Source organism: Mesorhizobium sp. M0800, assembly GCF_040320095.1.
Taxonomy (GTDB): Bacteria; Pseudomonadota; Alphaproteobacteria; order Rhizobiales; family Rhizobiaceae; genus Mesorhizobium.
In genome coordinates this window covers 1-46411 of the sequence record NZ_JAMYOZ010000037.1, presented here as the reverse complement: position 1 = coordinate 46411, position 46411 = coordinate 1, and the positions used below count along the sequence as shown (strand labels likewise).

Annotated in this window: 49 protein-coding genes, 1 tRNA gene and 1 pseudogene; 31 read left to right on the top strand and 20 right to left on the bottom strand. The window is 63.0% G+C overall.

Annotated elements, in window-relative coordinates; all coding sequences use genetic code 11:
* Positions 1–226: 226 nt before the first annotated feature.
* The 5 genes from NKI18_RS29280 to NKI18_RS29260 all read right to left on the bottom strand — a co-directional run bounded on the left by NKI18_RS29280 (position 227) and on the right by NKI18_RS29260 (position 6507).
* Positions 227–691: a Ros/MucR family transcriptional regulator gene (locus NKI18_RS29280; protein ID WP_352620614.1), complete on the bottom strand. Its 465-nt coding sequence runs from the start codon at positions 689–691 to the stop codon at positions 227–229.
* Positions 692–855: 164 nt separating this feature from the next.
* Complete coding sequence (locus NKI18_RS29275) at positions 856–1560, bottom strand: ROK family protein (RefSeq protein ID WP_352569458.1); 705 nt, start codon at positions 1558–1560, stop codon at positions 856–858.
* 19 nt (positions 1561–1579) lie between these two features.
* Positions 1580–2956, bottom strand: coding sequence for a glucose-6-phosphate dehydrogenase (gene zwf / locus NKI18_RS29270; RefSeq protein WP_352456291.1), 1377 nt, complete (start codon positions 2954–2956; stop codon positions 1580–1582).
* A 22-nt stretch (positions 2957–2978) separates the two neighbouring features.
* Positions 2979–3995 carry a phosphogluconate dehydrogenase (NAD(+)-dependent, decarboxylating) gene (gene gnd / locus NKI18_RS29265; protein WP_352456290.1) on the bottom strand — a complete coding sequence of 339 codons (1017 nt, stop codon included), beginning with the start codon at positions 3993–3995 and terminating at the stop codon, positions 2979–2981.
* Positions 3996–4095: 100 nt separating this feature from the next.
* A complete protein-coding gene (locus NKI18_RS29260) occupies positions 4096–6507 on the bottom strand; it encodes a glucan 1,4-alpha-glucosidase (protein WP_352620612.1) in 2412 nt (803 codons plus the stop codon).
* 219 nt (positions 6508–6726) lie between these two features.
* On the opposite strand from NKI18_RS29260, the gene NKI18_RS29255 reads away from it, so the two are divergent.
* The 4 genes from NKI18_RS29255 (at position 6727) to NKI18_RS29240 (ending at position 11234) form a co-directional block, all read left to right on the top strand.
* Entirely contained in the window at positions 6727–7740 is a 1014-nt protein-coding gene (locus NKI18_RS29255) for an ABC transporter substrate-binding protein (protein ID WP_352620610.1), read from the top strand.
* 74 nt (positions 7741–7814) lie between these two features.
* On the top strand, positions 7815–9308 hold the full coding sequence (locus NKI18_RS29250; protein WP_352620621.1) for a sugar ABC transporter ATP-binding protein: 1494 nt from the start codon (positions 7815–7817) through the stop codon (positions 9306–9308).
* Between the two features lies 1 nt (position 9309).
* Positions 9310–10284 (top strand): ABC transporter permease, encoded by a 975-nt coding sequence (locus NKI18_RS29245; RefSeq protein ID WP_352620608.1) that lies wholly within the window; start codon positions 9310–9312, stop codon positions 10282–10284.
* Between the two features lie 2 nt (positions 10285–10286).
* Positions 10287–11234 carry an ABC transporter permease gene (locus NKI18_RS29240; RefSeq protein WP_352456288.1) on the top strand — a complete coding sequence of 316 codons (948 nt, stop codon included), beginning with the start codon at positions 10287–10289 and terminating at the stop codon, positions 11232–11234.
* Here the strand turns inward: NKI18_RS29240 and NKI18_RS29235 are convergent.
* Positions 11231–11944: a HEAT repeat domain-containing protein gene (locus NKI18_RS29235; RefSeq protein ID WP_352620606.1), complete on the bottom strand. Its 714-nt coding sequence runs from the start codon at positions 11942–11944 to the stop codon at positions 11231–11233. The two genes, NKI18_RS29240 and NKI18_RS29235, sit on opposite strands and share 4 nt — an antisense overlap.
* A gap of 208 nt (positions 11945–12152) precedes the next feature.
* Here NKI18_RS29235 and NKI18_RS29230 point away from each other — a divergent pair, with 208 nt between their 5' ends.
* A complete protein-coding gene (locus NKI18_RS29230; protein ID WP_353021444.1) occupies positions 12153–14222 on the top strand; it encodes a 3-hydroxyacyl-CoA dehydrogenase NAD-binding domain-containing protein in 2070 nt (689 codons plus the stop codon).
* Between the two features lie 8 nt (positions 14223–14230).
* On the opposite strand, the gene NKI18_RS29225 is transcribed toward NKI18_RS29230, so the two are convergent.
* Complete coding sequence (locus NKI18_RS29225) at positions 14231–15043, bottom strand: helix-turn-helix domain-containing protein (protein WP_352620602.1); 813 nt, start codon at positions 15041–15043, stop codon at positions 14231–14233.
* A 114-nt stretch (positions 15044–15157) separates the two neighbouring features.
* On the opposite strand from NKI18_RS29225, the gene NKI18_RS29220 reads away from it, so the two are divergent.
* The 10 genes from NKI18_RS29220 (at position 15158) to NKI18_RS29175 (ending at position 26628) form a co-directional block, all read left to right on the top strand.
* Positions 15158–16288, top strand: coding sequence for an ABC transporter ATP-binding protein (locus NKI18_RS29220; protein ID WP_023678187.1), 1131 nt, complete (start codon positions 15158–15160; stop codon positions 16286–16288).
* Entirely contained in the window at positions 16269–17432 is a 1164-nt protein-coding gene (locus tag NKI18_RS29215) for an ABC transporter substrate-binding protein (protein ID WP_352620600.1), read from the top strand. The genes NKI18_RS29220 and NKI18_RS29215 overlap by 20 nt, the downstream gene beginning before the upstream one ends.
* 76 nt (positions 17433–17508) lie before the next feature.
* Complete coding sequence (locus NKI18_RS29210) at positions 17509–18372, top strand: ABC transporter permease (RefSeq protein WP_352620598.1); 864 nt, start codon at positions 17509–17511, stop codon at positions 18370–18372.
* Positions 18372–19184 carry an ABC transporter permease gene (locus NKI18_RS29205; RefSeq protein WP_352620597.1) on the top strand — a complete coding sequence of 271 codons (813 nt, stop codon included), beginning with the start codon at positions 18372–18374 and terminating at the stop codon, positions 19182–19184. The genes NKI18_RS29210 and NKI18_RS29205 overlap by 1 nt, the downstream gene beginning before the upstream one ends.
* Before the next feature lie 12 nt (positions 19185–19196).
* Positions 19197–19958, top strand: a complete 762-nt coding sequence (locus NKI18_RS29200; RefSeq protein ID WP_352620595.1) for an SDR family NAD(P)-dependent oxidoreductase — start codon at positions 19197–19199, stop codon at positions 19956–19958.
* 140 nt (positions 19959–20098) lie between these two features.
* On the top strand, positions 20099–21304 hold the full coding sequence (gene pcaF, locus NKI18_RS29195) for a 3-oxoadipyl-CoA thiolase (RefSeq protein ID WP_352620594.1): 1206 nt from the start codon (positions 20099–20101) through the stop codon (positions 21302–21304).
* Between the two features lie 530 nt (positions 21305–21834).
* Positions 21835–22866, top strand: coding sequence for a BMP family protein (locus NKI18_RS29190; protein WP_352620593.1), 1032 nt, complete (start codon positions 21835–21837; stop codon positions 22864–22866).
* Between the two features lie 275 nt (positions 22867–23141).
* Positions 23142–24632, top strand: coding sequence for an ABC transporter ATP-binding protein (locus tag NKI18_RS29185; protein WP_502900790.1), 1491 nt, complete (start codon positions 23142–23144; stop codon positions 24630–24632).
* Positions 24632–25687 (top strand): ABC transporter permease, encoded by a 1056-nt coding sequence (locus NKI18_RS29180; RefSeq protein ID WP_352620591.1) that lies wholly within the window; start codon positions 24632–24634, stop codon positions 25685–25687. The genes NKI18_RS29185 and NKI18_RS29180 overlap by 1 nt, the downstream gene beginning before the upstream one ends.
* Complete coding sequence (locus tag NKI18_RS29175; RefSeq protein ID WP_352620589.1) at positions 25684–26628, top strand: ABC transporter permease; 945 nt, start codon at positions 25684–25686, stop codon at positions 26626–26628. The genes NKI18_RS29180 and NKI18_RS29175 overlap by 4 nt, the downstream gene beginning before the upstream one ends.
* A 14-nt stretch (positions 26629–26642) precedes the next feature.
* Here NKI18_RS29175 and NKI18_RS29170 read toward each other — a convergent pair.
* A pseudogene (locus tag NKI18_RS29170) lies at positions 26643–27412 on the bottom strand (SDR family NAD(P)-dependent oxidoreductase).
* A 264-nt stretch (positions 27413–27676) separates the two neighbouring features.
* On the opposite strand from NKI18_RS29170, the gene NKI18_RS29165 reads away from it, so the two are divergent.
* Positions 27677–27832 (top strand): hypothetical protein, encoded by a 156-nt coding sequence (locus tag NKI18_RS29165; RefSeq protein WP_023678176.1) that lies wholly within the window; start codon positions 27677–27679, stop codon positions 27830–27832.
* 130 nt (positions 27833–27962) lie between these two features.
* Positions 27963–28910 carry an LLM class flavin-dependent oxidoreductase gene (locus tag NKI18_RS29160; RefSeq protein WP_352620588.1) on the top strand — a complete coding sequence of 316 codons (948 nt, stop codon included), beginning with the start codon at positions 27963–27965 and terminating at the stop codon, positions 28908–28910.
* 34 nt (positions 28911–28944) lie between these two features.
* On the opposite strand, the gene NKI18_RS29155 is transcribed toward NKI18_RS29160, so the two are convergent.
* The 3 genes from NKI18_RS29155 to NKI18_RS29145 are packed head-to-tail and all read right to left on the bottom strand — an operon-like array spanning position 28945 to position 31848.
* A complete protein-coding gene (locus tag NKI18_RS29155; RefSeq protein ID WP_352620586.1) occupies positions 28945–29895 on the bottom strand; it encodes a dihydrodipicolinate synthase family protein in 951 nt (316 codons plus the stop codon).
* The gene (locus NKI18_RS29150) at positions 29885–30880 is read right to left on the bottom strand and encodes a Gfo/Idh/MocA family protein (protein ID WP_352620584.1); all 996 of its coding nucleotides are present in this window, start codon (positions 30878–30880) and stop codon (positions 29885–29887) included. Before NKI18_RS29150 ends, NKI18_RS29155 begins: the two co-directional genes overlap by 11 nt.
* A complete protein-coding gene (locus tag NKI18_RS29145; RefSeq protein WP_352620583.1) occupies positions 30877–31848 on the bottom strand; it encodes a Gfo/Idh/MocA family protein in 972 nt (323 codons plus the stop codon). Before NKI18_RS29145 ends, NKI18_RS29150 begins: the two co-directional genes overlap by 4 nt.
* 97 nt (positions 31849–31945) lie before the next feature.
* On the opposite strand from NKI18_RS29145, the gene NKI18_RS29140 reads away from it, so the two are divergent.
* The 7 genes from NKI18_RS29140 (at position 31946) to NKI18_RS29110 (ending at position 39111) form a co-directional block, all read left to right on the top strand.
* Entirely contained in the window at positions 31946–32659 is a 714-nt protein-coding gene (locus NKI18_RS29140) for a FadR/GntR family transcriptional regulator (RefSeq protein WP_352620582.1), read from the top strand.
* Between the two features lie 32 nt (positions 32660–32691).
* Positions 32692–34272 (top strand): ABC transporter substrate-binding protein, encoded by a 1581-nt coding sequence (locus NKI18_RS29135; protein WP_352620580.1) that lies wholly within the window; start codon positions 32692–32694, stop codon positions 34270–34272.
* A 66-nt stretch (positions 34273–34338) separates the two neighbouring features.
* On the top strand, positions 34339–35298 hold the full coding sequence (locus tag NKI18_RS29130; protein ID WP_352620579.1) for an ABC transporter permease: 960 nt from the start codon (positions 34339–34341) through the stop codon (positions 35296–35298).
* Positions 35298–36200, top strand: a complete 903-nt coding sequence (locus tag NKI18_RS29125; RefSeq protein WP_352620578.1) for an ABC transporter permease — start codon at positions 35298–35300, stop codon at positions 36198–36200. The genes NKI18_RS29130 and NKI18_RS29125 overlap by 1 nt, the downstream gene beginning before the upstream one ends.
* A gap of 18 nt (positions 36201–36218) precedes the next feature.
* Positions 36219–37136 (top strand): dihydrodipicolinate synthase family protein, encoded by a 918-nt coding sequence (locus NKI18_RS29120; RefSeq protein ID WP_352620577.1) that lies wholly within the window; start codon positions 36219–36221, stop codon positions 37134–37136.
* Positions 37133–38143 (top strand): ABC transporter ATP-binding protein, encoded by a 1011-nt coding sequence (locus NKI18_RS29115; protein ID WP_352620619.1) that lies wholly within the window; start codon positions 37133–37135, stop codon positions 38141–38143. Before NKI18_RS29120 ends, NKI18_RS29115 begins: the two co-directional genes overlap by 4 nt.
* Positions 38143–39111, top strand: a complete 969-nt coding sequence (locus tag NKI18_RS29110; RefSeq protein WP_352620576.1) for an ABC transporter ATP-binding protein — start codon at positions 38143–38145, stop codon at positions 39109–39111. Before NKI18_RS29115 ends, NKI18_RS29110 begins: the two co-directional genes overlap by 1 nt.
* Before the next feature lie 16 nt (positions 39112–39127).
* On the opposite strand, the gene NKI18_RS29105 is transcribed toward NKI18_RS29110, so the two are convergent.
* From NKI18_RS29105 to NKI18_RS29095, 3 genes are all read right to left on the bottom strand, one after another.
* The gene (locus NKI18_RS29105) at positions 39128–39841 is read right to left on the bottom strand and encodes a haloacid dehalogenase type II (RefSeq protein ID WP_353021435.1); all 714 of its coding nucleotides are present in this window, start codon (positions 39839–39841) and stop codon (positions 39128–39130) included.
* A 176-nt stretch (positions 39842–40017) separates the two neighbouring features.
* Positions 40018–40338 (bottom strand): DUF167 family protein, encoded by a 321-nt coding sequence (locus tag NKI18_RS29100; RefSeq protein ID WP_352620573.1) that lies wholly within the window; start codon positions 40336–40338, stop codon positions 40018–40020.
* Between the two features lie 13 nt (positions 40339–40351).
* Complete coding sequence (locus NKI18_RS29095) at positions 40352–40642, bottom strand: YggT family protein (protein ID WP_023678162.1); 291 nt, start codon at positions 40640–40642, stop codon at positions 40352–40354.
* A 162-nt stretch (positions 40643–40804) separates the two neighbouring features.
* Here NKI18_RS29095 and NKI18_RS29090 point away from each other — a divergent pair.
* The 3 genes from NKI18_RS29090 to NKI18_RS29080 all read left to right on the top strand — a co-directional run bounded on the left by NKI18_RS29090 (position 40805) and on the right by NKI18_RS29080 (position 41762).
* Positions 40805–40880: transfer RNA gene (locus tag NKI18_RS29090), tRNA-Ala, on the top strand.
* A 520-nt stretch (positions 40881–41400) separates the two neighbouring features.
* Positions 41401–41559: a hypothetical protein gene (locus NKI18_RS29085; RefSeq protein WP_352620571.1), complete on the top strand. Its 159-nt coding sequence runs from the start codon at positions 41401–41403 to the stop codon at positions 41557–41559.
* Between the two features lie 11 nt (positions 41560–41570).
* Entirely contained in the window at positions 41571–41762 is a 192-nt protein-coding gene (locus NKI18_RS29080) for a hypothetical protein (protein WP_352620569.1), read from the top strand.
* A gap of 57 nt (positions 41763–41819) precedes the next feature.
* Here NKI18_RS29080 and NKI18_RS29075 read toward each other — a convergent pair whose 3' ends face one another.
* Entirely contained in the window at positions 41820–42017 is a 198-nt protein-coding gene (locus tag NKI18_RS29075; protein WP_352620567.1) for a hypothetical protein, read from the bottom strand.
* Between the two features lie 67 nt (positions 42018–42084).
* On the opposite strand from NKI18_RS29075, the gene NKI18_RS29070 reads away from it, so the two are divergent.
* The 3 genes from NKI18_RS29070 to NKI18_RS29060 all read left to right on the top strand — a co-directional run bounded on the left by NKI18_RS29070 (position 42085) and on the right by NKI18_RS29060 (position 43880).
* Positions 42085–42315 carry a hypothetical protein gene (locus tag NKI18_RS29070; RefSeq protein WP_352620565.1) on the top strand — a complete coding sequence of 77 codons (231 nt, stop codon included), beginning with the start codon at positions 42085–42087 and terminating at the stop codon, positions 42313–42315.
* Between the two features lie 775 nt (positions 42316–43090).
* Positions 43091–43381 (top strand): hypothetical protein, encoded by a 291-nt coding sequence (locus NKI18_RS29065; protein ID WP_352620563.1) that lies wholly within the window; start codon positions 43091–43093, stop codon positions 43379–43381.
* A gap of 64 nt (positions 43382–43445) precedes the next feature.
* The gene (locus NKI18_RS29060; protein WP_352620561.1) at positions 43446–43880 is read left to right on the top strand and encodes a GNAT family N-acetyltransferase; all 435 of its coding nucleotides are present in this window, start codon (positions 43446–43448) and stop codon (positions 43878–43880) included.
* Between the two features lie 27 nt (positions 43881–43907).
* On the opposite strand, the gene NKI18_RS29055 is transcribed toward NKI18_RS29060, so the two are convergent.
* From NKI18_RS29055 to NKI18_RS29040, 4 genes are read right to left on the bottom strand one after another with little or no spacing between them, the layout of a single operon-like run.
* Positions 43908–44159, bottom strand: a complete 252-nt coding sequence (locus NKI18_RS29055; RefSeq protein WP_352620559.1) for a hypothetical protein — start codon at positions 44157–44159, stop codon at positions 43908–43910.
* Positions 44156–44341 carry a hypothetical protein gene (locus NKI18_RS29050; protein WP_353021430.1) on the bottom strand — a complete coding sequence of 62 codons (186 nt, stop codon included), beginning with the start codon at positions 44339–44341 and terminating at the stop codon, positions 44156–44158. The genes NKI18_RS29055 and NKI18_RS29050 overlap by 4 nt, the downstream gene beginning before the upstream one ends.
* Positions 44338–45075, bottom strand: coding sequence for a hypothetical protein (locus tag NKI18_RS29045; protein WP_352620555.1), 738 nt, complete (start codon positions 45073–45075; stop codon positions 44338–44340). The genes NKI18_RS29050 and NKI18_RS29045 overlap by 4 nt, the downstream gene beginning before the upstream one ends.
* A 36-nt stretch (positions 45076–45111) precedes the next feature.
* A complete protein-coding gene (locus tag NKI18_RS29040; RefSeq protein ID WP_352620553.1) occupies positions 45112–45369 on the bottom strand; it encodes a hypothetical protein in 258 nt (85 codons plus the stop codon).
* A gap of 142 nt (positions 45370–45511) precedes the next feature.
* Here NKI18_RS29040 and NKI18_RS29035 point away from each other — a divergent pair, with 142 nt between their 5' ends.
* Positions 45512–45748: a helix-turn-helix domain-containing protein gene (locus NKI18_RS29035; RefSeq protein ID WP_352620551.1), complete on the top strand. Its 237-nt coding sequence runs from the start codon at positions 45512–45514 to the stop codon at positions 45746–45748.
* A gap of 142 nt (positions 45749–45890) precedes the next feature.
* Here the strand turns inward: NKI18_RS29035 and NKI18_RS29030 are convergent, their stop codons facing one another.
* On the bottom strand, positions 45891–46214 hold the full coding sequence (locus NKI18_RS29030; RefSeq protein WP_352620550.1) for a c-type cytochrome: 324 nt from the start codon (positions 46212–46214) through the stop codon (positions 45891–45893).
* Between the last annotated feature and the right edge of the window lie 197 nt (positions 46215–46411).

Here is a 46411-nt window from a genome sequence, read left to right as displayed (position 1 = left end):
GGCGCCACATCGGCCACCTCGTTGAAACGATCGAGGCAACCGAATGCAACAACTACTTCGCAAACGCCGGCTACGCTTCCATCAAAACGTGAAAGGCTCTAAAGAGTAGCGCCATCGGCGAGGCAACTGATCTCCCCCCTTGAGGGGGAGATGTCCGGCAGGACAGAGGGGGGCGCTGTCCCGCCAATCTTCGAAGGCTTGCGTTTGCAGGGCTTCGAACGATGCTTTAGGCCGTCGCCTTGGCCTTCCTGCCCCGGCCCTTGACGGGGGTGGGCGGGGGGGCTTTGCGGCCGAGGCCGATCGCCTTGGCCAGTTGCGAACGCGAGGCTGCGTAGTTGGGGGCGACCATCGGGTAGTCAGACGGCAGGCCCCATTTGGCGCGGTAAGCGTCGGGCGTCAGCCCGAAATGGACGCCGATATGGCGCTTCAAGGATTTGAACTTCTTGCCGTCCTCGAGACAGATGATGTAGTCCGGCGTCACCGATTTCTTGGGATTGACGGCAGGCGTCAGCGGTGCGGCGACCGGCACTGCCGGTTGCCCGAGGCCGCCTATGGAAGCGCTGACGCTGGCGATGAGATCGCCGAGGCCGGAAGCCGGCAAGCGGTTCTTCTCGACGTATGCGGAGACGATATGGGCGGTCAGCTCGAGCAGGTCGATGTCTTTGCGAGCGTTGTTGTTGTCGTCGGTCAATCTATCTCTCCGTCCATGGGGGTCGCAGAAATTCCTAGTCGGCAAATCTGCGCAATGCAATGACGCCGCACCACGTCACACATTATTTTGAATAATAATACTAACGGCAGCGCGGGATTAACAACCCTGAGCCGGTGCTCGATAATATCAGACAATCAGCAATATCAAATAATCAGGGATTTGTCGCGCCATAGTCGAAATCCGCCCTCGAAGGCGCGTGTGTTGTCGCCGCGTCTGCAATCGGCGGGCAAGTCGGTGAGTTCGTCGACATTGCCGCCGCCGATGACCACGTAATCCGGCTGCATGGCGGCGCGAAGCCGGTCGACCACGTCGAAGACGTGTTTGCGCCATTTCTTCTTGCCGCGCTTTTGCAGGCCGCGTTCGCCGACATAGTCTTCGAAACTGCCGCGCTTCTTGTAGGGAAGATGGGCAAGCTCCATCGGCTGGGCAACGTTATCAACGATCATCGCGGCCCCCAGGCCGGTGCCGAGGCCAAGGAACAGCATGCGGCCGCCCTCATAACTGCCGATGGCCTGCATGAGCGCATCGTTAACGACCTTGACCGGTTTGCCGAACTCGGCGGCGAAATCGCAGCCGACCCAGCCCTTGCCGAGATTGGCGGGTTCGGTCAGCGGCCGGTTGTGATGCACCGGGCCCGGATAGCCCATCGAGACGACATCGTAGTGCAGCCCTTCGGCGAGCGTCTTCACCGCCGCGACCATCTGCTGCGGCGTAAGCTCCGGTCCGGAAGCGGTCTTGCGCTCGTCGCCGCCGGCGCTGGTGCGGATCTTGACATGCGAGCCGCCGATATCGATCGCAAGCACGATCTTTTCTTCCTCCGATGCCGGCTGCTTCATCGCCTTGGCCATCGCTTTCGCCTCCCAGAAATCATTTCGCTGGATTGATCCAGCCGTTCTGCGGCCCGAATCCAGCCATGGCTTCGGCCGGCCCCCAGGTCTTTGGCGCGTAGACAAGGGGCGGCGTGGTGTCGCCGAGCACCGGGCCGACGATGCGCCAGGCGAGCTCGCTGGCGTCCTGGCGGGTGAACAGCTGGCCGTTGCCGTTCATGGCGTCGCCGATCAACCGCTCGTAAGGCGGCATGTCGCCCTTCGAATCGTCGAGCGCGGTGAGCTCGACCTGCTCACCGACCATGTCATCGCCGGGCGCCTTGCGCCGGGCTCCGATCGAGATCGCCACCTGAGGATCGATGCGGAAGCGCACGTGATTGCAGTCGCCGGGCTTGATCGGATCGAAGACGTCGAGCGGCGGCCGCTTCAGCCGCACGATGACCTCGGTGGCGTGCACCGGCAGGGATTTGCCGGCGCGAATGAAGAACGGCACATCCTGCCAGCGCCAGGTATCGACGAAAAAGCGCACCGCCGCGAAGGTCTCGACCGGCGAGTTCGGCGCCACGCCCGGCTCGTTGAGATAGCCGTCGAACTGGCCGCGCACCACATCGTCCCTGGTCAGCGTCCGGATCGCCCGCAGCACCTGCACCTTCTCGTCGATGAGATCGTCGGCCGAGCGGCCGACCGGCGGTTCCATGGCGAGCAGCAAGAGGATGTTGAGCAGATGGTTTTCGATGACGTCGCGAATGCAGCCGACCTCGTCATAGAAGCGGCCGCGGCCCTCGACGCCGAAATCCTCGGCCATGGTGATCTGCACGCTCTCGACGTAATTGCGGTTCCAGATCGGCTCGAGGAAGGAATTGGCGAAGCGGAAATAGAGCAGGTTCTGGATCGCCTCCTTGCCGAGATAATGGTCGATGCGGAAGATCGACTTCTCGTCGAAGACCAGATGCAGCACCCGGTTCAGCCAGCGCGCCGATTGCAGATCGTGGCCGAACGGCTTTTCCACCATCAGGCGCGCGCCCTGGGCGGCGCCCGACTGCTCCAGCCCCTGGACGACCACCTCGAACATCGCCGGCGGCACCGCCAGATAGTGCAGCGGCCGCTCAGCGCTGCCGAGCGCGGTCTTCAGCTTCTCGAAGGTCGCAGGCGCCCGATAGTCGCCGCTGACATAGCGCAGCAGCGATGCAAGCCTGGCAAAGATCTTGTCGTCGATGCTGCCCAAGGCGTTGACGATGCCGTCGCGGGCGCGCGCCTGCAGCTTGGCGAGGTCCCAGGGATCGAAGGCGACGCCGATTACCGGCTCGTTCAGCGTCCCTTTGGCCACCATGGCGTAAAGGGCGGGGAAGATCTTCTTGTGGGCGAGATCGCCGGTGGCGCCGAAAAGCACCAGCGTGTCCGATCGTTCCTGGCTCATGGGCGTACCTCCCTGTCGCCCGTCACGAGCCGGCCTTGGGTTTTTCGACATGGCCGCCAAAGGCATAGCGCATGGCGGACAGAAGCTTGTCGGCGAATTCGGATTCGCCTTGCGAGGAGAACCTGTCGAACAGCGCCGAGGACAGCACCGGCGCCGGCACGCCGGTGTCGATCGCCGCCTTCAGCGTCCAGCGGCCTTCGCCGGAATCCGAGACCCGCCCGCCGAACTGCGTCAACGACGAATCGGCCTTCAGTACGCCGGCCGTCAGGTCGAGCAGCCACGAGCCGATGACGCTGCCGTGCCGCCAGACCTCGGCCACTTCAGCGATGTCGATGTCGAACTGGTAATATTGCGGGTTTTCCAGCGGGCTGGTTTCGGCGTCGGCGGTGCGCTGCCGTTTGCCGGCATTCGCCGACTTCAGGATGTTCATGCCTTCGGCATAGGCGGCCATAACGCCATATTCGATACCGTTATGGACCATCTTGACGAAATGGCCGGCGCCGCTTGGTCCGCAGTGGAGATAGCCGAAGGGAGCGGTTCCGGCATCCTTGGCAGGGGCAGGCGAAGCGGCGTCGGCGCCGGGCGCCAGCGTTGCAAAGACCGGATCGAGATGCTGGACCGCGCTGTCGGGGCCGCCGATCATCAGGCAGTAGCCGCGCTCGAGGCCCCAGACGCCGCCGCTGGTGCCGACATCGACATAGCTCAAGCCTTTCAAGGCGAGGCGCGCGGCGTGGTCGACGGCCTCATGATAATAGGAATTGCCGCCGTCTATGATGATGTCGCCCGGCTCCATCAGGGCAGCCACCTGGTCGACGATCCTGCCGGTGATCGCCGCCGGCAGCATCAGCCAGGCGCTGCGCGGCTTCGCCAGCTTGCCGACGAACTCCTCCATCGAGGCGGCTCCGACCGCGCCGGCGCTCACAAGCGCGGCGACGCTCGCCGGGTTGATGTCGTAGACGACGCATTCGTGGCCATCACGCAGCAGGCGCCGAACCATGTTGGCGCCCATCCGGCCCAGTCCCATCATTCCTATCTGCATGGTCTCGTCCTGCCTTACTTGAGGGATCGATGATCTAGTGGCGCTGTGATTGAAGCATGATCTTTTCCGAAAACCGGTCTCCACTTTGCGGGATCATGCTCTATCCGGTATCGCCGATGCCGACAGAAAAGTCAGCATTCTCCCAATGGCCGCTATCGGGCCAGAAGAAAGTGAAGACAATGCTATTGCCCGGGCTATTGCCCGTAGCAATCTCGGCAACCTGCAATTCCGCAAGATGGATGCCGAAAGCGTTCGCGGTGGTCTCGGTGTCATGGACGGTTGCCCAATTGTCGCTGCTCCAATGAACCACCGCCCGGGCCAGAAGTTCGATGCGCAGCGCCTTGCCTGCCGGGATGCTACGGATCTTGTGGTTGAAGCGCCATGCCCTGAAGCGCGACACCGTCCTGCCCTCGATATAGCGCTTGACGCCTTGCGGCGGCATGTCGAACACCGTGCCGTCGCGCAGCGACCGCAGCAGCTTGATGTGCTCGGAATGCGCCCAGACCAGCGGCTTGGCGCTGCCGGAGGGCCCGCCATGCCGCAATTCGCGCTCCGGCATGTCGGGACCGTCCCAGACCTGCTCCGGTAGCAGGCCGCCCGGTCCGGCAGAGTTCTCGAACGTCCTGAGCAGGCTTGCCGCACTATCCCTACGGCCTGCCGCCAGCTCGTAATGAGCGCGCTCGCCGACCAGCAGCGGCCAGGGCCGGCCCCGGCCGGTTCCATCGAAGGGCGCGCCGTCGGCATGCTCGCCATAGCCATCGCCATTGTAGCGGTACCAGAGCGGGCCCTGCGGCAGTTCGCAGCGCAATTGCGCGTCGATGACCTTGACCGTGTCGAGGATGCGCGGATCGTCGGCTGCCCGCAAGCCGAAGCGGACCAGCGCCAGCGCATCCGGGCTGACGATCGCTTCGGCCGGGCGGTTCGCATCGCCGGACGGACGGTTCTTGATCGGCACAAAGCCGTCCCTCGGCGATGCCGCGCCGGCGGTGTCGGGCGGGGCGATACGGACATAGTAGCCTTCGACGCTGGCTTGCTCGCATGCGGCGGTGCCGGCGACGTAGGTCCAGCGTTCGATCTGATCGTTCCAGACATCGGCGGTTTCGCGCAGATAGTTTGCCGGCTCTGTTTTGCCGGCGGCATCGAAGATGTCCGCAGCCGCAAGCAATGCGGCGATCTCGACCGCAAGTGTGAACGGGCTGTAGCCGGCGTCTTCTTCCCAGCGGTCTTCGCCGGTGACCGGGCCGTTGCGCACGACGTAGGCGGCCGCGCGCTCGATCATCGGCATGAAGGAGGAGAGTACCGCAGGCGGCAAATGGCCGGCGCGGCGCAGTGCGTCGGCAAGCAGCAGCGGGAAGGCGCATTCGTCCATCTGGATGCCCGGCCAATAGGCCGATCCGTCGAGCCAGGCGTTCTGCGGCCAATGGCCGTCCGGCTGCTGGATCGCGCGCAGATAGCCAAGGATGCGCAAGGCTTCCGCCGGGTCGCCGGCGGCGAGGAAGCCGCCGGCGGTTTCGACCAGATCGCGCGGCCAGACCAGGTGATAGCCGCCGAGGTCGTCGTCGCCCTTGTTGAAGCCCCACGGGATCGACAGGCTGGCAACGGCTGCTCCGGCGGACGACCGGTGTGTCGCCAGCACCGCCGTGCTGAGGCGGTAGCTGTTGAGGCCGGACGCCGCATGCCGGTCCAGCGGCAGCAATCCGGCCTGCCATTTGCGCCATTTGTCGACGTAGGATCTGGCTGCGGGCCCAAAACATTGCTTCAGGCTGGCGAAAGCAGTTTCCGCCGCCTGTTGCGGCGTCGTGCCGAAGCCCAGTGCCAGCAATATTTTTGGGTTCGCAGCCGAAAAGGCGATCTCGCCGGTCAGCGCGACATTGCCGTCCTCGGCCCTGCGGCAGGCCGGATCGAGCCGGCCGCCTTGACGAAGCTGCTGCCAGCCGTCGGAGACGCCGACATAGCCGGCCGAGCACGCCTTCCACGGCAGCGACGAGGCGAGCGCCAGGCAGGTGCCGCGTCCCGATGCAAACAGGACAGGCTGTCCTTCATGGTCGTCGATCCAGGCGGTGTTGCCCATGCCGGCGTTGACGAGGTGCGGTGCCAGCAGCGCGTAGACGCGGTAGTCGGCGGCCGCGCCTTTGAGCGGCGTGAACATAATCTCCTGCAGCAAGACGGGACGTTCCGGATCCGTCAGGATGCGCTTTTCGATCCTGTAGGTTCCATCGCTTGCGGTGTTGACCAGCCGGTAGGCAGGCACCCCGTCCGCCAGGGGTTCGATACTGTGTTCGGCGTCGCGTTTTTCTTCCGAGAAATAGCCGTCGGGTCCGGTGACGATCAGCCCCAGATCGCGAGTGCAGGCGCTATCGAGGCGCGGGTAATAGATCTCGTTGAGGATACCGTGGCTGATGGTGAACCAGATCGGGCAGGCCGGCGAGAGCGCGGTGCCGACGCCGCTCTTGGCGCTCGAGGTCCAGCGCGCCGGAATGCCGGGTGCACCCGGGGCAAGGTTCGTCGCCATTCAATCGGTCTCCAGTGCCATCCCTAGACCAGGAGTCGAACCGGTTTCAATGATTGCACCGCAAGTTGATCGCCGGACATGGATTGCTGTTGACAGCTTGCCGCCTATCTGCATTTGTCTGATAATAGATAAAAAACAAGATTGTGAGCGTATCAGCCAATACCCCACCAGCCAGCCATTAACCACCAGTAAGACAGCAACTCACGGGAGGAGTATGACATGAGGAAAATATTCGTTTTGGGGGCTCTTGCGGCGATGCTCGCCGCAGGTACCGCGCTTGCCGACACCAGCGGCAAGAAAATCGCCTTCTCCAACAATTACGCCGGCAATTCCTGGCGGCAGGCGATGCTGGACAGCTACGCCATCGTTACCAAGAAGGCGGTTGCCGACAAGGTGGTCGGCGCCGCGGACGTCTTCACGACGGCCGACAAGGAAGTGCCGACGCAAGCAGCCCAAGTGCAGAACCTGATCCTGCAGGGCTATGACGCGATCGTCATCAACGCGGCGTCTCCGGATGCGCTCAACGGCGCCATCAAGCAGGCCTGCGACGCCGGCATCGTCGTCGTCTCCTTCGACGGCATCGTCACCGAACCCTGCGCCTACCGCGTCGTCGTCGACTTCAAGGACATGGGCAAGCAGGAAGTCGAGCAGATGGCCAAGTTCCAGCCCAAGGGCGGCAACCTGCTGGAAATCCGCGGCCTCGCCGGCACCTCGATCGACGATGCCATCCATGCCGGCATCCTCGAAGGCGTCGCTGCTCATCCCGAGTTCAAGATCGTCGGCTCGGTGACCGGCGACTGGGACCAGACCACGGCACAGAAAGCCGTAGCGACGATCCTGCCGTCGCTGCCGGATGTTGTCGGGGTCGTCGACCAGGGCGGTGACGGCTACGGCGCGGCGCAGGCTTTCGCCGCCGCCGGCAAGCCACGCCCGACCATCATCATGGGCAATCGCCAGGACGAGTTGCAGTGGTGGAAGGAGCAGAAGGAAAAGGACGGTTACCAGACCTGGTCGGCATCGATCGCACCGGGCGTATCGACGCTTGCCTTCTGGGTGGCGCAGCAGGTGCTCGACGGCCGCACCGACGTGCCGCACGACCTGCTGGTGCCCTATCTTGCCTTCACCCAGGACGATTTCGAGGCCGCGCTGCCGAAGATTCCGAAGGGCGGCGTCGCCAGCCACGAATACACGCAGGAAGACGCCGTCGCGGCGATCAAGGCCAACATCAAGTGAGCATGGCACTATTGTTGCCGCCACGGATAACCGGGTATCGTTGAGGGATGCCCGAGGCCAATGCAGACATCATCATGCCGGACGGCGCCGAAAAGCTTTTCGGCGCCGTCAGTTTGGACATCATAAGACTGGACGGAGCCGAAAAACATTTCGGCGCCGTCAGGGCGCTCGCCGGTGTCGATTTCAGCGTTCGTGCCGGAGAATGCGTCGGTCTCGTCGGCCATAACGGCGCCGGAAAATCGACGCTCATGCATATGGTGGCGGGCACGCTCGCCCCCGACAGCGGGCAGATCGCGGTCCGCGGCGGTGTCGAGGCAAGTTATTCGGTGCCGCGCGCGCAGCAGCTCGGCATACGCTGTGTGTTCCAGGAGCTGTCGCTCTGCCCGAACCTCAGCGTCGCCGAGAACACGCGGATCAACCACGCGTCGCTGCATGGCTTCGGCTGGCGGCGCAAGGCGGCCGATCTGATCGCCGCCAAGCTCGACGAGATATTCCCCGGCCACAGCATCTCGGCATCCGACATCGTCGGTGATCTTTCCATCACCAGCCGGCAGATGGTGGAGGTGGCGCGCGCCTTCACGGTCACGCAGGAGCCGCTCGAGCTGGTTATCCTCGACGAGCCGACATCCTCGCTCGATGCGCAAACCGCCGGCCAGCTGCTGGCGTTCGTGCGCCGCTTCATAGCCGCCGGCAAGAGCTGCATCCTGATCTCGCATGTGCTGGGCGAAGTGCTCGGAAACGCCGACCGCATCGTGGTGATGCGCGACGGCAAGGTGGTCGCCGCCGGGCAGGCCGATCAATTCGACCGCGACAGGCTGGTGACGGCGATGGGCGGAGCGGAGGCGCGCGAGAAGACCGCCGCAGAGATTGCGAGCGGCAAGCCCGAGCCCGGTCCGCTGCGGGTCCGGGCGCGTCCGGCGCGACAGCAGGACGGCAACGAGCTTGTCGCCCGTGCCGGTGAGATCATCGGCCTTGCCGGGCTTGCCGGGCATGGGCAGACCGATCTTTTGCTGGCGATCTTTGCCGCGGCTTCCCGCGCCAAGACCGGCATCGAGGTTACCGCGCCGGTGGCGCTGGTTGCCGGCGACCGCCAGTCGGACGGGATTTTTCCGCAATGGTCGATCGCCGAGAACATCGGCATCCGTTCGCTGGCGCGATTGCGCAACGGCCTCTTGATCTCGCCGCAGCGCGAAGCCGAGCTCGCCGAGTTGTGGCAGCGGAAAATCGGCATCCGTACGCCCGACATGAACAACAACATCTTCTCGCTGTCCGGCGGCAACCAGCAGAAGGCGCTGTTCGCGCGGGCGCTCGGCTCCGACGCCAAGATCGTGCTGATGGACGATCCGATGCGCGGCGTCGACATCGGAACCAAGCTCGAAGTCTACGACCTGGTGCGCGAGGAGGCTCGCCATGGCCGCACTTTCCTCTGGTACACCACCGAAACCGAAGAGCTCGACAATTGCGACCACATCTATGTGTTCAAGAACGGCCGGATCGTCGCCAACCTTCGTCGCGACGAACTGACGGAGGAAAAGATCATCCAGTCGTCGTTCGGCGATGCGGCCTGAGATGACAGCGGTATCCGTCGAGAATGGGTTAAAAACTTCGGCTCGCGCCACGAGGCGGGCGCGCATGCTGCGCAGCCTGCTGCCGGCACTGTCGCTGGCGCTGGTGCTCATCGCCATCGCCTGGCTCAACCCGCGCGCCATCAGCTATTTCGGTTTCAGCCTGATGCTCAATCTGGCGATCCCGATCGCTCTGGCGACGATCGCGCAGATGTTCGTCATCGCCGGCAACGAGCTCGATCTGTCGATTGGCACCTTTGTCGGCTTCGTCGGCTGCGTGACGGCGACATGGCTGAAGGACGCGCCGCTGCTCGGCGTCGTGATCCTGCTCGGGTCGATCGGCGTCTACGCGCTGCTCGGCGCGCTGATCCATCTGCGCAACCTGCCCTCTATCGTGGTGACGCTCGGCATGAGTTTTGTCTGGCAGGGCATGGCCATCCTCATCCTGCCCAAGCCCGGCGGCAAGGCGCCGGACTGGTTGCTGGCGCTGATGGCCTTCAAGCCACCCTTCATTCCGTTCCCGATCATCGCGGCATTGCTGATCGCGGCCGTCGTCCACTTTGGCCTGATGCGCACCTCCTACGGCGCCATCCTGCGTGGATCGGGCGGCAATTCAGCCGCACTCAAACGCGCCGGCTGGTCGCTGCTGCGCACCAAGATCGCGCTGTTTGCGCTGACCGGCCTGTTCGGCGTTTTGTCCGGCATGGCGCTGATCGGCATCACCACCTCGGCCGATGCCAATATCGGCAATGGCTACACGCTGCTTTCGATCGCCGGCGTCATCCTCGGCGGCGGCGAGTTCGTCGGCGGCCGGGTGTCGCCGATCGGCGCCGTCATCGGCGCGCTGACGCTGGCGCTGGCGGCATCGCCCCTCTTGACGTTCATGCACATTCCGCCCGACTGGCAGGTCGCCGCCAATGGCGCCATCCTGATCATCGTGCTGGCGGCGCGGGTGCTGATCAGCCGCAGGGAGAGGTGAGCATGGCATCGCTGCGGACACTGCTCGCCAGACCCTGGATCTGGTCGTTCTTCGGGGCGCTGCTAGTGTGGCTGGCGACCATCGCCTTCACCGGCGGCTATGGCGGCGGCGGCATGATCACGGCGGCGCTGTCGCTCGCCGTCTTCACGGTCATCGTCGGCGTCGGGCAGATGTTCGTCATCACGCTCGGGCCGGGCAATGTCGACCTGTCGCTGCCGGCCAATATCGGCCTTGCCAGCGCCGTCGCCATGAAGGTCATGGACGGCAATGATGCGATGATCGCGGTCGGCCTGCTGGCAGCGCTTGCCTGCGGCATGGCGATCGGCGCCGTCAACTATCTGCTGATCTGGGCGCTGCGCATTCCGCCGATCATCGCGACGCTGTCGGCCAGCTTCGTAATCCAGTCGGTCGATATCAGCTATGGGCGGGGCCTGCAGATCAAGCCGCCGCCGGGCTTTGCCGATTTCACCAACTGGCAGATCTTCGGCATCCCGGTGCTGGCGATCCTCACGGTGCTGTTCACCATCGGCGCCGGCATCGTTTTGCAGCGCATGATCTACGGACGCTCGGTGCTGGCGATCGGCCAGAACATCCGCGCTGCCTGGCTGGCCGGCGTCAATGTCGGCCGCACCCGCTTCCTCACCTACACGCTGTCGGGCGCGCTCGGCGGCCTCGACGGCGCACTGCTCGCCGGCTATTTCCGCGGCGCCAATGTCGATATCGGCAATGAGTATCTGCTGGCCTCGATCGCGGTCGTCGTCATCGGCGGCACGTCAGTGGCGGGCGGCAAGGCCAATGTGCCGGGGGTCTGGGGCGCGGCGCTGTTCCTGGTGCTGCTGTTGACCATGCTCAACACATTCGGTGTCAGCGTCGGCGTCCGCCTGGTGCTGACAGGGCTGATCATCGTCGGCGTCATCACCGCCGCCGGCGGGCAGAAGGCGCTGCGCTAGCAAGAATCAGGTGAGGGCGATCGATCTTTCGATTTCATTTTTTCCCATTTCGAAGAGCGTTCCCCACGGGTTCTCGAAAAAAGAATGCTGTCAAGAACGAAGCTGTCTTCTCCGGACACTCCCTTCCTGATGTGCTGGACTTCTTCGCCAGCGCGCAAGCGCCGAATGATTTCGATGCCACGTATTCCGCGTTCTCGAAGAGCTTTTTCCCAGAAGTCGTTGCTGAGCGGATTGCGAAATTTCAATTCAAATCGGCCAGTTCCGGACAACACCAACCGAGACAACTCTTGCAGTCTATCGACCGTCGTGCGGACCGCCCATTTGATCGCTGTCGTTCTCACATAGAGGTCAAGATCCAGTAGGCAGTTCGCCAAAGCCTTGGCGATCGCTTCGTCGTAGCAGCCGGATGTAGACATGTAATTCACGAAGGCAACTCGGCAATCGGGGAGGGGGTCGCTTGCAAACTCCGTTGCCGGTATCTTCAGGACTTCGACTGCTTCGCCCAACTCGCCAAGGCAGTAAGCCGCGCGGAGCCGGTCGCTGGATTTCTCGGACTGCATGAGGCTGACGAGAAACTCCAGATCAACTCCTCGCCTCCATCTCCTTAGGAGTTCCTGCCCGGCTCTGTAGCTTAGATCGTGGTCATGATCGCCGTACCGGGCTTCGTCCATAAGAACGGCAGTGGACTCTCCCGCTAAATCTTTGGTCATTCCTGGTGTTGGCGACGGCCAAAATGTTGGTTGTGTTCGAATCGATACTCTCTACATCCAAAGCGACGACGTCAATCGTTACCCGCCGGCTGACTCCACCGGCCGGTCCTGACGACCGATCGACCCGACGAAAACACCGGTTTCCATGAGAGCATTGGCGCTGTAAAGCCAATCGCGCCTTCGCCAGCATCGTTTGCAAGAGGTTTGCGTGTCCGATTTCGTCAGCACTACAAGGCACGGCAACGTCGCGGTGGTGAGCATCGACAATCCGCCGGTCAACGCGCTGAGCTTCCATGTGCGCGAGCCGCTGATGCAGGCGCTCGTTTCCCTGCGCGACGAGCCGTCGGTCGGAGCAATCGTGATAGCATGCGCCGGGCGGACCTTCGTCGCCGGCGCCGACATCACCGAATTCGGCAAGCCGGCGCGGCAACCGGACCTGGGCGCCCTAGTCGCCATGCTGGAAACCATCGCCAAGCCGACGGTCGCGGCCATTCACGGCACTGCGCTCGGCGGCGGCCTGGAACTGGCGCTCGGCTGCCATTTCCGTGTTGCCGACCGAACGGCAAGGCTCGGCCTGCCGGAAGTCAAGCTCGGCCTGCTGCCGGGCGGCGGCGGCACGGTTCGCCTGCCGCGCTTGGTTGGTCCGCTGAAGGCACTCAGCATGATCGTTTCGGGAACGCCGATCGGTGCGGCCGAGGCGCTCGCCGCCGGCCTGGTGGATGCCGTCTTCGATGGCGACCTGACCGCGCAAGCGGTGAGTTTCGCCAACGAAACGGCCGCGAAAGGCGGTCCGTTCACGCCGGTGCGCGACCGCAATGATCGCCTCGACCAGGCCGACTTGCCGGCGTTCGACAAGGAAGCGGCAGTGCTTGCCGGCAAAGCACGCGGCCTCGAGGCGCCGATCGCCTGTGCGCAGTCGGTCCGCAACGCCCTGACGCTTCCCTTCGACGAAGCGCTGGCGGCGGAGCGCGACCTGTTCGTCAAGCTTGTCGCCGGGGGCCAATCACGCGCGCAGCGGCATTTGTTCTTCGCTGAACGTGAGGCGGCAAAGATTGCCGGCAAGGACGTCGTCAGGCGCAAGATCGCCCGGGTCGGCGTCATCGGCGCCGGCACGATGGGCGGCGGCATCGCCATGGCGTTCGCCAACGGCGGCGTCCCCGTGACCTTGCTGGAAGCGACACACGAGGCCTTGCAGCGCGGGCTGGCGACGATCAACAAGAATTATGCGGTTTCCGTCATCCGCGGCTCGCTGAGCGAAGACGCCAAGCGCCAACGGCTTGGGTTGTTCAAGGGTTCCACCGACTATGCCGATCTTGCCGATTGCGACCTGATCGTCGAGGCCGTGTTCGAGGAAATGGCGGTCAAGAAGGAGGTATTCGGCAGGCTGGATGCCGTCGCCAAACCGGGCGCGATCCTCGCCACCAACACCTCCTATCTCGACGTCAACGAAATCGCCGCTTCGACGTCGCGGCCGCAGGATCTCCTCGGCATGCATTTCTTTTCGCCGGCTAACGTCATGAAGCTTTTGGAAATCGTCCGCGCCGACAAGACTTCGCCCGACGTGCTGGCGACCATCGTCGATCTGGCACGGCGGATCGGCAAGGTGCCGGTCGTTGTCGGCGTCTGCCACGGCTTCGTCGGCAACCGCATGCTGGCGGCGCGCGGTGCGGAACTGGAGACGCTTCTGCTGGAAGGCGCAATGCCGCGCCAGGTCGACCAGGTGTTCACCGATTTCGGCTGGCCGATGGGGCCGTTCGAGATGAGCGATCTCGCCGGCCTCGACATAGGCTGGCGCAACCGCAAGGCGCGTGGCCAGACGGCCGTGATCGCCGATGCGTTGTGCGAACAGGGACATTTCGGCCAGAAGACCGGCAGCGGCTTCTATCGCTACGAAGGCGGTTCGCGCACGCCGCTGCCCGATCCCGATGTCGAGGCGCTGATCCGCAACAAGGCTGCCGAGCGCGGTATTGCACCGCGCGCGATCGGCGCCGAGGAGATCATCGAGCGGACGCTCTATCCGATGATCAACGAGGGCGCCAAAATCCTCAAGGAAAAGATTGTCGCCCGCGCCTCCGATATCGACGTCGTCTGGGTCAACGGCTACGGCTTCCCGGTCGGCAAGGGCGGGCCGATGTTCTGGGCGAGCCTCGAAGGCGTGGACAAGATCATCCGGCGGCTGGATCACTGGCACCAGCAGACCGGCAAGGATGTCTTTCGAGTGGCACCCCGGCTCAGGCAGATGGCCGAAACCGGTTCCTGGGACGGCGCTGCCGGTTGAACTTGGGACTACCGAATCCGTGCGTCCATGATCTCGACAAAACGCGCGAACAGACCCGCCTGCGACTTTATCTTGAGCTTGCGGTAAATGTTGCGGCGATGAACTTTTACGGTTCCCGGCACGATGCGCATCGCCCTGGCAATCGATTCCGTGGAATGGCCCTGAAGCACCAGATCGACGACATGCTGTTCGCGCGGCGTGAGCGAAAGGCTCTTCCAGATGTGAGCACGTTCGAACTCACTGACCGGAGCAATCGCCTCGTCTTGCTTCGTCCCAACCGGTCCGTCAGCCGGAAGGGTAGGCCAGCGCAGCCTGACGAGGCTGATCACCGCAGGCGCCATGTCGCGCAGCAACCTGGCATCGGCGGTTCCGAACGGCCCCGAAGCGCGCAATCGCATCAGCGAGACCACCAGCGCGTCCTTTCCCGGCAGCGGCACGAAAAAGCCGACCTCCTCCGCAAGCCTGGTCTGGCTGTAATAGGAGCGGTAATATTCGCTGGCATAGAAGCGATCCGGCGCCAATTCGCGCATGCGCCAAAAGCCTTCCTTGCGCTCGACTGCCGCATGGTGGAACGGATCGAGCAGATAAGGCCCTTCCTGATAGAGCGCGACGAAGACGTGGCTTTCGGCCGGCGAGAATGTCTCGAACAGCAGCGGCGGGCGTGAGGCGCCGCGATAGCCGAAGATCACGCAATGATCGAAGCTGACATGCTGGCGGAGCCAGGCGACCATCGTCTTGCCGAAAAGCTCGCCGCTCGTCTCCCGCGTCGCTGCGATGAGCGCAGCGAGCCGGCTGTATTCATCGCTGCGTGAAACGCCCAATTCATACCCCTCCAGACGAGAAAATAGATGAAATATACCACCTGGGAGGTATATACTAGCCGCCATTGGCTCTGATAGCGTTTCGAGACCAACTAGCCGCTGGAGCCCGCAGCCTTGACCGCAGTGCCCGACATCGAGTTTCGCGGGGTCACCAAACGCTACGGCAGCGTGATCGCGGTCAGCGGCATCGATCTTGCCATCCCGCCGTCTGCCTTTGTCGCGTTGCTCGGGCCGTCCGGCTGCGGCAAGACAACCTGTTTGCGCATGATCGGCGGTTTTGAACAGCCAAGCGAAGGTGTGGTATTCATCCGTGGCCGCGACATGGCCGGCACGCCGCCCTATCGGCGGCCGGTCAACATGGTGTTCCAGCAATATGCGTTGTTTCCGCATCTGGATGTGGCGGACAACGTCGCCTATGGCCTACGCCAGGCGCGGCCGCGCCTGTCGTCGCGGGAGATCAGCCTGAAGGCAGGCGAGGCGCTCGCCATGGTTCGGCTTGCCGGCTATGGACGCCGCAAGATCCATGAGCTTTCCGGCGGCCAGCAGCAGCGTGTCGCCCTGGCGCGGGCGCTGGTCAACAAGCCGGCGGTGCTGCTGCTCGACGAGCCCCTGGCGGCGCTCGACAAGAAGCTGCGCACCGACATGCAGATAGAGCTGCAGAACCTGCAGCGCGAGATCGGCATCACCTTCGTCCTGGTCACCCACGATCAGGAAGAGGCACTGTCGATGAGCGATTTCGTCTGCGTCATGAATGGCGGGCGCATCGTCCAGCTTGGGCAGCCGAGCGAAATCTACGACGAACCCGCCGACCTCTTCGTCGCCGATTTCGTCGGCAAGACCAATCTCTTGAGCGGCAAGGTCGTCGGGCTCTCGGGCAAGCTCGTCGAGGTAGCGCTTGCCGACGGCACCGTCATCGCCGCGCGCAAGCGCACTTCGCTAGCCCAGGGCGAAGCCGTCTCGGTCAGCCTGCGTCCTGAATCCTTAAGTCTCGGCGCGCCCGGAAGCGGCCGGCTGAACGGGCTTGTCCGCAACCGGATCTTTCTCGGTTCCACCGCGGAATATGCAATCGAGGTCCAAGGCATCGGGACACTGCTCGCCAAGGCCGATCATCTGGTTGGCGGTGGAAATCTCTTCAAGCCGGGTGAACCCGTCGCCGTCGGCTTTACAGCCGGAACGCCGCTGGCGTTTCCGGAGAATAACGGGACCAACCAGAGGGAAAACAAAAATGTCGAAATCGTATCGTGACGGACTGCCGATAAGCCCTGAAAAATTCGTCGACCAGTTGATGCGCCTCAAGCGCGGTTCCATCGGCCGCCGCGAGTTCCTTGGCCTCACCGGCCTAGGCATCGCAACGGCAGTAATGGCCCGCGAACTCGGCATCATGCCGTCGCCAGCCTTCGCCCAGGAGGGGCTTGGCGACCGCATGTCGATTGCCACCTGGCCCAATTATCACGACCCGGCGACGTTCGAGAATTTCAAGGCCGAAACCGGCGTTGCCGTCGAGGTGAACGTGTTCGGGTCAAACGAGGAGATGCTGGCCAAGCTGCAGGCCGGCGCCTCGGGCTGGAGCCTTTTCGTTCCGACCAACTACACGATCTCGACTTACAAGAAGCTTGGCATCATCGAGGCGCTGGATATGGCCAAGCTTGCCAATTATGACGGCTCGCAAGAAGACCCGCGCTTCACTGGGGAAGGCACGATCGATGGCGTGACCTACGCGGTGCCGAAGAATTGGGGCACCACCGGCTTTGCCGTCAACACCAAGAAACTGACCAAGCCGATGACAAGCTGGAAGGAATTCTGGGACACGGCCATGGCCGAGGGCGACGGCCGAACCATGGTTCATGATTACCAGCTGACCACGATCGGCAACGCGCTGAAATATTTCGGCTTCTCGTTCAACTCGCTGAAGCCGGACGAACTCGCCAAGGCGGAGGAATTGCTGCTGAAGGTCAAGCCGCATCTGTTCGCGGTCTCCAGCGACTACCAGCCGTCGATGCGTGCCGGCGACGCCTGGATGACGATGTGCTGGACCAATGACGGGGCGCAGCTCCACCGCGACATCCCCGAAATCGCCTACGTGCTTGGCAAGGAAGGCGGCGAGATCTGGACCGACTTCTACGCAATACCCAAGGATGCGCCGAACAAGCCTGCCGGCTATGCCTTGCTCAACTATTTGATGAACCCGAAAGTCGCGGTCAAGGAGCACCTGGCCAACGGTGCGCCTTCCACCGATGCGCGGGTCAATGCGCTGCTGCCCACGGAGGTGCTGGACAATCCGATCCTCTATCCGGCGGCGGATCTGCTGAAGCCGCTCGAATTCGGTGCGGCTGCAACGCTAACCGATCCGGGCCGGGCCGAATTGATGGCACGCTTCAAGTCGGCTTGAACCGGGCAGGCCACAGGCTCGATGCAGGCAACTCCCCGGCGGACAGATGTCCGCCGGCACCGGGGCGGTTTTTTCAATGCGCGGCAACGTTCTCCGTCACAATCTCCTGACCGCCCTGCTACTCGGTCCAGCAACGGCGTGGCTGGTGGTGTTTTTAGTTTTGCCGTTCGTGGCGATCGCCGTTTTCAGCGTCGGCGAGCGGGCGCCGGAAGGCGGCTATCAGGCCGCTTTCACCTTGGCGCAGTTTGCCAATCTTCCGGCGCGGGCGACCGCCTTCTGGAACACCATGGTGCTGGCGCCGGCGGGCGCACTGGCCTGTCTTCTCGTTGCCTATCCGGTCGCCTATTACCTCGCTTTGCGCGCACCCGAACGGTGGCGGCTGATCCTGCTGGCGCTTGTCGTCATCCCGTTCTGGACCAGCCTGCTGATGCGAACCTATGCCTGGATGTATGTGCTTGGCGGGCGTGGCATCCCAGCTCTCCTGGCCTATGTCGGGCTGGAGGACGTGCGGCTGATCAACACGCCGGGAGCGGTTCTGCTCGGCATCGTCTATGGTTATCTGCCGCTGATGATCCTGCCGATCTATGTCAGCCTCGAGCGGCTCGACCGCCGGCTGCTGGAGGCCTCCGCCGATCTCGGCGCGACGCCGATCTCGACATTCCTCGGCGTGACGCTGCGGCTGTCGCTGCCAGGTGTGATGACCGGCTTCTCGCTGGTCATGATCCTGCTGCTCGGCGAATATCTGATCCCGACGCTACTCGGCGGCGGCAAGGTCTTCTTCATCGGCAACGCGCTGGTCGATCTGTTCCTGCAATCGCGCAACTGGCCATTTGGATCGGCAATCGCCATCACACTTGTGGCGGTTTCAGTGGTCGTGCTGCTTGCCGCGAACCGCATTTCGACCCGGCTTTCGGGTGCCCGCCGGGTGGACCTGATCTGATGCGTGCCTTCGTCGTTGCGGTCTTTGCCTTTCTCTACCTGCCGATCGCGCTGGTGGTACTGTTTTCGTTCAACGCCGGCCACCACGCCAGCGAGTTCACTGGCTTCTCGGTGCAATGGTACGGCAAGGCCCTGGCAAACCCGTTCCTGGTCGAAGCGCTGAAGAACAGCCTGTTCATCGCCACGACCAGCGCCTTGCTGGCGGCGCTGTGCGGCACGGCGGCCGCGCTTGGCCTGGCGCGTGTCGGCGCGCAGACGCGAGCCGTCTTCGATGCGCTTTTGGGTGCTGCGATCGTCGTTCCTGGCGTCGTCATCGGCATCTCGACGCTGGTCGCGCTGGTCCAGCTATTCGGGGTGGTCAACCCGTTTGTCGCTTCGCTGTGGCCGAACGACCAGCCACCGCGCCTGTCGCTCGGCTATGGCTCGATCATCGCCGCGCACGGGCTGTTTTCGATGGCGCTGGTGGCGATGATTGTCAGCACGCGCCTCGGCAGCCTCGACCGCAATCTGGTCGAGGCCTCGAGCGATCTTTACGCCACCCCGCTGACGACGTTCCGCAGCATTGTGTTGCCGCAGATCATGCCGGCGGTGATCGCCGGCTTCCTGCTCGCCTTCACATTCTCCTTCGACGATTTCATCGTCGCTTTCTTCGTCGCCGGCGCACAGACGACGTTGCCGATCTATGTCTTCGCCTCGATCCGGCGCGGGGTCACGCCGGAGATCAATGCCATCGCGACGATCGTGCTCGTCGCCTCCGTTCTGCTCGTGGTGCTTGCCCAATGGCAACTGCGGCAACGAAAACCATCACACTGAAAGACAAAAAACATGATTCTGAGAGATCGCATCGCCGTGGTGACGGGTGCCGGGTCGGGGATCGGGCGTGCCGGCGCCATGATGATGGCCAGGGAAGGCGCGCTCGTGGTGATCGCCGACAGGGACCAGGCGGCGGGGGAAGCAACCGCTTCCGACATTCGTGCGGCCGGGGGTCGGGCCGAGGCCGTCGCCACCGACGTCGGCGAGGATGCGGCGGTCGAGCAGCTCATTGCGGGAACGCTGGGCCGGCATCGGCGGATCGACATCCTGCACAATCATGCCGGGATCCAGGTCGGCGGCACGCTGACCGAAGTCGGCGCCGACGGCATGGATGCCTCCTGGCGGATCAATGTGCGGGCGCAGTTCCTTGCGGCCAGGCTGGTCATGCCGTCGATGATCGCGCAAGGCGGCGGGGTGATTCTGAATACCGCCTCGAATTCGGGTGTGTTCTACGACCGCGAAATGATCGCCTACGCAACGTCAAAACATGCAGTGGTGGCGATGACCCGGCAGATGTCGCTCGACTATGCCAAACACAATGTCCGCATCAACGCGCTGTGCCCCGGCTGGGTCGATACGCCCTTCAACGAGCCGTTCATCGCGCAGATGGGCGGGCGGGGGGCGATCGAGAACTATGTCCGCACCAAGATTCCCATGCAGCGCTGGGCCAGCGCGGAGGAAATCGCCGAAGCGATCCTGTTCCTCGTCTCCGACCGCTCGTCCTTCATGACCGGTCAGGCGCTGGTGATCGACGGTGGAGAAAGCATCGGCTGATCCGCCGCTCCCGGCGGGCGGCAGCTGAAATTCTCTTTGGCCTAACGGCCGGCAGCGAGATGTGCTTTCGTCTCAAGGAGAATGCGGCCAAGATGGCGGGCCGGGAGCAGAAATCGTCAGTGCAAGAGAGAGGCGGCATAATGGCCGAGGCGTATATCTGCGACTACATCCGCACGCCGATCGGACGCTTCGGCGGTTCGTTGTCGGCGGTCCGTGCCGACGATCTCGGCGCGATACCTCTGAGGGCGCTGGTCGAGCGTAATTCGGGCATCGACTGGGCCGCCATCGACGATGTCGTCTATGGCTGCGCCAACCAGGCCGGCGAGGACAATCGTAATGTGGCGCGCATGGCGCTGCTGCTGGCCGGCCTGCCGAAGGAGGTTTCGGGCTCGACCGTCAACCGTCTCTGCGGTTCGGGCATGGATGCGGTGATAATTGCTGCCCGCGCCATCAAGGCCGGCGAGGCGGAGCTGATGATATCAGGCGGCGTCGAATCGATGAGCCGCGCTCCGTTCGTGCTGCCGAAGGCAGAGACCGCCTTTTCGCGCAATGCCGAGATTTACGACACCACGATCGGCTGGCGCTTCATCAATCCGCTGATGAAGAAGCAATACGGCGTCGATTCGATGCCGGAGACCGGCGAGAACGTGGCGGAAGAGTTCGCTGTCTCCCGCGCCGACCAGGACGCATTTGCCGTGCGCAGCCAGGACAAGGCTGTAGCCGCCCAAGCCAATGGCCGGCTGGCAAAGGAAATCACGCCGGTGACGATCGCGCAGCGCAAGGGCGATCCGGTCGTTGTCGACAGAGATGAGCATCCCCGCGGGGGCACGTCGATCGAAGCGTTGGCCAAGTTGCCGACGCCGTTCCGGCAAGGCGGCACGGTTACGGCCGGCAATGCCTCGGGCGTCAATGACGGCGCCGCGGCGCTGATCGTCGCCTCGGAAGCGGCAGCGAAGAGATGCGGACTGACGCCGATTGCCCGCATCCTCGGCGGTGCCAGCGCCGGCGTCGCTCCGCGCATCATGGGCATCGGTCCGGTGCCGGCCACGCAGAAGCTGTGTGCCCGGCTCGGCCTGAAGCCGCAACAGTTCGATGTCGTCGAGCTCAACGAGGCCTTCGCCTCGCAAGGCATCGCCGTGCTGCGCCAGCTCGGGATTGCCGAGGATGCGGAGCACGTCAACCCGAATGGCGGTGCCATCGCGCTCGGCCATCCGCTCGGCATGTCCGGCGCGCGCATATCAGGCACGGCGGCGCTGGAGCTGCGTGAACGCGGCGCCAGATACGCGCTCGCCACCATGTGCATCGGTGTCGGCCAGGGCATCGCCGTGGCGCTCGAACGCGTTTGATCTTTTGGCCGCCCTGGGGCAGAGCCCTGGCGCCGCCTATCTCGTTTGCCCGATATGCGAAAGACGCTCTGGTCAATGGGCGATCCTTGCGAAATGATGGACACCGTTGCGCCTAGGCCGGGAAAGTGTGGCCCTTGCAAGAAAGCTGTTTGAATTGAGCGATCCTCAACCCATTACCAACGATACAATCCTCATAATTCTGCATTATGTTCTCGTCGAAATTCGAGGGACTGACAAACCGGAAAAGGCACGGATGCTCGCGGACGCCTTTCACAACGCGCCGAGCTTGATCGCAAATGGCCATGAACCGCAAAAAACGTGGGAAAGCATTCTTTCAACCGCGCGAAGGCTTGAAATAGAGCCTTACGTCCTTCGGCTATTGCGGCACGTTCAATCGCGTCAAATTTCAAACTGAGACATTACCCGAAATTTGACCATGTGGACAAAGGTCCGGCGTCGTTCCATAGTTCCCTGTCTTTATATTTTCCGAACAGCCGGCTCGACATGGCTGTCGAACAGAGGGGCATACAATGGACAACAAAAAGAGCAGAATCCAATCGAAACGCGACGGGCTTTCGCGCCGCAACGTGCTGGAGCTGGGCGCGCTCGGCCTGGCGGCAGCGATGCTGCCGGGCAGCGCCTTTGCCAAGACCAAGAAGCTGAAAGTGGCGGCGATCTTCGCCACGCCGATCGAGGAGCCGTGGGACAACCAGATCCACGTTGCCCTGCAGAAGGCCGAGAAGGAACTCGGCATCGAATACAAATGGTCGGAGAAGGTGCAGACCGCCGATTTCAGCCGTGTCATGCGCGAATATGCGCAGGGCGGCTATGAGCTGGTGCTGGGCGATGCCTTCGCCGCCGAGCGCGAATCGCGCAGGACCGCCAAGCAGTTCCCGAAGACCGCCTTCCTGTTCGGCTCCGGCGCCGGGCCGGCCGAGCCGAATTTCGGCGTTTTCGACAACTGGATCCACGAGCCGGCCTATCTGTCCGGGATGATCGCCGGAAAGATGTCGAAATCGGGCACGATCGGCGCCGTCGCGGCGATGGGCATTCCGGAAGTGAACCGGCTGGTCAACGCCTTCTTTGCCGGCGCCAGGGAGGTCAATCCCGACATCAAGAAGAAGGTCGCCTTCATCGGCTCGTTCTTCGATCCGCCGAAGGCAAAGGAAGCTGCGGTCGCCCAGATCGATGCCGGCGTCGACGTGATTTACGCGGAGCGCTTCGGCGTCATCGAAGCGGCGGCGGAGAAGAAGATCCTCGCCATCTCCAACATGTCGGACCAGTCGAGCCTCGGCCCCGACACCGTGATCACCGGGCCGGTCTGGGACATGTATCCGACCGTCGAGCAGGCGATCAAGCTGGTCAAGGCCGGCGTCTTCACCGCGCAGGATTACGGCGATTTCTCGCGCATGGCCAAGGGCGGCTCCTACCTCGCGCCCTACCACAAGTTCGACAAGACGCTGCCGGCCGAGGTCAAGGAACTGGTCGAGAAGAAGAAGGCAGAGATCCTCGACGGCAATTTCCGCGTCGATGTCGATGAGAATACGCCGGTCTCGGATTAGAGCTCTGTCTTTTGGGGTTGGTGCTTGTCGCACCCCCCTCTGGCCTGCCGGCCATCTCCCCCTCAAGGGGGGAGATTAGCAGCTTCGCCGACAGCGCCCTCCTCTTCAGCGTTGACGATTTGCGAAAGCAGAAGTGACATCCGATCTCCCCCTTGAGGGGGAGATGGCCGGCAGGCCAGAGGGGGGTGCGACGAGCGCCACCCGCAGGTCCAAGCTGAATCGTAAGCCAATTCCGATCGGGAGCACCCTTGTCAACGCCTGCCCCTCTCATCGAAATGCGCGGCATCTCCAAGAGCTTTGGCGCCGTCAAGGCGAACGAGGCCGTCGATCTCAGCGTCGCGCCGGGTGAAATCCTCGGGCTGCTCGGCGAAAACGGCGCCGGCAAGACGACGCTGATGAACGTGCTGTTCGGCGCCTATGCGCCCGATGCCGGCGAGATCCTGGTGCAGGGCCGGTCGGTGGCGATCAACAGTTCGGCCGATGCGCTGGCCGCCGGCATCGGCATGGTGCACCAGCATTTTCATCTCGCACCGCGGCTTTCGGTGCTGGAGAACCTCTTGATCGGCATTCCCGGCAGATCGGGCCGGATCGACCGCGCCGGCGGGCTGGCGCGGCTCGCCGAGATCGGCCGCCAGCACGGGCTGACGCTCGACCCGGACCTCCCCGTCTCGGCGCTGTCGGTCGGCGAGCAACAGCGGCTCGAAATCGTCAAGGCGCTGTTTCGCGGCGCCCGGCTGCTGATCCTCGACGAGCCGACGGCGGTGTTGGCACCAACCGAGGTCGACGGGCTGTTTTCGGCGCTGCGCTCGATGGCGGCACAAGGGCTCGGCATCATCTTCATCTCGCATAAGCTCAACGAGGTGCGAGCGCTGACGCATCGCTGCGTCGTGCTCCGGCATGGGCGCGTTGCCGGCCGCGTCGATGCGCCGGCCAGCACCACGTCCTCGGAGATGGCGCGGCTGATGTGCGGCCACGAGATCGTGCCTCCGGCCAGAGGACCGTCGATGCCCGGTGCGGCCGTGCTGACCCTCGACGGTATCTCGACATCGCATCATTCCGGCGTGGTGCTGCGCGATGTTTCGCTGTCGGTTCGCGGCGGCGAGATCCTTGGCATCGCCGGCGTCTCCGGCAATGGCCAGCGCGCGCTTGCCGAGGTCATCTCCGGCGTGCGTGCGCCCGATGCCGGGAAGATGACCATAGCCGGCAAAACGGTTTCGCGGTTCTCGCCGAGCACAGTGCAGGCGCTCGGCCTCGGCCGCATCCCGGAAGACCGTATGACGACAGGGCTGGTCACCAATCTGCCGCTCGCCGATTCGATGGTGCTGCCGCGCATCGGCACGGCGGCGTTCAGCCGCAACGGCCTGCTCAAGCCGGATGCGATCCGCGCCTTCGCCGAGGCACAGATCAAAGCCTACGATATACGTTGCCCCGGGCCGATGACGCGCGCCGGGGCGCTTTCCGGCGGCAATCTGCAGAAGGCGCTTTTGGCGCGCGAACTCGCCTTCGATCCGAAGGTGCTGATCGTTTCGCAGCCGACTCGCGGCCTCGACATCGGCGCCGCGCGCTTCATCCACGAAAAATTCCTCGACATGCGCGCCAAGGGCTGCGGCATCGTCGTCATCGGCGAGGATCTGGAAGAGTTGCTGATGCTCTCGGATCGTATCGCGGTGATGTATGAGGGCCGCATCGTCGGCACGCTGAACAGCGCCGACGCCAGCATCGCCAGACTCGGGTTGATGATGACCGGAGCGGAGGGCCATGCCTGATGTTCCGTCTCGAGGTCCGCACCTCAACGCCCGCCTGGTTCAATCTGGCGCTGCCGCTGCTCGCCATCGGCGCGACGCTGATCCTGTGCAGCGGCCTCATTGCACTGGCTGGCGCCGGGGTGATCGAGGCTTATGGCGTTATGTTTTCGGCGTCGCTGGGCGACAGCTACGCCGTCACCGAAACGCTGGTGCGTGCCACCCCGATGATCTTCACGGGACTTGCCGTGGCAGTCGCCTTCCGCGCCAAATTCTGGAATATCGGCGCCGAAGGGCAATTGCTGGCTGGTGCGGTGGCGAGCTGTGCCGTCGGTGCAATCCCGATGCCGGGGCCGCTCGCCATGCTGCTGATGGCGCTGGCGGGTGCCGCCGCCGGCGCGGCCGTCGCCCTGATCCCCGCCACGCTGCGGGTAAAATTCAGGGTCGATGACGTGGTCAGCTCGCTGCTGCTCAACTCGGTCATTTTCTACGCACTGATGGCGCTGATCGAGGGGCCATGGAAGGACAGTTTCAGCGGCTACCCGATCTCGCCGCCGATCGAGGATACGGCCAATTTTCCGGTGCTGCTCGAAGGCACGCGGCTGCATCTCGGGGTCGTCGCGGCGCTGGTCGCCGCACCGGTCATCTGGTTCGTGGTCGCGCGCACCACGCTCGGCTTCCGCATCAGGGTCACCGGCGAAAACCCCGAGGCGGCGCGCTATGGCGGCATCAATGTTGGGCGGGTGCTGATTTCGACGGCGCTGCTGTCTGGCGCATTGGCCGGCCTTGCGGGCGTCGGCGAGGTCGGCGGCGTGCATTTCCAGGTGATGAGCGACATCTCGCCGGGCTATGGCTATTCCGGCATCGTCGTCGCCATGTTGGCGAGGCTCAATCCGCTCGGCGTCGTGCCGGCGGCGATCTTCCTTGCCGCGGTGATGACCGGCGCCGAGGCGATGTCGCGGGCGACCGGCGTTCCGGCCTTCCTCAGCGATGTCATCCAGGGAACGGCGCTGCTCGCCATGCTGGTGGCGCTGCTGTTCACCGCCTATCGCATCCGTCGCGTCGGAGCCACCAAATGAGCGTGGTGCTGGAACAGATCTTCCAGGTCGGCTTCCTGGCCGCCATCATCCGCATCGCCACGCCGCTGGCCTTCGCGACGCTGGGCGAGATGTTCTCCGAGCGCGCCGGGGTGCTCAATCTCGGCATCGAAGGCATCATGCTGTTGTCGGCGATGACCGGCTTCACCGCGGCGAGCCTCAGCGGCAGCCTTTGGCTCGGCGTGCTCGCCGCCGTGCTGACCGGGGCGCTGATGGGCGCCGTGCACGCGCTGTTCACGGTAGCGCTCGGTCTCAGCCAGCATGTCTGCGGCATCGGCGTGACGCTGTTCTCGTCGGGCCTTGCCTATTTCCTCTACCGGCTGATCTTTGGCCAGCAATCGGTGCCACCGAACATCAAGGGGTTCGAGACGCTGCCGATCCCGATACTGTCCGACATACCGGTGCTTGGGCCGGCGGTGTTCAACCAGTTTTCGCTGGTCTACATGGCGATGCTGTCTATTCCCCTGGCCGCCTTCGTGCTCTACCGCACGCCGTGGGGCCTGTCGGTTCGCATGGTCGGTGAAAACCCGCGCGCCGCCGATTCGGCCGGCGTCAGCGTCATCGCTACGCGCTTCCAGGCGGTGATCCTCGGCGGTGCCTTGATGGGGCTGGCCGGTGCCTTCCTGTCGATGGCGCAGTTCAACGCCTTCACCTTCGGCGTGGTTTCGGGGCGTGGCTGGGTGGCAATCGCGCTCGTCGTTTTCGGCCGCTGGGATCCGTGGCGATCGGCAGGCGCGGCACTGCTGTTTGCCTTCGTCGATGCCCTGCAGTTGCGCATGCAGGCGAGCGGGCTTGGCCATATCCCCTATGAGGCCTTCCTGATGCTGCCGTTCATCTTCACCATCGTCGCTATGGCGGTGATGTCGCGCAATGCGGTAGCCCCGTCGGCGCTGCTCAAGCCGTTCCGGCGCGAAGAGCGGTAGCGGCGCTTCGCCTTTCACATCGCGGTGAAGCCGTTATCGACGAACAGATGGGCGCCGTTGACGAAGCTGGCCTCGTCGCTGGCCAGGAACAGGGCTGCCTTCGCGACCTCTTCCGGCTCGCCGATCCGCCCTTGTTGCGCCGCCATTGCCGCGTCGGAGACATCGACGCCGAGTTTGTCGAGATCGGCGACCTCGCGCAGGCCATGCGGTGTCCTGATGAAGCCTGGACAGACCGCATTGCAGCGGATGTTGCGGTCGCGGAACTCGACGGCGATGGCACGCGCGAACATATGGCAGGCGCCCTTGGCGGTGTCGTAAAGCACCTCCATCGGCGTCGCCGCCACCGCCGAGATCGACGAGGTGCAGACGATGGAACCGCCGCCGGCGGCGATCATGCCGGGCAGCACGGCACGCGTCATCAGGAACATCGAACGCACATTGAGACGGCATGCAGCCAGTCCCATTCCTGCAGCGTGGTCTCCAGGAAGGGTTTGATGACGAGGGTGCCGGCGTGGTTGAACAGAACCGTGAACGGGCCGAATTTTTCCGTCGCGCCCTTCACCGCCGCTTCGACCTGCGCCTCATCCGATACGTCGGCGACCCAGTGCTCGGCGACATGGCCGCGTTGCCTGATTGCCGCTGCGGTGGCCGCCGCCGCTTCGCCGTTGCGGTCGACGATCGCCACCTTGGCGCCCTCGGCCGCGAAAAGCTCCGAGGCCGCACCGCCCATTCCCGTCGCGCCGCCCGAAATGATGGCGACCTTGCCGGCCAGTCTTGTGCCCATGGTTTGCTCCCTGCTGCCTTGCCGTGACGTCGCGGCTTTCCGCTGAAGCGATGCTATCCCTCATCCATTGGATGGCCAAGGAGCCACAGACACATGGACCTGACGTTTCTTGCCGTCACCCCGGCATGCCGCGAAAGGCAGCGCTAAGCAGTAAAAGCACTAATTTGTCCGCCGTTTGGAGAAAATTGTTCTAAGGATCGCGCGAAAATAGCACTCGACAAAGTCTACTGATTTTATAGATTAAGCGCCGAGACGGAGGTCGATATGTCCTATAGCCAGAACGCTCAGACTGCCCGCAAAGGCCAAAGGCTGGGTTCCGACCAGGTGTGGCGGCCGGCCTATGCCGGCGCTTTCGCCTATCTCGTCTTTGCCCTTGCGTTTGTATTCACCGGGGCAGTGGTACTGGGGCTTATCCCCTGATTGTCAAGGCTCTGATCATCGAGGCTTCCTCGGGATAGCGGCCTGCCGTTTGCAGAAATTCCGGAGTTGATGAACCGAATGCCGGTGCGCTTTTGCGCGCCCTGATTCCAACGTGATGGAGGAGATGGCAATGCCAATCGAGTTCACGCATGTTCCCGGTAAGATCCACGCTGCCGACGCCAGCTTTTTCTACGACTATGTCGAGACCGCGACGAAGCTGTCACTGATCGAGGATGCCGGATTCCGGAAGATCGTAATCGACGACCAGGCCGGGCTGCTGACCAATATGGACCTTGCCGCCCAGACGCTGGACCGGACCTCGTCCCTGGAGGTCGTGCTCACGCATTGGGCAGGCGTGATCGAACCAACCGTGGCGGCGCGGCAGCTCGCTGCCCTCGACGCGAGAAGCGGTGGCCGGCTGTCGCTCAGGATGCTCAGCGAGCCGCTGAGCGACGACGATGCCGAGGCACGTCCGGCCGGCCATACGGTGGTCTGGCAACGCATCGATGAATATCTGGTGCTGCTGAAGCGGTTGTGGTCGAACGACAGGCCGTTCGACCATGAAGGCACCTTTTACAGCATCAAAGGCGGCTATGTGCCGCGCAAGGGGCCGCATGGTGCCGATGTGACCATCCGCATGGGCGGGCAGTCGGGCACTGCGCTCAGGGTCGCGGGCAGGCATGCGGACGTGTTCGAGCTGGCGCCTGGCTCGCTTGCAGAAATCCGCCAGTCAATGGAGCGCGTACGCGGCGCTGCTGCCGAACACGGCCGGGCCGGCAAGCTGCGTTTCGCGCTTCCGGTCCAAATCCGTACGGAAGACAAACCGGCCGCTTCCTGCCAGAAGGCGCTCGAACTTGCCGGGCCGCCGGCGCAGGTCGCGCTGTCGCTGCTTTCTTACGCCGCTTTGGGGATCAAGGAGTTCATGATCGTCGGCGTCGACAGGCCACGCGAGATTGCGACCGCCGGCCGCGAGGCGATCGCACTGCTGCGGAATTCGCTGGCACGGCGCGAGGCCGATGTCCCTCAGCCGGGGGCGTTTGCGTCACGCGCGACACAAGGAGCGCGCGCCGGCTGCTGAAGAGCCTCCGTCGTCCCGCGCCTTGGTGACGGGTCTACCACCATTCCGGGAAAGCCGCGTGAGCCGCCCTGGCCAGCGTCGGTATTTCCTGATCGGGAACGGAGCTGTAGGGCCAGAGCAGTCGTGGGCCGAGCGGCGCCCAGCCGCCGGCCGCCGCCATCGCCTTGTCGAGTGCTGCATCACCGACATTGTAACGGGTGCGAAACGGTAGGACATGTGCGGCGAGGAAGGCCTGTATGCGGGCCTCGACCTCGGCAGCGGCGGCCATGTCGGTGCGGATCATCTGCCACCACTGCACCGCGCCCTTCGGGTTGAGGCAGGCAACGTTGGAATAGCTGCCATGGGCCCCTCCAGCATAGCCTGTTGCCAGCGTGTGGCCGGGGACGAAGACGGAAAATCCGTCCAGTTTGCGGCGCATGTCGGCATACCAGCCGGCGTCACCGCCCGGCAGCTTGGCGCCGACCAGCGATGGCACGGCCACACGCAGACTGGCGATGCCGTCGAGCGTCAGGTGGCGCTTGGCGTGCGGCGGATTGTAGAGCACCAGCGGCGTTTCAGGCGCGGCGTCGCACAGGCCGCCGGCAAAGCGCATGACCTCGTCGTCGCTGGGCGGCCACCAGTCGGGCAGCGTGAACTGCACCGCCGCCGGGCGAAGTCCGGCGACCCGCGTCAGTCGCTCCAGCGCGACGCGCGGATTGGACTGGCTGATGCCGATCTGGAAAGGAAGGCGCGCGCGGCCGGCTATGGTTGCGACCAACTCACAAAGCCGGTCGAATTCGGGCTCGGTCTGGCAATGGAATTCGCAGGCCGTGCCATTGGAATAGACGCCGTCGACGCCTGAGGCGCAGAGCCGGGCGATCGTCTCTTCCGTCGCCTGCCAGTCGATCGCTCCGCGATCGTCGATGGCCAGCATCACCGCGCCCCAGATGCCGCGCGGTGCGTGTGCGGGCAAGCGGGCCAGATGGTCGTCGAGGTCAGCGTCCACCGGCGATCTCGTGTTCGCGGCGGGTTTCGTTCGACGCGAAGGCAGCCTCGATAATGGCGATGATCTTGCGCGCATAGATGCCGTCGACCGGCACCGGCGTGTCATCGGCAATGGCATCGCGCATTGCGCTCCATTCGCGCACCAGCGCGTTATGCATCCAGTTCGGCTCAAAGGAACCGGGCAGCTCGGTCCAGACCGTCTCGCGGCCAAGCATGGTGCCGCGATCCATGTCGATGCGCAGCGTTCCCCGCTCGCAGACCAGATCCATGGCATAGGTGGTGGCGCCGGTGCGATAGCCGACGCTCTGCACCTGGCCGATGCCGCCGCCGGCGAAGCGCAATCCGAGCAGAGCGCTGTCGTCTGCTTCCTGGTCATGGAACTTGGCGCCGAGCATGCCGCTCACCGACACGACATCGTCATCCATCAGCCAGACCAGACGATCGACCGCGTGGATGCCGGCCGTCAACAGCATGCCGCCGCCGGTCGCCTTACGCAGATGCCAGTCGCGGCGATTGTGCTCCATCCACAGCTTGATGATCCAGCTCGATCCGGCGAGCGGCCGGCCGAGCTCGCCTTCCTCCAGAATTTGCCTGGCCGCCATGCAGGGCAGGGCGAAATGCATGAGGTGGGCGACCATCAGCTTGACGCCACCCTTGGCCACGGCGGCGTTGATCGCATCGCAGGCAGCCACCGTCGGCGCCATCGGTTTTTCGAGCAGGATATGCTTGCCGGCCTTTGCCGCGCCGATGGCCATTTCGGCATGGAGATGGTGCGGGCTGGCAATGAGGACCGCATCGACCTCCTTGTCGTCCAGCAGCCTTCGCCAGTCCGCGTAGCCGCGGCCGCCATGTTCAGCGGTGAATTGCTGCAGTGCGTCGGCATTTCCTCGAGAGGCGGCGACGAGGCGAATGCCGCCAACCTCACGGATTGCCCGCGCATGGGCTGCGCCGAAATCGCCGGCGCCGATAATTCCTATTCCAATCATGGTCCTGCCTTTTGATAAGCGGCGTCGATCAGCGACATCGCCGCAACATAATCTTCGATGGACACCGGCGGAGGCGCCTTTCTGGCCAGCCGGTCAAGCGTATCGCGCATGAACAGACGATAGCGCGTTGCCGGCAGTTCGACCGGCAAGTCGACGATTGCCGCGTCGTCGAGCGTTGCGCAGATAACATGGTCGCCATGATCGATGAGGGTGGCATTGGCACTGACGATGCGCCACTCGAAGTCACCGCCGGGGCGCATCGAAGCAAAGGTGTAACCGGCCTCGACGATGAACAGCGCGCCGGCCTCGTCTCCCAGCACCAGAAGTGCGTGATCCTCGACCGGGCCGGGATGGATGCGGTTCGCGATCGAAACGCTTTTCAGGCCGAGCTTGCCGGTTGCGAGGCTGAGTGCCGCGTCGACGCCGTGTATGCCGAGATTCCTCAACGCACCCCCGCCACCAACCGCCGGGTCGAGCATCCAGGCGACACCGTCGGCGATGTAGCGTTGCGGCGGGCCGTTGACCAGCCGGAACTGGCAATGCGCCACGGGGCCGGCGCGATCTTGCCGGCGCAGCCGTTCAAGGCCGGCAACGGCCGGCCCGAAACGGTTGGGCAGGGGAACAGCGACAAAAGCCTGGTGCTGCCTGGCAAGGTCGCGCAGCGCCATCAGTTCCCTCGTATGGCTGGCCGCCGGCTTCTCCAGGATCAGCGGTATCCTTGCCGCGATGATCGCACGTGCCCGCGCCGGCACCATCGAAGGGTGCCCCATCAACAGGATCACATCCGGCGGGCTGGAGAGTATCTCCTTGAAATCTTCGATAAACGGCAGGTCGTGGTGCGCGGCGAACGCTTGCGCTTGGCCAGGATCCTCGTCCCAGATACCGGCGATCTCCGTGCCGTAAAAGCGTGCGGCGTCGAGGTGTATTTCGGCGTGCCAGTGGCTCGAGCCAGCGAGGGTAATCTTCATTCGGAGGCAGCAGGTTTGTTATGGGCTTGCAGGATATCCTACAAGTGGCTATACGACAAGCGGCGGGCAAGCTTCAGCGGATGATGAAAGCAGTGGGATGGCGGAACTGAAGTCGATCGAACCGTTGAGCAGACCGCCGCTGCTTCACGTCACCGTGCAGGAAAGCCTCAGGGCCTATATCGAAAGCAACCAGCTCAAGGCAGGCGATCCCCTGCCGCCGGAGACGTTCCTGGCGCAGCGGCTCGGCGTCGGCCGCAACTCCGTGCGGGAAGCCATCAAGGCGCTGGAATCGATCGGCATCCTGGAGACGCGACGCGGCATCGGCGTGTTCGTCAAGGAGTTCTCGTTCAAGCCGCTGCTGGATAACTTGGCCTACGGTTTGCAGGATTCGCTGCGCGATGTCGAAGAGCTGCGCGAAATCCGTCGCGTGCTGGAAACCGGCCTCATCGACAAGACGATCGAGATGATCAGTGCCGAGGACATCGAGGCGCTGCGCCAGTTGACCGAGCGCATGCGGCAACGTGCCGAGCGCCATGAGAGCTTCGCCGAAGAGGACCAGCAATTCCATCAGCTGCTGTTCCGCTGCCAGAACAATCACATGCTGAGCGCGCTGATCGACATCTTCTGGACGGCGTTCAACAAGGCCTCGAATTTCACCAATCTCGATAATCCGACGCCGCTGGCGACATGGCGCGACCATCATGAGATCGTCGAGGCTGTCGCCGCCAAGGACGTCGACCAGGCGCGTCGGCGGCTCGACGACCATTACCGGGGGATCCAGCAGGTTATCGCAAAAAACCGAACAAGCTGAAGAACAACCTGACTATGCCAAGGGAGGAAACCATGCGTATCAGGACCATCGCATTCTCAGTCGCCGGGCTGCTGCTCGCCAGCATTGCCCCATTGACCAGTGTCCAGGCACAAAGCGCCAAGACCATTGCGGGCGGCTTCGACGTCGGCCCCGGCGGTTTTCCCAAGAACTTCAACCCGCTGGTGGCGACCGGCGGCTACACCTGGCTCAGCACCTATTTTGAACCGCTGGTCATCTACAATGCCGGGCTGGCCGATATCGAAGGCGACCTCGCCAAGGACTACAAGATCAGCGACGACCAGCTGAGCTATACGTTCAACCTGGTCAACGAGACCTGGCATGACGGCAAACCGTTCACCTCGAAGGACGTCAAGTTCACCCTCGAGCTTGCCAAGAACAAGGCCTCCGGCAGCCTGTTTGCCGCCCGCCTCGCCAACATCGCCTCGGTCGATGCCCCGGATGACCACACCGCAGTGGTGCAGCTATCGAAACCGAACGGCTCGTTTCTATCCATCCTCTCGCAGCTGATGATCCTGCCGGAGCATGCCCTGGCCGCTCTGCCGCCGGAATCGCTGGCGACAAGCACCTGGTGGTCGACCACTCCGGTCGGCACCGGCCCGTTCAAGTTCAAGCGCTACGTGACCGACCAATATGTCGAACTGGCAGCCGATGACGATTATCGCGGCGGCAAGCCGAAGGTAGACGTGCTCATCAACCGCTATTTCGAGTCGCCGGCGGCGGCCGTTGCCGCGCTCCGTGCCGGCGAAATCCAGTTCACCTATGTCGAGCCCGACGATGCGGCATCGTTCAAGAGCGACAGCAATTTCAAGGTGATCGAAGGTGCCTCGTACGTGGTCAACTATATCGGCCTGAACCAGAAGGTCGACCTGTTTAGGGATATCCGTGTCCGCCAGGCGATCATGTACGCGATCGATCGCAACGCCATCATCGACAGCCTCTACGGCGGTGCCGCCGAGCCAGCCAATTGCGGCTATGTCGCGCCGCATCTCGTTCCCGCAGGCCTCGAACCCTATGCCTACGATCCGGCAAAGGCCAAGGCGCTGCTGAGCGAGGCCGGCTGGGACAAGATCAACGGCGACAAGCCGATCACCTTGCTGACCTATTACGGCTCGCCGCAAGCGGCCAATGTGATGGCCGCTGTCCAGTCGATGCTGGCCGAGGTCGGCATCAATGTGGTGCCGCGGGTCGTCGATACGCCGACCTACAACGGCATCGTCTACAAGCAAGGCACGCCGGACTGGAACGCCTTTCCGATGGTCTATGCCGGCCTGCAGAACGGCCCCAACCCGGCCGGCCTCAATCCCGGCCTCAACAAGTCGCAGATCCCGCCGGCAGGCTTCAACACCATGCGCATCGAGTTCGACGATCTGAGCACCGCATTGGACGCCGCGCTAGGCCAAACCGATCCGGCCAAGCTCGATCAATCCTGGCAGGGGGTCTGCAAGGTCATGAACAAGGAGCTACCCTGGGCGACGTTGTGGGTGGCCAACCGCTATGGCGTAGCCTCCAACAAGCTGCATGACTTCGTCTGGACGCCGGCGCCGGGCGGCGGCCCCTACGCAGCTCACCCCGAGCGCTGGGACATCCAGTAAGAAACCCGCAACCAAGCGAGCAGGCGGGACCACTTTGGCGCCGCCTGCCACCGCCACGGAAAGCCCATGTTGAGCTTCATCGCCCGCCGCAGCGCCACAGGATTGCTGATGCTGGTCGCGCTCAGCGTCCTCATCTTCATCCTGTTGCGGCTGGCGCCGGGCGATCCGATCGACGCCTATATCAACCCATCGGTCCCCATGTCGGCTTCCGACCTCGATGGCCTGCGCGAACGGCTCGGGCTCGATCGGCCGCTTCCCGTGCAATATCTCGCCTGGCTGCGCGCGGCGCTGAGCGGTGACTTCGGCTATTCGATCCAGCGCAGCGGCGTTGCCGTGCTGCCACTGGTCATGGAACGCATCGGCCCGACGGCGCTGCTGATGGGTACGGGCCTGGCGATCGCCATCGTGCTCGGCATTTCCGCCGGCATTTTCAGCGCGGTGCGCCGTAACGAACCATCCGACATCGCGCTGTCGGTGCTGTCGTTTATCGGTATCTCCAGCCCGGCTTTTCTGACAGCGCTGCTCGGTCTCTATTTCTTCTCGGTGCTGCTGCGCTGGGCGCCGTCCGGCGGCATGCAGACTGCGGGTGCGCCGTTCTCGGCGACGGATGTGCTTGCGCACCTCGTCCTGCCCGCCTGCCTGCTGTCCGTCGGCCATGCCGCGCTGATCATGCGTTACATGCGCGCCTCGCTGCTGGAAGTGCTCAACCAGGATTACGTGCGGACGGCGCGTGCCAAGGGCGTGCGCGAGTTCTGGGTGATCATCAAGCACGCGACCCGCAATGCGCTCTTGCCGGTCATTACCTTGATCGGCTCGACCGTCGGCATCGCCATCGGCGGCGCCATCTTCCTGGAAAGCGTGTTCAACTGGCCGGGCATGGGACTGCTTCTGGTCAACGCCGTCGGCACCCGCGATTACCCGGTGATCATGGGCGCTACCCTGGTGATCGGCGTTTGCGTCATCCTGGTCAACCTCTTGACCGACGTCGTCTATGCCGTCGTCGACCCGCGCATTCAGGTGGCATGATGGCAATCACGGCGCCAGATCCTACAGTTGACCCGACAGCCGTGCCGCAAACCAAAGGCCCGCTTCGCCGCGCGCTCGACCGCTTTTTTGAAAACCGTGCGGCGCGTGCCGGGTTTTTGATCGTCATCCCGATCCTGCTGGCGATTTCGACGTATCCTTTGTGGTGGCCGTTCGGTCCTAACACCATCGACCTCAGGGCGATGAACAAGGCGCCGTCGGCCATTCATTGGCTGGGCAGCGACGGCGTCGGGCGCGACGTCATGGCCCGGTTGCTGCAAGGCGGGCGGATCTCATTGCTGGTTGCCGTCAGCTCGGTCGCCATCTCCACCGTCATCGGCTTCCTGGTCGGTGCCGTCGCCAGCTTTGGCGGGCGTCTTGTCGACGGCACGGTGATGCGCCTGGTCGACCTGGCGATGACGCTGCCGCCGGTGATCTTCCTGCTGGTGCTGGCTTCGATCGCCGGCACCGGCATCGCCCCGACCATCCTGGTGATCTCGCTGCTCTCCTGGCCGGTGCTGTCGCGCATGGTGCGTGCCCGGCTCCTCGAACTGCGCGAGCGCGACTTTGTCGTCGCCGCCCGCGGCATGGGGGCAGGGCTGCCGCATCTGCTGTTCCGGCACGGCCTGCCCAATTGCATCGATATCCTGGTCGTCTACGCCACCTTGCAGATCGCCAACGCCATCCTGCTCGAGGCCGGCCTGTCCTTCCTCGGCCTCGGCATCGCACCGCCCGAAGCCAGCTGGGGCAACATGCTCAATCTCGCCCGCTCCACCGTCGTGCTTGAAAATTACCCCTGGCAATGGATGTTCCCGGGCGCCGCACTGGTGCTCACCGTGCTCGCCATCAATTTCATCGGCGACGGCTTGCGCGACGCATTCGACCCTCGCTCCGATCTCAACTGACCTCAAAGGTTCATCAAAATGCCCCTGTTTACCGGCGTCGTGCCACCTGTCGTCACCCCGCTCAATGCCGATTTCAGCATCGACTTCCCGTCGTTCACCCGCACTATCGAGAACCTGCTCGACGGTGGTGTTCACGGGCTGTTTGTGCTCGGCTCGACCAGCGAGGTGGTCTTCCACGACGAGGCGGGCCGCAGGGCCATCCTCGAGCACGCGGTCAAGGTCAATGACGGCCGGGTTCCGATCTTCGCTGGGGTAATCGACCCGACTACCGACCGCGTCATCAACCACGCCCGGATCGCCAGATCGGCCGGCGCCGACGCCATCGTCGTCACCGCGCCGTTTTATACCCGCACCAGCCAGCCGGAGATCGGCGACCACTTTCGCTATATCAAGGATGCGATCGACATTCCGGTCATCGCCTACGATATCCCGGTCTGCGTTCACATCAAGCTGGAGCGCAAGACCACGGTCGGCCTCGCCAGGGAAGGCGCCATTGCGGGCATCAAGGATTCCAGCGGCGATGACGGCAATCTGCGTTACGTGCTCAAGGACATGGCCGACGACCCCGGCTTCTTCGGCATGACCGGCTCCGAGGTCCTGGTCGACAGCGTGCTGGCCATGGGTGCGCACGGCGTCGTGCCGGGGCTCGCCAATGTCGATCCGCACGGCTATGTCAGGCTGTGGAAGCTGATGCGGGCGGGACAGCATGCCGAAGCCCGCCTGGAGCAGGAGCGGTTGTTGAAACTGTTCGAGATCGTCTGGATCTCGCTCGGCAGGACCAGCGCCGGCTCGGCCGGCGTCGGCGCCTTCAAGGCGGCGATGAAGAGCCTCGGCATCATTGCCTCCAACACCATGGCGCGGCCGCAACGCAGCCTCAACGATGAGGAAACCGCAAAGATCGACGCGATCCTTCGCGATGTGGGGCTGCTCCGCTGAGCGTCGCGCCGATCCTTTCGATTTCCGGCCTGCGCGCGGTGTTCCGCATTGCGGGGCGCGACATCGCGGCAGTAAGGGACGTCGACCTGGCGATCGGCTCCGGCGAGACGGTGGCGCTCGTCGGCGAATCCGGATCCGGCAAGTCCGTCACCAGCCTGTCGATCATCGGCCTGTTGCCGAAAAGGGTCGGACATATAGCCGAGGGGTCGATCGCGCTGCGGCGCAAGAACGGCACGGTCACCGAGCTGACCAGCCTCGATGCCGAGTCGCTGCGCAAGATACGCGGCAACGAGATCGGCATGGTGTTCCAGGAGCCGATGACCAGCCTAAACCCGGTCTACACGATCGGCGAGCAGATCGCCGAACCAATCCGCATCCATCTCGGCAAATCGCACCGCGAGGCAGAAGCAGACGCGGTGCGGCTGCTGGAACAGGTCGGCATTCCCGATCCGAAGCGGCGGGCGCGGCAATATCCACACGAACTTTCGGGCGGGATGCGCCAGCGTGCTACCATAGCCATGGCCCTGTCCTGCGATCCAGGGTTGCTGATCGCCGACGAGCCGACGACCGCGCTGGACGTCACCATACAGGCCCAGATCCTCGATCTTTTGGCCGAACTGCAGGCGCAGCGCGGCATGGGCATCCTGTTCGTCACCCACAATCTCGGAGTCGTCGCCGAAATCGCCGACCGGGTGGCGGTGATGTATGCCGGGCGTATCGTCGAAACAGGTCCGGTGAGCGAAGTGTTCACCCGTCCGCGTCATCCCTATACCGCAGGGTTGATGCGCTCGGTGCCGCGGCTCGGCCAGGCCACGGCGCTGAAGGCGGCGGGGACGCCGCTCCCCACCATTGCCGGAAATGTTCCGTCGCTCGCCTTGCTGCCCAAGGGCTGTTCCTTCGCGCCGCGTTGCCCGATGGCTATCGCTGCCTGCCGCGCCGCGGTCCCGCCATTGTTTGGGGCGACGCCGACCCAGCAAAGCCGCTGCCTGCGTTGGGAGGAGCTCTGATGGCCGACGCCCCTTTCCTCGCTGTCAAAAACCTGACCAAGCATTTTGCGCCGACAGCGTTCTCGCGCGGACCCGTCGTAAGGGCGTTGGAGGATATTTCCTTCGATATCAGGCGTGGCCAGGTGGTCGGCCTGGTCGGCGAATCCGGGTCCGGCAAGACGACGATCGGCCGCTCGGTGCTGCGTCTGATCGAGCCGACATCCGGCCAAATCAACTATGACGGCACCGACATCACCAGGCTGGGTGCCGCCCAGTTGCGCCGCCAGCGCCGCAAGATGCAGTATATTTTCCAGGATCCCTTCGCCAGCCTGTCGCCGCGCATGACGATAGGGCAGATCCTCACCGAAGGCCTGGACATTCAAGGCATCGGCAAGAAGTCCGAGCGGCGGGCGAAGGCCGAGAAGGCACTTGCCGCGGTCGAGTTGCCGGTCGACGCCTATGACCGCTACGCCCATGAATTTTCGGGCGGCCAGCGCCAGCGCATCGGCATCGCCCGGGCGCTGACGCTCGAGCCGGAATTCATCGTTGCCGACGAGCCGGTCTCGGCACTCGACGTCTCGATCCAGGCGCAAATCATCAATTTGTTGCGCGACCTGCAGCTCCGGCTCGGCCTGACTATGCTGTTCATTTCGCACGATCTGGCTGTCGTCGAGTACATCTGCGACACGGTCATCGTGCTCTATCTCGGGCGCATCATGGAGGTTGCGCCGGCGGCCGAGCTTTATGCCCGGCCGCAGCATCCCTACACGCGCGCGCTGCTGTCGGCCATTCCGTCGCTCGATCCGCTGGCCAGGCAAGACCGACAAGTGCTCAAGGGCGATATTCCAAGCCCGGCAAACCCGCCGTCGGGCTGCGTTTTCCGGACCCGTTGCCCGTTCGCGCTGGAGGCTTGCGCCGGGGCTGTACCGCCGCTGAGGGCGACAGCCGAGGGCCATCTGAAGGCCTGCATCCGCGACGACATCGCTTAGGTTATTTGCCCTGTGCCTACGGGAGAACTTGGGCGAGATGGACAAGGTCGTCGGCCACAAAGTCCCAGCTCTCAAGAGGCGAGAGATCGGTCGTCTGCGCCGGGCCATGCTCTTTTGGCCGAGCAACAAAGGCGGTTCCGATACCGCACCTTCGTGCCGCAGCCAGGTCGTCATTATGCGCGGCGACCAACACGGCCTCCGAAGGTCGCACCACCAGGATCTCCACTGCGCGGAGATAAGCCTGCGGCGCAGGCTTGTAGGTGCCGAACACATCCGAGCCAAGGACGGTGTCCCAAGGCAGGCCGGCGCGCTTGGCCATATCCAGCAACAGCCGGGTATTGGCCCCTGACAAGGGCACGATGATGAAGCGTTCCTTTAGCCTCGCAAGGCCTTTCAGCGAATCGGGCCACGGCTCCAGCCGGTGCCAGGCGAGGTTGAGTTCCTCAAGTTCGGCGGTCGGCAGCTCGGATGGGGCCAGCCCGAACTGGACGAGGGTGGCGTCCAGATTCTCCCTGTTGATCACGTCAAGTGAAACGAAAGGCCGGTGCCCCGTCCGCACCGCCTCGGTCGAGGCGTCATAGCGCGACGCCCACGCATCAGCGAATTCACCGGGATCGACCTGCTCTGCACCAACTCGCGCGAGGAAGGCGCCGGCCTCCCTTGCGATACCGCTGCGCCAGTCAACGACGGTTCCCAGAACATCGAAGAATAGGACTCGAGTGGCGGTCATATTGAGCTTTCCTCCGACCTCATTGAAACGTCGTCGATGCCAACCCATATGCAATTGGCGTCGGATGTTTCCTCCCATTCGTCCGGCGCGTTCCCCTCTGAAGGTTTTCGACCTTCACATCTGGCCGGGCTTTGCAGCCCGGCCTTTTTTCTACGGGGTTGGTGAGTCAGCCGAGATCATGGCGCAGGCGTGCCCAGCGTATCGATGCGTTTCGCCAGCGCCGCGGGATCGCCAAGCACGCGCAGCGTCTTCAGCCGTGCGGTGCCGCCGGCGGCGATCGAGGCGCCCGATGCCGGCACGCCAAGCGCCTTAGCCAGCAGCCTTTCCAGCGCTCGATTGGCGGCTCCGTTTTCCGGCACGGCGCGGACGCGGGCTTTTAGATAGCTTCGCCCATCCACCGATGTTTCGAAGCCCTCCAGCCTGTCCATCGCCGCTTTCGGCGTCAGCCGGACGAACAGGTCGATGCCGTCGGCGCGCGTGCGGAACGGCGCGCTCATGGGACGCCTGAACTCAGACGACCAGCGAAAGCACGGTGGTGAGCAGGAACTGCCGGATGAAGAACAGGATCAGCAGCAGGATGATCGGCGAGATGTCGATGCCGCCGAGGTCGGGCATGAAGCGGCGGATCGGCCGCAGCGCCGGCTCGGTCAGCCGATAGAGCATGTTGCTGATGGTGTCGACGAACTGGTTGCGGGAGTTGACGACGTTGAAGGCGTAGAGCCAGGAAAATATCGCCGAGGCGATGATGATCCACCAGTAAAGGTCAAGCGCCATGACAATGGTCTGAATGAGGGCGATCATGCCGGTCTCCGATTGTTGCCGACATGTAGCCACTGTAGGGGAAAGCGGCAAGAGCCGCCTTCTGCCGCATGGCGAAGCCGAACGAACGGCCGAACGGCATTTCGGCAGCAAGCAGCCTTGACAGGAAACCGCAGCGGCCGATAAAAGCCCCATCCGCTGGACGGGGCTGTAGCTCAGCTGGGAGAGCGCGTCGTTCGCAATGACGAGGTCAGGAGTTCGATCCTCCTCAGCTCCACCAGCGGGGTATCTTAACTCATTGATAAGACGCACTGTTTTTTGAGCGTCGCTATCGGTCCCCATTTCTATCCCCACTTGGCGCAGCTGCGCACCCAACCGAAACGGCTTCGAGGCCTGTGAAACAGTTTTGCGCTGTTTGGCGTCCTTGGAAATCTATTGCGCTAGTCGGCCTCCCTGCCGTCACATTGTGACCTCACCAAAACCTTGGCCTATAGGCGGGAAACAATGTTCGGACGCCGGCAAGAGCGTCATTCTCAAATTGCAGGCAGAGTTGGCGAGCTTGACACTTTGACATAAACCGCCTGCGAAACATCGTCGCTCGGCTGTGAGCCGTTTTCCGCCGTTATAAAACGGGCCGCCTCGTCTGTTTCGCGTCTGTTTTCAGGAGGGCGGCCGGGTCCCGTTTCCTTCCCGTTATTTCGGGGGGTCATCCATCGGCTGAACCCCTTGAGGGGCGAAAGCTTGCGCGCCCAGCAGAGCTGCGTCACTTTCAGTCGAAAGTCAGCGAGGAAGGAGACCCGATGGCCGCAACGATAGACCAGTGGAAGGCTTTCCGAGAAGAACTTAGCCAGAAGCTCGAAGAGGAGCGCCGGTTCATCGCCAATCTCTCCAGCAGTCCCAGCGCGTCATCACTCAAGACGGCTCTGTTCAGGCATGAGGAACGATCCGGTCCGCCATGAGTTAGTAAATCATGATGAACGCCATGGAACCCCACGGACGCGCGATGGCCGATGCCAGGGAGCGCATCAATCGGACCGAGCTCGCAATTGAACGCTCAGAAGAAATGCTGGCCCACAATATCGCGCTGTGCAGAAGGATACGCGCGCAACGGCGTCTGATCGAGGCGGCAGACCGCTTGGTGAAGAACGTTCACCAGCAATGAAGTAGCGAGCAACTGAGCCTAGACGGCTTGCTCTATCGCCACTTCCGTTTCGCAGGCTCAACGCTCCATTTTGTCGATACGCTCGCTAAGAGCCTTCACCGCTGCCGTATTTTCCCGAATTTCTTTGGCGATCTCTTTCGCGGCGTTTGCCATGACGATCCTTGAGCGGTTCGCCATCCAAAGCAGAAACGCTATAAGAATCAGGAAAGGGATGCCAACGAGAAGTGCTCGCATTACTGCAGCTTGGTGGCTCATTTTCGCTTTCTCCGAGTCGTAGGTTCAATCTTGACGATCGCCAGACCGGCGCGCCAGTATCCTGCTTATGAAAGAGAACGAGCACGTCCGCACCAAGTTTGTAAGCAACGGCGATGGCTCGGCTTACGACGCGCGGAACTGCCTTGCCCTCATTCGCATGATTATCGAGGAGAAGTGCCCGCCCGGTGTGCTGGCGAGCGAGGAAATGGTTCTAGGCTTGTATGGCCCTGAGCCGATCCATGAGGCAGAAGCCCTTGCCAAGGCCATCATTGAAACCGTCGAACGGCTATCTCGATAAATTCCGGCCGTTCCTCGCGAAATCCGGTAGCGAGATTTTTTCATATAAGCCCCCACAGCGAACACTCAAAAGGTTCAAAAGGTCAGCCGCCGCTGCTGTTACCCCGCTGTTTTCAGCGAGCCGTCAGCCACTGTTTCCTAACTGTATTATCAGTTAGCAGGTACACCCATTTGCCTCAGACATAAGGGAGCCATCGTTGCTACAGCCGCAGGGTACCCAACGCATAACCGGCGACCGTAGCTGATCCGTCACTGTTTTCAGTGGGGATTAAACTGACCTAAGCGTATAGAACGCAAAGGAATTTCCGAACTGACTTGTCCCTGTTTCCCGTCTGTTTTCAGACGCTCTTTTTACGGGGTCGCAAACTTGCGAAATTACCCGCCACGCAGGGTAATGCCCGCCGACCCTGTTCGGCAGCGAAAATTTCACATAGGCCCCAGATCGAACACTCAAAAGGTTCAAAAGGGTCTGCCCCGAAGCCTTTCCCCGTCTGTTTTCAGATTGCAGCGCTTAACCGGAAATCCATTAATCAAATTGGCTAGTTCCGCTAATTTGAGAGCCGGGCGAGCCATCTTTTCAGCCATACGGCCAAAGTCGCCGATCTGTTTAGCCAAGGCCTCTGCCTCGGCCTTGCGCGCCCGCGTCACCTTCTCAACCTCGCCAGCGCCGCTCTAGGCCTAGTGTCCTAAGTCTGGTGGGCGTGGCCTAAATTTGGAAATCACGGGCGAGGGGAGTATAATTATCGTGGGTGGATGGCCAAAAGGGAGGAATGGGCATGCACGCAGTCGTAAGAACCTATTCCGGCAAGGGAGCGAAAGAGCTTTTCGACGTGCTGGAGAAGCGCAAGACGGACGTTGAGAGCCTCATACGGTCGGTGAAGGGATTTGTGAGTTACTCGCTCATCCACACGGCAGATGGCGGCATTTCCGTCACGGTCTGCAGTAACAAGGCCGGCACGGATGAAAGCCTCCAGAAAGCGAGAGACTGGATCAAGGAGAACGCGTCCAACACTGGCGTCGGCGCACCCACAGTCTCTGAGGGCTCGATCGTTCTTCAATTGAAGTAGCGCTACTAGCCGCGCGGCCTGCGAGGCCGCCTCAGTTGGCGGCCTCGCAGGGATAGCGCGGAAATTGCAAAGGACCCCTGATCTTTATGTGTTGGTGGATCAGCCCGCTGGGACTCCGCGGTTCACTTATGCGCGCATCGAGAAAGATGGCACGGTGACAGCAATTGCCATCTTGGCGGTTGTTGAGCCTATCGAGGGGCTTCCATGTTTCCAGCTCGGATATGGTGTTCCCGAACAGTACCGAAACCAAGGGCGCGCTAAAGCGGTGGTCGAGGCAGCCCTGGCAGAGCTCCAGCATGGCATCGCGAATGCAAACGTCCACACATTCTATGTGGAGGCTGTCGTCGGTGCTCACAATCCAGTTTCGCAAGCGGTCGCAACCGCAACGATTTCAGATCAGCCGGAAGCCGGCAGCGATAAATTCGCAGAAGTGCCAGTGTTACAATATGTGCGCAAATTCGAACCCGGTGGCGGCTCAGCGGCAAGCCCACCACCGTGAGGCAGCGGGCTTTGGCATTCTTCAGTCTCATGCCCCCGTTTTCATAGCCCTGCTATCGGCCAGCACCCTGCTAAGACAGGCGTCGGCCGCTTCGTTCAGGCGTTCGGCTAGGTCCCGACCGATCATCGCCAGCGCGCATATTTGGTCCGGCAATGCGACCCTCTTCCCGTCGCGCTCGAACTCCTGTTCCATGGTCCGATCAAAGAGCACTTCGAGCAACTGGTGCAGGTTCCCGATATCGGATTGCAGGTCATTGAGGTCGTCCGAAGGCGCGGTCATGATGCCTTTCCTTCGAAGGCTTCGTAATAGGCCTTCTTGGCCTTGTTGGACATCGACTCCGCGACGCTGGCCACGAAGAACAGGCGGCTACCTTCCGTCTCGGTGATGACGTAGTTGCCGTTTTCGGGAGGGGGACAGCTGAAATGCTGCTCCAAGAGGTCCTTGGCTGCGGCCATCGTCATGCCTCACCTGCCAAGCGCCTGATGTCGGCGGCGATCGACAGGAAGGCTTCGTTCGGATCAGCAAACTTCGCCAGTCCCAACATGTCGCTCACGCGAAGCTTTACCTTCATGCCTTCAAGGGTATGGGCAGGGACCGCGCAAATGCGCATGCCAATTTCCCATTCCTCGTGGCAAATCGCGTTGAATGCCTCTTCGGCAGCGTCCACCCCGCCTTCGCGGTTGATCTCTTCCCATTTGGCGTGGCACGCATCATGCAAGGCCTTGTTCGCGGCTTTCTGTTCTTTGATCTCCTTGCTCCATGCGGCGTAGATGGCCGGCCTGTTGTTCAACGCCATGTCTTTAATCGTCATGGTGTTGAACACCGCTCTTACGTCCTCCGGCATGTCCGGCTCCTTCCACTCCGGAGGTCTCGGCGGGTAAAGCTTTTCGCACTGTCTACCGACCTTCCGGCATACCTTCGCCGCCCTTTCCATCTGGGCGTGGGCTTCCTCCAGTTCCTTATCGAGCCGGAACAGCTCGGCGTCTGCGCATTCGAAATGCGAGCGGTGGTTGATCATGTTCATCGGGCTTTCCTTTCTCTCTTGGAAACCCCCCGCTTTTGTCAGTCCAGATGATTCGGCTTTACGCAAGGTTACTGCCGTAGCGCTCACTGCTCCGATACCGGTTAGGATAGTGCGGCGATTGATGACAGCGGGCATACCTTCGGCGGCTGCCCGAACAGTGGTGTTCGGCATTGTCATTCTCCCTATGTTGTTGAAGGTTGTGCCGGCCTATCCGGCGAGGGCTGCAAGTTCCGTTTCGAGTTGACGGCGGCGGGGCTCGATGTTGACGCGCAACGATTGATATTTGAGGCGGTCAATCTCAACCGCGATGCGATCAGCGCGGCGCTCTGTCGCGGTCATCTGCTCCGCCTTCGCCTCACGCCAAGCCGCGGCGAGATAGAAACCGAAGTCGGCCCGGCTGAGCTTGCGCGCCAGATGCGGGCGGGCCGCAAAGTGGGCGTTCCACTTCGTCCAGGCTGCCTTCATGATTTCCGAGCGGTTGAACATCTGGTTTTTCCGATTGCCCAGTACGCTTTTCGTTAACTACAACCTAAATCACCACCTATAGCCATGTCAAACGATTTTCGTTATAGGTAGTGAAATTAGTTGAAAGGGATAAACCCAAACCATGACACCCGATCAATGCAGAGCCGCCAGAGGGTTGGCCGATATTTCGCAAGATGACCTCGCCAAGGCCGCCAACGTCGGATTGTCGACGGTTCGAAACTTTGAAGCAGGGCGATCGGTCCCGGTCGCCAACAATCTGACGGCCATGGTGCAGGCCATTGAGCGCCTTGGTGTCGTTTTCATCCCAGAGAATGGTGGCGGGGCCGGCGTCAGGCTTGCAAAGCCGAAAGGTACGTAATGATCCGTATCGAGCAGGGAAGTCCTACGCCGTAATCCTCTAGCGCGCCGGTAGTGTCTCAGTTTGGACGCCGTAGCGCCTAAGCCGGGTCCGCGCGGACCATACAAAAAGGGGCCTAACTACCGCCGGCCTTGGTTCCTTGTCACTGCGGAACTTCGACGGTAATCTTGATCGCGGCATAGTAAGCCGCAACATTGGCCATGTCTTCATCGCTCAGGCTCTCGACGACGCGCGACATCATTGGGCTCTTGCGGTTTCCGGCCTTGTAAGCCATCAGCGAACGGACGAGATAGTCCTGCTTCTGCCCGGCGATGTTGGGCGACCAATACTCTATGGCGAGGCCATCCTTGCCGTGGCACGATTGGCATTTCACCATGACTGTCCGGCCGGCGGTGCTGTCGCCTCCTGCCTGCGCAAATGGCGAGGTGACCACGAGGGCAGCCAAGCCAAGGATCAAACCACGCATGCTATGCTCCGTGAATGCTCCGTAGATCGGACGACAAGGCACCCTACACCCGGCGAGACGGCATAGCGAATCTTCCATGGTCGAAGATCGGAAATTCAAACTGAGACACTTCTCTATTCGGCGTGTTGAGGTCAATCACTATCGAGCTTTTGCGTGTCTCCGGCGTTTTGACGTCTTTCGCAGGGCCTTGCTTCTCT

Excerpts from the sequence above, each read along its gene's own strand:
- NKI18_RS29235 (WP_352620606.1), bottom strand. The coding sequence starts at position 11,944 with ATGACCAAAGATTTAGCGGGAGAGTCCACTGCCGTTCTTATGGACGAA.
- NKI18_RS29160 (WP_352620588.1), top strand. The coding sequence starts at position 27,963 with ATGCCAATCGAGTTCACGCATGTTCCCGGTAAGATCCACGCTGCCGAC.
- NKI18_RS29095 (WP_023678162.1), bottom strand. The coding sequence starts at position 40,642 with ATGATCGCCCTCATTCAGACCATTGTCATGGCGCTTGACCTTTACTGG.
- NKI18_RS29140 (WP_352620582.1), top strand. The coding sequence starts at position 31,946 with ATGGCGGAACTGAAGTCGATCGAACCGTTGAGCAGACCGCCGCTGCTT.
- NKI18_RS29075 (WP_352620567.1), bottom strand. The coding sequence starts at position 42,017 with ATGAGCCACCAAGCTGCAGTAATGCGAGCACTTCTCGTTGGCATCCCT.
- NKI18_RS29150 (WP_352620584.1), bottom strand. The coding sequence starts at position 30,880 with ATGATTGGAATAGGAATTATCGGCGCCGGCGATTTCGGCGCAGCCCAT.
- NKI18_RS29205 (WP_352620597.1), top strand. The coding sequence starts at position 18,372 with ATGCGTGCCTTCGTCGTTGCGGTCTTTGCCTTTCTCTACCTGCCGATC.
- pcaF (WP_352620594.1), top strand. The coding sequence starts at position 20,099 with ATGGCCGAGGCGTATATCTGCGACTACATCCGCACGCCGATCGGACGC.
- NKI18_RS29065 (WP_352620563.1), top strand. The coding sequence starts at position 43,091 with ATGCACGCAGTCGTAAGAACCTATTCCGGCAAGGGAGCGAAAGAGCTT.
- NKI18_RS29080 (WP_352620569.1), top strand. The coding sequence starts at position 41,571 with ATGATGAACGCCATGGAACCCCACGGACGCGCGATGGCCGATGCCAGG.
- NKI18_RS29245 (WP_352620608.1), top strand. The coding sequence starts at position 9,310 with ATGACAGCGGTATCCGTCGAGAATGGGTTAAAAACTTCGGCTCGCGCC.
- NKI18_RS29255 (WP_352620610.1), top strand. The coding sequence starts at position 6,727 with ATGAGGAAAATATTCGTTTTGGGGGCTCTTGCGGCGATGCTCGCCGCA.
- NKI18_RS29135 (WP_352620580.1), top strand. The coding sequence starts at position 32,692 with ATGCGTATCAGGACCATCGCATTCTCAGTCGCCGGGCTGCTGCTCGCC.
- NKI18_RS29185 (WP_502900790.1), top strand. The coding sequence starts at position 23,142 with ATGCGCGGCATCTCCAAGAGCTTTGGCGCCGTCAAGGCGAACGAGGCC.
- NKI18_RS29180 (WP_352620591.1), top strand. The coding sequence starts at position 24,632 with ATGTTCCGTCTCGAGGTCCGCACCTCAACGCCCGCCTGGTTCAATCTG.
- NKI18_RS29260 (WP_352620612.1), bottom strand. The coding sequence starts at position 6,507 with ATGGCGACGAACCTTGCCCCGGGTGCACCCGGCATTCCGGCGCGCTGG.
- NKI18_RS29125 (WP_352620578.1), top strand. The coding sequence starts at position 35,298 with ATGGCAATCACGGCGCCAGATCCTACAGTTGACCCGACAGCCGTGCCG.
- zwf (WP_352456291.1), bottom strand. The coding sequence starts at position 2,956 with ATGAGCCAGGAACGATCGGACACGCTGGTGCTTTTCGGCGCCACCGGC.
- NKI18_RS29085 (WP_352620571.1), top strand. The coding sequence starts at position 41,401 with ATGGCCGCAACGATAGACCAGTGGAAGGCTTTCCGAGAAGAACTTAGC.
- NKI18_RS29120 (WP_352620577.1), top strand. The coding sequence starts at position 36,219 with ATGCCCCTGTTTACCGGCGTCGTGCCACCTGTCGTCACCCCGCTCAAT.
- NKI18_RS29105 (WP_353021435.1), bottom strand. The coding sequence starts at position 39,841 with ATGACCGCCACTCGAGTCCTATTCTTCGATGTTCTGGGAACCGTCGTT.
- NKI18_RS29175 (WP_352620589.1), top strand. The coding sequence starts at position 25,684 with ATGAGCGTGGTGCTGGAACAGATCTTCCAGGTCGGCTTCCTGGCCGCC.
- NKI18_RS29165 (WP_023678176.1), top strand. The coding sequence starts at position 27,677 with ATGTCCTATAGCCAGAACGCTCAGACTGCCCGCAAAGGCCAAAGGCTG.
- NKI18_RS29055 (WP_352620559.1), bottom strand. The coding sequence starts at position 44,159 with ATGACCGCGCCTTCGGACGACCTCAATGACCTGCAATCCGATATCGGG.
- NKI18_RS29190 (WP_352620593.1), top strand. The coding sequence starts at position 21,835 with ATGGACAACAAAAAGAGCAGAATCCAATCGAAACGCGACGGGCTTTCG.
- NKI18_RS29070 (WP_352620565.1), top strand. The coding sequence starts at position 42,085 with ATGAAAGAGAACGAGCACGTCCGCACCAAGTTTGTAAGCAACGGCGAT.
- NKI18_RS29145 (WP_352620583.1), bottom strand. The coding sequence starts at position 31,848 with ATGAAGATTACCCTCGCTGGCTCGAGCCACTGGCACGCCGAAATACAC.
- NKI18_RS29210 (WP_352620598.1), top strand. The coding sequence starts at position 17,509 with ATGCGCGGCAACGTTCTCCGTCACAATCTCCTGACCGCCCTGCTACTC.
- NKI18_RS29200 (WP_352620595.1), top strand. The coding sequence starts at position 19,197 with ATGATTCTGAGAGATCGCATCGCCGTGGTGACGGGTGCCGGGTCGGGG.
- gnd (WP_352456290.1), bottom strand. The coding sequence starts at position 3,995 with ATGCAGATAGGAATGATGGGACTGGGCCGGATGGGCGCCAACATGGTT.
- NKI18_RS29275 (WP_352569458.1), bottom strand. The coding sequence starts at position 1,560 with ATGGCCAAGGCGATGAAGCAGCCGGCATCGGAGGAAGAAAAGATCGTG.
- NKI18_RS29035 (WP_352620551.1), top strand. The coding sequence starts at position 45,512 with ATGACACCCGATCAATGCAGAGCCGCCAGAGGGTTGGCCGATATTTCG.
- NKI18_RS29130 (WP_352620579.1), top strand. The coding sequence starts at position 34,339 with ATGTTGAGCTTCATCGCCCGCCGCAGCGCCACAGGATTGCTGATGCTG.
- NKI18_RS29215 (WP_352620600.1), top strand. The coding sequence starts at position 16,269 with ATGTCGAAATCGTATCGTGACGGACTGCCGATAAGCCCTGAAAAATTC.
- NKI18_RS29040 (WP_352620553.1), bottom strand. The coding sequence starts at position 45,369 with ATGAAGGCAGCCTGGACGAAGTGGAACGCCCACTTTGCGGCCCGCCCG.
- NKI18_RS29045 (WP_352620555.1), bottom strand. The coding sequence starts at position 45,075 with ATGCCGAACACCACTGTTCGGGCAGCCGCCGAAGGTATGCCCGCTGTC.
- NKI18_RS29100 (WP_352620573.1), bottom strand. The coding sequence starts at position 40,338 with ATGAGCGCGCCGTTCCGCACGCGCGCCGACGGCATCGACCTGTTCGTC.
- NKI18_RS29250 (WP_352620621.1), top strand. The coding sequence starts at position 7,815 with ATGCCGGACGGCGCCGAAAAGCTTTTCGGCGCCGTCAGTTTGGACATC.
- NKI18_RS29050 (WP_353021430.1), bottom strand. The coding sequence starts at position 44,341 with ATGACGATGGCCGCAGCCAAGGACCTCTTGGAGCAGCATTTCAGCTGT.
- NKI18_RS29030 (WP_352620550.1), bottom strand. The coding sequence starts at position 46,214 with ATGCGTGGTTTGATCCTTGGCTTGGCTGCCCTCGTGGTCACCTCGCCA.
- NKI18_RS29110 (WP_352620576.1), top strand. The coding sequence starts at position 38,143 with ATGGCCGACGCCCCTTTCCTCGCTGTCAAAAACCTGACCAAGCATTTT.
- NKI18_RS29240 (WP_352456288.1), top strand. The coding sequence starts at position 10,287 with ATGGCATCGCTGCGGACACTGCTCGCCAGACCCTGGATCTGGTCGTTC.